52 protein-coding genes (1 of these 52 running past the window's edge) are annotated in these 57,671 nt (G+C 45.1%); 24 read left to right on the forward strand and 28 right to left on the reverse strand.

The window, feature by feature from the left end; translation table 11 throughout:
• The 6 genes from L2W36_RS23710 to L2W36_RS23735 all read right to left on the reverse strand — a co-directional run.
• On the reverse strand, window positions 1-1,608 hold a 1,608-nt coding region (locus tag L2W36_RS23710; protein ID WP_236111765.1), incomplete at its 3' end, for a VCBS domain-containing protein.
• 296 nt (window positions 1,609-1,904) lie between these two features.
• Window positions 1,905-2,396 carry an Lrp/AsnC family transcriptional regulator gene (locus L2W36_RS23715; RefSeq protein ID WP_006070243.1) on the reverse strand — a complete coding sequence of 164 codons (492 nt, stop codon included), beginning with the start codon at window positions 2,394-2,396 and terminating at the stop codon, window positions 1,905-1,907.
• A gap of 122 nt (window positions 2,397-2,518) precedes the next feature.
• The gene (locus L2W36_RS23720) at window positions 2,519-2,752 is read right to left on the reverse strand and encodes a hypothetical protein (protein WP_006070244.1); all 234 of its coding nucleotides are present in this window, start codon (window positions 2,750-2,752) and stop codon (window positions 2,519-2,521) included.
• A gap of 318 nt (window positions 2,753-3,070) precedes the next feature.
• A complete protein-coding gene (locus L2W36_RS23725; RefSeq protein WP_236111766.1) occupies window positions 3,071-6,127 on the reverse strand; it encodes an efflux RND transporter permease subunit in 3,057 nt (1,018 codons plus the stop codon).
• Between the two features lie 2 nt (window positions 6,128-6,129).
• On the reverse strand, window positions 6,130-7,185 hold the full coding sequence (locus L2W36_RS23730; RefSeq protein WP_236111767.1) for an efflux RND transporter periplasmic adaptor subunit: 1,056 nt from the start codon (window positions 7,183-7,185) through the stop codon (window positions 6,130-6,132).
• Window positions 7,185-8,258 carry an efflux RND transporter periplasmic adaptor subunit gene (locus L2W36_RS23735; RefSeq protein WP_088877754.1) on the reverse strand — a complete coding sequence of 358 codons (1,074 nt, stop codon included), beginning with the start codon at window positions 8,256-8,258 and terminating at the stop codon, window positions 7,185-7,187. Before L2W36_RS23735 ends, L2W36_RS23730 begins: the two co-directional genes overlap by 1 nt.
• 270 nt (window positions 8,259-8,528) lie before the next feature.
• Here L2W36_RS23735 and L2W36_RS23740 point away from each other — a divergent pair, with 270 nt between their 5' ends.
• Window positions 8,529-9,248 carry a TetR/AcrR family transcriptional regulator gene (locus tag L2W36_RS23740; RefSeq protein WP_236111768.1) on the forward strand — a complete coding sequence of 240 codons (720 nt, stop codon included), beginning with the start codon at window positions 8,529-8,531 and terminating at the stop codon, window positions 9,246-9,248.
• A 42-nt stretch (window positions 9,249-9,290) separates the two neighbouring features.
• On the opposite strand, the gene L2W36_RS23745 is transcribed toward L2W36_RS23740, so the two are convergent.
• Window positions 9,291-10,232: an AEC family transporter gene (locus L2W36_RS23745; protein WP_236111769.1), complete on the reverse strand. Its 942-nt coding sequence runs from the start codon at window positions 10,230-10,232 to the stop codon at window positions 9,291-9,293.
• A gap of 386 nt (window positions 10,233-10,618) precedes the next feature.
• Between L2W36_RS23745 and gatZ the strand changes: the two genes are divergently transcribed.
• On the forward strand, window positions 10,619-11,881 hold the full coding sequence (gene gatZ / locus L2W36_RS23750) for a tagatose-bisphosphate aldolase subunit GatZ (RefSeq protein ID WP_236111770.1): 1,263 nt from the start codon (window positions 10,619-10,621) through the stop codon (window positions 11,879-11,881).
• Between the two features lie 44 nt (window positions 11,882-11,925).
• Here the strand turns inward: gatZ and L2W36_RS23755 are convergent, their stop codons facing one another.
• From L2W36_RS23755 to L2W36_RS23775, 5 genes are all read right to left on the reverse strand, one after another.
• The gene (locus tag L2W36_RS23755; protein WP_171393954.1) at window positions 11,926-12,708 is read right to left on the reverse strand and encodes a DeoR/GlpR family DNA-binding transcription regulator; all 783 of its coding nucleotides are present in this window, start codon (window positions 12,706-12,708) and stop codon (window positions 11,926-11,928) included.
• Between the two features lie 104 nt (window positions 12,709-12,812).
• A complete protein-coding gene (locus L2W36_RS23760; RefSeq protein WP_006070252.1) occupies window positions 12,813-13,838 on the reverse strand; it encodes an aldo/keto reductase in 1,026 nt (341 codons plus the stop codon).
• A 99-nt stretch (window positions 13,839-13,937) separates the two neighbouring features.
• The gene (gene fucU / locus L2W36_RS23765) at window positions 13,938-14,360 is read right to left on the reverse strand and encodes an L-fucose mutarotase (RefSeq protein ID WP_006070253.1); all 423 of its coding nucleotides are present in this window, start codon (window positions 14,358-14,360) and stop codon (window positions 13,938-13,940) included.
• 16 nt (window positions 14,361-14,376) lie between these two features.
• Window positions 14,377-15,231 carry a tagatose-bisphosphate aldolase subunit GatY gene (gene gatY, locus L2W36_RS23770; RefSeq protein WP_236111771.1) on the reverse strand — a complete coding sequence of 285 codons (855 nt, stop codon included), beginning with the start codon at window positions 15,229-15,231 and terminating at the stop codon, window positions 14,377-14,379.
• Between the two features lie 4 nt (window positions 15,232-15,235).
• Window positions 15,236-16,276: an alcohol dehydrogenase catalytic domain-containing protein gene (locus L2W36_RS23775; protein ID WP_171389312.1), complete on the reverse strand. Its 1,041-nt coding sequence runs from the start codon at window positions 16,274-16,276 to the stop codon at window positions 15,236-15,238.
• Window positions 16,277-16,447: 171 nt separating this feature from the next.
• On the opposite strand from L2W36_RS23775, the gene xylB reads away from it, so the two are divergent.
• The 11 genes from xylB (at window position 16,448) to cydX (ending at window position 28,386) form a co-directional block, all read left to right on the forward strand.
• On the forward strand, window positions 16,448-17,926 hold the full coding sequence (gene xylB / locus L2W36_RS23780) for a xylulokinase (RefSeq protein ID WP_236111772.1): 1,479 nt from the start codon (window positions 16,448-16,450) through the stop codon (window positions 17,924-17,926).
• A 360-nt stretch (window positions 17,927-18,286) separates the two neighbouring features.
• On the forward strand, window positions 18,287-19,810 hold the full coding sequence (locus tag L2W36_RS23785; protein WP_171393327.1) for a sugar ABC transporter ATP-binding protein: 1,524 nt from the start codon (window positions 18,287-18,289) through the stop codon (window positions 19,808-19,810).
• Window positions 19,810-21,798 carry a substrate-binding domain-containing protein gene (locus L2W36_RS23790; protein WP_216610697.1) on the forward strand — a complete coding sequence of 663 codons (1,989 nt, stop codon included), beginning with the start codon at window positions 19,810-19,812 and terminating at the stop codon, window positions 21,796-21,798. The genes L2W36_RS23785 and L2W36_RS23790 overlap by 1 nt, the downstream gene beginning before the upstream one ends.
• 261 nt (window positions 21,799-22,059) lie before the next feature.
• Window positions 22,060-23,016, forward strand: coding sequence for an MBL fold metallo-hydrolase (locus L2W36_RS23795; RefSeq protein WP_236111773.1), 957 nt, complete (start codon window positions 22,060-22,062; stop codon window positions 23,014-23,016).
• A complete protein-coding gene (locus L2W36_RS23800; RefSeq protein ID WP_198559339.1) occupies window positions 23,006-23,320 on the forward strand; it encodes a hypothetical protein in 315 nt (104 codons plus the stop codon). Before L2W36_RS23795 ends, L2W36_RS23800 begins: the two co-directional genes overlap by 11 nt.
• On the forward strand, window positions 23,308-24,174 hold the full coding sequence (locus L2W36_RS23805) for a DUF692 domain-containing protein (RefSeq protein ID WP_124941631.1): 867 nt from the start codon (window positions 23,308-23,310) through the stop codon (window positions 24,172-24,174). Before L2W36_RS23800 ends, L2W36_RS23805 begins: the two co-directional genes overlap by 13 nt.
• Entirely contained in the window at window positions 24,167-24,874 is a 708-nt protein-coding gene (locus L2W36_RS23810; RefSeq protein WP_236111774.1) for an HvfC/BufC family peptide modification chaperone, read from the forward strand. The genes L2W36_RS23805 and L2W36_RS23810 overlap by 8 nt, the downstream gene beginning before the upstream one ends.
• A gap of 1 nt (window position 24,875) precedes the next feature.
• Complete coding sequence (locus tag L2W36_RS23815; protein ID WP_236111775.1) at window positions 24,876-25,475, forward strand: HvfX family Cu-binding RiPP maturation protein; 600 nt, start codon at window positions 24,876-24,878, stop codon at window positions 25,473-25,475.
• Window positions 25,476-25,541: 66 nt separating this feature from the next.
• Complete coding sequence (locus L2W36_RS23820) at window positions 25,542-27,122, forward strand: cytochrome ubiquinol oxidase subunit I (protein WP_038227661.1); 1,581 nt, start codon at window positions 25,542-25,544, stop codon at window positions 27,120-27,122.
• A gap of 9 nt (window positions 27,123-27,131) precedes the next feature.
• Window positions 27,132-28,268 (forward strand): cytochrome d ubiquinol oxidase subunit II, encoded by a 1,137-nt coding sequence (cydB, locus tag L2W36_RS23825; protein ID WP_236111776.1) that lies wholly within the window; start codon window positions 27,132-27,134, stop codon window positions 28,266-28,268.
• Between the two features lie 13 nt (window positions 28,269-28,281).
• Window positions 28,282-28,386 carry a cytochrome bd-I oxidase subunit CydX gene (cydX, locus tag L2W36_RS23830; RefSeq protein WP_006069674.1) on the forward strand — a complete coding sequence of 35 codons (105 nt, stop codon included), beginning with the start codon at window positions 28,282-28,284 and terminating at the stop codon, window positions 28,384-28,386.
• Between the two features lie 69 nt (window positions 28,387-28,455).
• Here the strand turns inward: cydX and L2W36_RS23835 are convergent, their stop codons facing one another.
• The 5 genes from L2W36_RS23835 to L2W36_RS23855 all read right to left on the reverse strand — a co-directional run bounded on the left by L2W36_RS23835 (window position 28,456) and on the right by L2W36_RS23855 (window position 37,839).
• Complete coding sequence (locus tag L2W36_RS23835; RefSeq protein WP_006069675.1) at window positions 28,456-30,465, reverse strand: alkyl/aryl-sulfatase; 2,010 nt, start codon at window positions 30,463-30,465, stop codon at window positions 28,456-28,458.
• A gap of 239 nt (window positions 30,466-30,704) precedes the next feature.
• Window positions 30,705-32,198 (reverse strand): sodium/proline symporter PutP, encoded by a 1,494-nt coding sequence (putP, locus tag L2W36_RS23840; protein WP_062462949.1) that lies wholly within the window; start codon window positions 32,196-32,198, stop codon window positions 30,705-30,707.
• Window positions 32,199-32,278: 80 nt separating this feature from the next.
• Complete coding sequence (locus L2W36_RS23845; protein WP_038227657.1) at window positions 32,279-32,968, reverse strand: 1-pyrroline-5-carboxylate dehydrogenase; 690 nt, start codon at window positions 32,966-32,968, stop codon at window positions 32,279-32,281.
• 11 nt (window positions 32,969-32,979) lie between these two features.
• Window positions 32,980-36,120 carry a bifunctional proline dehydrogenase/L-glutamate gamma-semialdehyde dehydrogenase PutA gene (putA, locus tag L2W36_RS23850; RefSeq protein ID WP_236111777.1) on the reverse strand — a complete coding sequence of 1,047 codons (3,141 nt, stop codon included), beginning with the start codon at window positions 36,118-36,120 and terminating at the stop codon, window positions 32,980-32,982.
• A gap of 294 nt (window positions 36,121-36,414) precedes the next feature.
• On the reverse strand, window positions 36,415-37,839 hold the full coding sequence (locus L2W36_RS23855; RefSeq protein WP_236111778.1) for a 6-phospho-beta-glucosidase: 1,425 nt from the start codon (window positions 37,837-37,839) through the stop codon (window positions 36,415-36,417).
• A gap of 247 nt (window positions 37,840-38,086) precedes the next feature.
• Between L2W36_RS23855 and L2W36_RS23860 the strand changes: the two genes are divergently transcribed.
• The gene (locus L2W36_RS23860) at window positions 38,087-38,599 is read left to right on the forward strand and encodes a gluconokinase (protein ID WP_096443762.1); all 513 of its coding nucleotides are present in this window, start codon (window positions 38,087-38,089) and stop codon (window positions 38,597-38,599) included.
• Window positions 38,596-40,410, forward strand: a complete 1,815-nt coding sequence (gene edd / locus L2W36_RS23865) for a phosphogluconate dehydratase (RefSeq protein ID WP_236111779.1) — start codon at window positions 38,596-38,598, stop codon at window positions 40,408-40,410. The genes L2W36_RS23860 and edd overlap by 4 nt, the downstream gene beginning before the upstream one ends.
• A 55-nt stretch (window positions 40,411-40,465) precedes the next feature.
• On the opposite strand, the gene L2W36_RS23870 is transcribed toward edd, so the two are convergent.
• The 3 genes from L2W36_RS23870 to L2W36_RS23880 all read right to left on the reverse strand — a co-directional run bounded on the left by L2W36_RS23870 (window position 40,466) and on the right by L2W36_RS23880 (window position 44,463).
• Window positions 40,466-41,473, reverse strand: coding sequence for a substrate-binding domain-containing protein (locus tag L2W36_RS23870; RefSeq protein WP_006069682.1), 1,008 nt, complete (start codon window positions 41,471-41,473; stop codon window positions 40,466-40,468).
• 203 nt (window positions 41,474-41,676) lie between these two features.
• Window positions 41,677-43,104: a glycoside hydrolase family 1 protein gene (locus tag L2W36_RS23875; RefSeq protein ID WP_236111780.1), complete on the reverse strand. Its 1,428-nt coding sequence runs from the start codon at window positions 43,102-43,104 to the stop codon at window positions 41,677-41,679.
• Between the two features lie 9 nt (window positions 43,105-43,113).
• The gene (locus tag L2W36_RS23880; protein ID WP_107306162.1) at window positions 43,114-44,463 is read right to left on the reverse strand and encodes a PTS sugar transporter subunit IIC; all 1,350 of its coding nucleotides are present in this window, start codon (window positions 44,461-44,463) and stop codon (window positions 43,114-43,116) included.
• Window positions 44,464-44,705: 242 nt separating this feature from the next.
• Here L2W36_RS23880 and L2W36_RS23885 point away from each other — a divergent pair, with 242 nt between their 5' ends.
• Both L2W36_RS23885 and L2W36_RS23890 read left to right on the forward strand, forming a co-directional pair.
• Window positions 44,706-45,017 carry a PTS sugar transporter subunit IIB gene (locus L2W36_RS23885; protein WP_038227649.1) on the forward strand — a complete coding sequence of 104 codons (312 nt, stop codon included), beginning with the start codon at window positions 44,706-44,708 and terminating at the stop codon, window positions 45,015-45,017.
• Between the two features lie 15 nt (window positions 45,018-45,032).
• The gene (locus L2W36_RS23890; RefSeq protein WP_236111781.1) at window positions 45,033-45,377 is read left to right on the forward strand and encodes a PTS lactose/cellobiose transporter subunit IIA; all 345 of its coding nucleotides are present in this window, start codon (window positions 45,033-45,035) and stop codon (window positions 45,375-45,377) included.
• Window positions 45,378-45,427: 50 nt separating this feature from the next.
• Here the strand turns inward: L2W36_RS23890 and L2W36_RS23895 are convergent, their stop codons facing one another.
• Complete coding sequence (locus L2W36_RS23895) at window positions 45,428-46,294, reverse strand: LysR family transcriptional regulator (protein WP_171389326.1); 867 nt, start codon at window positions 46,292-46,294, stop codon at window positions 45,428-45,430.
• A 100-nt stretch (window positions 46,295-46,394) separates the two neighbouring features.
• Between L2W36_RS23895 and L2W36_RS23900 the strand changes: the two genes are divergently transcribed.
• The 3 genes from L2W36_RS23900 to L2W36_RS23910 all read left to right on the forward strand — a co-directional run bounded on the left by L2W36_RS23900 (window position 46,395) and on the right by L2W36_RS23910 (window position 48,662).
• Window positions 46,395-47,384, forward strand: coding sequence for a haloalkane dehalogenase (locus L2W36_RS23900; RefSeq protein ID WP_236111782.1), 990 nt, complete (start codon window positions 46,395-46,397; stop codon window positions 47,382-47,384).
• A complete protein-coding gene (locus L2W36_RS23905; RefSeq protein WP_038227645.1) occupies window positions 47,381-47,983 on the forward strand; it encodes a short chain dehydrogenase in 603 nt (200 codons plus the stop codon). The genes L2W36_RS23900 and L2W36_RS23905 overlap by 4 nt, the downstream gene beginning before the upstream one ends.
• 229 nt (window positions 47,984-48,212) lie before the next feature.
• Window positions 48,213-48,662 (forward strand): hypothetical protein, encoded by a 450-nt coding sequence (locus L2W36_RS23910; protein ID WP_096443752.1) that lies wholly within the window; start codon window positions 48,213-48,215, stop codon window positions 48,660-48,662.
• Here the strand turns inward: L2W36_RS23910 and L2W36_RS23915 are convergent.
• Window positions 48,659-48,832, reverse strand: a complete 174-nt coding sequence (locus L2W36_RS23915) for a hypothetical protein (protein ID WP_161493968.1) — start codon at window positions 48,830-48,832, stop codon at window positions 48,659-48,661. The genes L2W36_RS23910 and L2W36_RS23915 overlap by 4 nt on opposite strands.
• On the opposite strand from L2W36_RS23915, the gene secD reads away from it, so the two are divergent.
• From secD to L2W36_RS23935, 4 genes are read left to right on the forward strand one after another with little or no spacing between them, the layout of a single operon-like run.
• Complete coding sequence (gene secD, locus L2W36_RS23920) at window positions 48,831-50,621, forward strand: protein translocase subunit SecD (RefSeq protein WP_236111786.1); 1,791 nt, start codon at window positions 48,831-48,833, stop codon at window positions 50,619-50,621. The two genes, L2W36_RS23915 and secD, sit on opposite strands and share 2 nt — an antisense overlap.
• A gap of 2 nt (window positions 50,622-50,623) precedes the next feature.
• Window positions 50,624-51,526, forward strand: a complete 903-nt coding sequence (gene secF / locus L2W36_RS23925; protein ID WP_107306157.1) for a protein translocase subunit SecF — start codon at window positions 50,624-50,626, stop codon at window positions 51,524-51,526.
• Window positions 51,523-52,614, forward strand: a complete 1,092-nt coding sequence (locus L2W36_RS23930; RefSeq protein WP_107306156.1) for a calcium:proton antiporter — start codon at window positions 51,523-51,525, stop codon at window positions 52,612-52,614. The genes secF and L2W36_RS23930 overlap by 4 nt, the downstream gene beginning before the upstream one ends.
• 31 nt (window positions 52,615-52,645) lie before the next feature.
• Window positions 52,646-53,299, forward strand: coding sequence for a DedA family protein (locus L2W36_RS23935; RefSeq protein WP_006069692.1), 654 nt, complete (start codon window positions 52,646-52,648; stop codon window positions 53,297-53,299).
• A 70-nt stretch (window positions 53,300-53,369) separates the two neighbouring features.
• On the opposite strand, the gene L2W36_RS23940 is transcribed toward L2W36_RS23935, so the two are convergent.
• The 6 genes in view from L2W36_RS23940 to L2W36_RS23965 are tightly spaced (at most 26 nt apart) and all read right to left on the reverse strand, a layout consistent with a single transcriptional unit that may run on beyond the window.
• Complete coding sequence (locus tag L2W36_RS23940; RefSeq protein WP_198559330.1) at window positions 53,370-54,032, reverse strand: HAD family hydrolase; 663 nt, start codon at window positions 54,030-54,032, stop codon at window positions 53,370-53,372.
• Complete coding sequence (locus L2W36_RS23945; RefSeq protein ID WP_236111783.1) at window positions 54,025-55,053, reverse strand: ABC transporter ATP-binding protein; 1,029 nt, start codon at window positions 55,051-55,053, stop codon at window positions 54,025-54,027. The genes L2W36_RS23940 and L2W36_RS23945 overlap by 8 nt, the downstream gene beginning before the upstream one ends.
• Window positions 55,050-55,856 (reverse strand): ABC transporter permease, encoded by an 807-nt coding sequence (locus tag L2W36_RS23950; protein WP_038227636.1) that lies wholly within the window; start codon window positions 55,854-55,856, stop codon window positions 55,050-55,052. The genes L2W36_RS23945 and L2W36_RS23950 overlap by 4 nt, the downstream gene beginning before the upstream one ends.
• The gene (locus L2W36_RS23955; protein WP_006069696.1) at window positions 55,843-56,736 is read right to left on the reverse strand and encodes an ABC transporter permease; all 894 of its coding nucleotides are present in this window, start codon (window positions 56,734-56,736) and stop codon (window positions 55,843-55,845) included. The genes L2W36_RS23950 and L2W36_RS23955 overlap by 14 nt, the downstream gene beginning before the upstream one ends.
• On the reverse strand, window positions 56,733-57,539 hold the full coding sequence (locus L2W36_RS23960; RefSeq protein WP_096443740.1) for an alkaline phosphatase family protein: 807 nt from the start codon (window positions 57,537-57,539) through the stop codon (window positions 56,733-56,735). Before L2W36_RS23960 ends, L2W36_RS23955 begins: the two co-directional genes overlap by 4 nt.
• A gap of 26 nt (window positions 57,540-57,565) precedes the next feature.
• On the reverse strand, window positions 57,566-57,671 hold the final stretch of the coding sequence (locus tag L2W36_RS23965; RefSeq protein ID WP_236111784.1) for an ABC transporter substrate-binding protein. 971 nt of this gene lie beyond the right edge of the window; 106 of the gene's 1,077 nt are visible here — the last part of the coding sequence; its start codon lies off the right edge, out of view; it ends in the stop codon at window positions 57,566-57,568.

The following is a 57,671-nucleotide window of genomic DNA, read 5'->3' on the forward strand; positions in this document are numbered from 1 at the left end:
CAAGGTACCGGTAGCCGTTGGTGTACCTGATATAACATTGCCATCGTCATCATGGCCCGCTTCAGTCACAGCACCAACAAGCTTACTGCTGGCATTAAACGTTGGCTGATCATTCGTACCCGTGATAGTAATTGTAACAACTTCCGAGGTCACAGCGCCTTTGTCGTCAGTAACACTGACGGTAAATTGAATTTCTTGTGTTTGACCTTCTTTAAGTGCCTGTGTTTGAGGGGAATTATTATCGAGATTAAAGACCCACAAACCACTAGGTTGCACTTGTAAGCTACCAAAGTCGCTACTTCCATCTTCCACAGCAAAAGTTAAACTTGAGCCTTGGTCCACATCACTCGCAACAAGCGTACCTGACACTATTGATTGACCAGCTACCTCTGTTCCATCGTCAAGGTTACCAGCCTCAACAACTTGCCCAGAGAAGTTACTTGAAGTCGAAAACTCTGGCTTATCATTTGTTCCAGTAATTGTAATTACAATCGTATCGGTTACCACCGCACCTTTGTCATCGGTAACCAAAACCGTGAATTCAGATGTAGCAGTTTGACCCTCTGCTAGAGCTTGTGTCGCGGTAGAACTGTTGTTTAAGGTGTAGGTCCATTCACCAGTCTTACTATCAATAGAGATAGAGCCGTATTGGTCAGATTGGTTAGCGACTGAATAAGCAAGAACCGAGTCGGTATCGTTATCTGTCGCAACAACTTGGCCAGTCGCAGTGTCATTTCCTGCGTCGATATCGCCGTTATCGAAGTGACCAGATTCGGTTACACTCCCTTCCCCTGGTTCGACTATCACAGGAATATCATTGATAGGATTGATGGTGATGGCTACACCACCCGACTGAACAGAGTTTATCTCTCCACGACCATCGTCAACTGTGTAGGTAAATTGGCCAGCATCTTCACCTGCGGTGTATTCCATTGGCGCATCAAATTGTAAACCTTCAAACTCAGCTTGTGTTAACTGCTGACCTAACGTAACCGGTGTGCCATCTGCGAGTGTTAGGGTACCCAATTTAGGGAGCTCTGTGACAGTGAGCGTCAGCACATCACCATTCGGGTCAATAGGAAAGTCGAGGTTTAACTGACCATCTTGCGATTCTTCATCGTAATTACGTAAATCAAAGACAGTAACAGGGGCGGCATTAGAGAAAATATCTAGGAGTGTATTAGTCTGGGTATCGTTAAGACTGCGAGGATCAAGTCCTGTTGTTTCGAAGAAAGTCGCAGCTTGAACTTGTGGGTTTATCGCTTCAACGGTTGCCGCATCGGATATACTGGAGCTTAGGCCATCACCGGCAGCCGTGGCTTGATCTTCATTTTGAGTCGGGTCTTCACCGGATTCAATTTGAGCAATGATGTCTAGTGCATCTTGATCACCTTGCAGCAGACTTGAGCCAAAATCATCACTTGGAACGTCGACTTGAGCGAGCTTAATGCCCTCTAATTCATCACTAGGCTGCTCGGCAACCTGTTCAAGCACTACGTCTCCAGGTCGGGGATCAACCCCTTCTGGTAATACGACCAATTTTCCTTGTGAATCAAGAACTAGGGTTCCTGTGACATTCACAAGCCCCATTAATGCAGCGATACTCATGGCGAGCTCCTTTAAAACCGACTTCACTCTGGTTAAAAGTTCAAAAAACTGTTACTTCGATACCCAAACACCATTTAGTTGATATGCACTCTCGCACATTCAAACATTATAGGTTTGTTCATCTTCATTTCTAATTTATATGCATAATGTAAATATCAGATATTTATCGTTATATAAATTGAAATTGGAATTAAATTAGGGGAAGTCTCAAAAACGAAATACCAAAAGGCATCTGTATAGAAAACAAGCAGTCATTTCGTTTAAAACAAGAGGATAAAGGTAATGATTTGTATGGTTTAGGTAGTGAGCGTGTCTAAAAGCTCAGGGTTAACGCCGAACCCAGTTTTATGCTCCTCAATGACCACTTCACTGCGAGTTTGAATCACCCCCGGCAAAGTACCCAACTTGGTGGACATAAATGCTTGATAGGACTTCATATCTTTGGTGCGAACTTTGATCATTGTGTCGAAGTCACCCGATAGAGAGTAACACTCTTCAATTTCAGGCATCAGTTCTACCGCTTTGGCAAACTTCTCGAAGATGGAAAAACTGGTTTGATCGAGTCGAATATGAATGAAAACTTGGACATCCAAATTCAGTTTCTCTGGATTGAGCTCCGCATGATACCCAAGAATGAAGCCTTCTTTTTCTAGTCGCTTAACCCGATCAGAGCAGGGAGACGTTGTTAGATTGACCTGTTTAGCCAACTCAACAATCGGCATGCGACCTTTAAGGCTGAGTATTCTTAGTATTTCTAAATCGATTTTATCTAATGCGAGCGAAGCCATTGATTTATCTCGAGCGAATGGACATTCTCTCGATTGTAAATCAATCGTTATGCATGTAAATAGACGTCAGATCACAAACTCACAACAAAACCAAAAGGTTAAACGTAGGGAGCCTGAAAAAATTACGCTAAGTTTGCTTGCTGACTCATGACTGGTTTTGCCGCTTCTTGGTTTTGCTTATTACAAACTCGGCAATACAGCTGACGCTCTAGTTTGTAATAACCACTACCTGTGACAAGTTGAGACATTAATTGCTGGAAGCTCTGGAGCATGGAAGTACTATCATTTGGACTGCGTCGCATCACGGCTTTGTGGGCTGTATCTTTCTTGCATGCTGCGCAGTAGTTAGTTGGCATTGTCATTGTCTCCAGCTGGTCTGATCATTTCGTGACCATATTGTGTAAAAGGTCGATAGAATTACAAAACGATCATTGCAAAAAATGTGGCAGCTATTCCAAATTCTTGGTCATTATTTTGCGAATTTTTGATCAAGATTTCGAAATTAACTTACAAACCCCTCCAAAAAACCGAAAGTGTAACAAGATGCAAGCAAATTATGTCATCTTGCTGCGAAAATCACGTATCACTACTAATAATCAACAAAGTGCGCATTTAACTGGTACAAAAAAGCCCACTCCTAAGAGTGGGCTCGACGCTTTAATTTCGTTAGATAGTTACTTAGCTGGTTTGATATTGAAGAAAATAGCAAACAGTACTGGCACCACGATCAAAGTCAGTACCGTCGCAAATCCAAGTCCAGCCATGATCGTCACCGCCATAGAGCCAAAGAACGCATCAAACACCAGCGGGATCATCCCCAAAATAGTTGTCAAGGCCGCCATACTCACTGGACGCACACGACTCACAGCACTATCAACAATCGCTAAATACGGATCCTTGCCACTTTCCAGCTCAAGATTGATCTGATCCATCAGAACAATACCGTTTTTCAGGATCATACCGCTCAGGCTTAACAATCCAAGTAACGCCGTAAAGCTGAATGGCATATTGGATAGTAAGAGACCAAATGCGACACCAATGATCGACAGTGGAACAGTAAGCCATATCACCAAAGGCTTTTTCAATGAGTTGAATAGCAACATGGTAATAATGAACATCAATAAATAACCCATAGGCAAGGATTTGAACATCGCTTCTTGCGCATCCTTCGATGATTCATATTCGCCACCCCATTCGATCGTGTAGCCATCAGGCAGAGGCAGTGATTCTACCTGTGGCTTAACACGAGCGAATAAACTTGCTGCGGTTTCATCTCCAAGCACATCGTGATCTGCCAGTACGGTTAATGTACGTTTTCTATCACGACGTTGAATAATAGGTTCTTGCCAATCCAAAGTAACATTGTCAATGACTTGCTCGACCGGAACATAGGTCTGAAGCATTGGACTCCATATGGAAATATTCTGCAAAGACGCATAGTCCACACGCTCATCTTCAATTAGGCGAGTCACGATAGGTAGCATCTGAGTGCCATCACGGAATATGCCAATGGTATTGCCACCGAATGCCAGCTGAAGTGTGTTAGATAAATCCTCTTTAGAGATACCCAAACGACGCGCTTTCGACTCGTTAAATTGAGGAACTAGCTCTTTGGTTCTTTCACGCCAATCATGTCGAATGTTTCGCGCCCCTGGATCAGCAATCAGTACATCTTCAACTTGTACCGCAATATCACGTAGTACTTGAGGATCTGGACCTATAATACGAGCCTCGATCTTTGAAGCAGGCGACGGACCGAACTCCATTAAACGTAGCTGGAACGTTGGTGCGGCGAATTCGCTCGCTAAGTTATCATCTAACTTATGTAGTAGCTCAAACATATTGTCGCGACTAGTTGCTCGTACTTGCAGCTGAGCATAGCCTTCGTAGCTCTTCTCTGGCTGATAAGTCAACATGAAGCGTTGTAGTCCTTGACCAACCGACGTAGAGACGAACTCAACGTTATCCTGCGCTTGAATGTATTGCTCCACTTTTTCTGTTTGCTTAAGTGTCTGACGAATATCCGTTCCTTCAGGCATCCACATATCGACAAAGAACATTGGCGTATTAGATGGTGGGAAAAATGACTGTTTCACCAAACCAAACGCCATCACCGCGGCAATGAGCATTGCTACCATGCCCGCGACGGTTAACCAACGCAGTTTTAGAGCAAGTTTTAATGACCAACGGAAGACCGTGAACAAAACACCTTTATATGGGTCAGAGTCATCTGCGCTCTCGTTTTTGTCTGATTCCTTCAGCAGTAAGTCAGCCAAGAACGGTGTCAACGTTAATGCGGTAATCCAACTTAGGAACAGTGAATAACACAGAACCCAAAATAGAGACCCCATGAATTCACCAGTTGCGTCCTGAGACAAACCAATAGGCGCAAATGCTGTAATCGCAATTATGGTTGCACCAAGCAGTGGCCATTGAGTTTGCTTAGCGATACCCATTGCAGCTTGCTTCTTGGTTTGGCCTTGTTTTAGCCCTACTAAAATGCCTTCTACAATCACAATGGCATTATCCACCAGCATACCCAGAGCAATAATCAACGCGCCCAGAGAAATACGATGTAGCTCGATATTATTGATACTCATCATAATGAAAGTACCAAACACCGTTAGCAGCAAAACCGCACCAATGATGATGCCGCTACGCATTCCCATGGTAAACAGCAGCACTAAAATGACGATTCCAACCGCTTGAGCAAGGCTGACTACAAAGTCTTGAACTGACTTATCTACTTCCGCCGATTGATTGTAGAAGTAGTCAAGATGAATGCCCGCAGGTTTGATGCTTTCTAATGATTTCAGCTGTACATCTAACGCCTTACCGACTTCCACTACGTTAACCCCAGACGAAAATGAAATCGCTAGGTTAATAGCAGGCTTACCGTTAAACGTAATCACATTCGACGGTTTCTCTTGAATACCTTTTGAAATATCCGCGACATCTTTAAGACGAATCAAGTTTCCGGTATCACGACCATGGATAATCAGATTTTCCAATGACTCAACGGAATCTAAGCTACCATTTGGACGAATCGCTAAGCTTTCGCCATTAATCATAATCTCGCCAGAGGAAAGCACGCTGTTTTGCTGATTAAGCAACCCCATCACCGCATTCATGTCCAGATTCAGTGCTGACAACCTTTCTAGAGATAGCTCAACAAACAGCATCTCTTGCTGATCGCCTGCAATGGCCACTTTGCCTACGCCATCGACTAACTCAAGCTCTCTGCTTAAATAATCCGCATAGCGCTTAAGCTCAACATAATCATAGCCATCACCCGTGAGCATGATCATTACGCCAAACACATCACCAAAATCGTCAATGATTTGTACCGAGCTCACACCATTTGGGAGCTGCGGTTGTAGATCATTGATTTTTCGGCGCATCTCATCCCAAATCTGTGGCAACTCATCAGGACCATAGTCCATTTTCATACTAACCATGATTTGAGAAAGACCCGAAGATGATGTCGATTTGATGTTATCGATATAAGGGAGTTTGCGGATTTCTTTCTCTAATGGATACGTCAGTTCTTCTTCGACTTCCGTGGATGTTGCCCCCGGATAGGTAGAAATAATCATTGCATCTTTAATGGTAAATGCAGGGTCTTCCAAACGACCTAGATCCATAAAAGATTGCACGCCACCGATAGCTAAAATGACTAGAAACAACCAGCTGATGACGCGGTTCTTAATTGAATATTCCGTTAAACTCATTGTTATTTATTCCCCTTGAGAGCCACTTCTTCACCATCTCTCAGTTTTCTCAAGTTAGAGCTCACCAACACGTCGCCTTGGGTAACACCAGTATCAACAATCACACCGAAACTGTTTATTTGATCCACGTGAACAGGCGTCTTAGTGACGACTCCTTCAGCATGTTTCCATACAAAGAACTCGCCTTGCTTAGTACCGGCCTCAAGCACGGTCATAGGCAACTGATAGCCTTGGATTGAACTTAGCCCTGCTGCCACCATGTCCACGTTCACGGCAACACTCGTACCAGGAAGGATTTTCTCAGTTGGTTGAGGCATCTGAAGCCACAATTCATAGGCACGGCTTTGTGAGTCAGGCTCGCTAGAGTGCTCCAAATACTTCATGCTGTAGCTTTGATCTACACCAGAAAAATAGGCTCTTGGCTGATAAGCATTTTTCTGAGCCTGTGGAGTAATCGATGCAAGAATGTAGTCCGACAAACTGATTTTCACGTACACCTTGTCGTCTTGATAGACAGACACCACGGTTTCACCAGGCCCAACATTCTCGAAACGCTCTTTATCAACACTCGCAACCACACCCGCAAAAGGTGCCTTCAAGCTGGTATATTGAATCTGATGTTGAATGTTCTGATACTGCGCTTTCGCAAGCTGCTTGTTGGACGTTAATTCATCCAGCTCAGAGCTAGAGATCATGTCTCTTGAATATAATTCCGCACCACGACGCAATTGCTTGGTCGCTAGTTCAAATTGTGCTTGTGCATCACGGTACTGTTGCTGAAGTTTTTGGTCATCAAGCTTTGCGACAACTTGACCTTTCTTCACCGATTGACCAGATTTCACGAGTAAGTGTGAGATTTCACCTTGAATACGGAACGCCAGATTAGTCTGCTCAGCTGTGACCACTTGGCCACGAAACTCGCGATATTGCTGTTCAACAGGTTTTTGAACTTCAATCGTCTCCACCTGCAACGGTGCTCGCTCACGCACAGTGATATCTGAATAACAGCCTTGCAACGTAAGGGCAGCTAAACCTAATGCTAATATTGACTTTTTCACTAGATACCACCCTCACGAGTCCATAATTTGACTTGCTGTCCTTCGGCTAAGTTTGCCGCGCCTGCTACTACAATTTGGTCGCCTTGTTGTAAACCAGCCGTCACGTCACCCTTTTCATCAAGTGAAAGCTTGATTTGATGAACTTGATGGGTCGCTGGGTCAAAGCGCCAAACCTTACCGCTGGTTTCGTTCTGGTTAATCCATGCGGCAACAGGCAAAGAAAACGCACGTTCTGTGGTTTCACTTTGGATATGTACTTGTCCGGACATGCCTGCGAGTACATTGATATTTTCTGGCTTAGTAATTTTTACTGACGCTGCGTAGCTATTGGTATCAAGATCAGGCTGCATCGCAATCTCTCTAAAGGACGCTTCAATACGCTGGTTACGATGGCTATCTAGCGTGACGAAAAAGTGCTGATGCTTAAGCTCATCCAGCGTCATGTTCTTCACTTCAGTGACCGGAATAGCGAACGTAACGTCTAAGTCTTGGCTACTAATGAGATTCAGAATGGGCTGCTTGGCACCGACCACTTCATATGGTTTTTGATGAGTAACTGACACCACACCATCAAACGGAGCGATAATTTGTGTGTAACCTAGATCCGCCTTAGCTTGCTCAAGCGAAGCCTGTGAGGCCTTAAACTGTGTTTCATTGCGATCAAAGGCATCGGCACTGATAAGCTTCTTAGCAAATAACTGCTCGGCACGTTTTAATTGGGACTGTGCGAGATCAAACTCAGCTTGACGAGCATCCAAGGCCACTTGATAGTCCGTTGGGTCAAGTGTCGCTAGAATTTCACCCGCTCTCACCGCTTCACCCATCTTCACATCTATCGAAGATATTTGTCCTGCTACCTGAAACGACAGCTGTGCTCGGTCTGTGGCATCCACTTGCGCCAAATAACTGCTCACTGGCGAGAAATTCAACTCAGGAACTTCGACCACTTTAACTGGCTTGATCACGGGTTCATTAATTTCCGATTGTGCTTGATTACAACCGGACAGGCCGACGGCTGCCAATAAAGGCAACACAATCAAACCACTAGTTTTGAATAGACGATGGGTTTTCATAATATTTATCCCAAATTATATTTTACACTTGTGCAGTTAATTACTTTACAAGTGTGCAGTATAAGTATAATTTGAAAGAGATCAATAAATATTGCACATGTGTGCAGTATAATTTTTACGACTAACTTTATCGCTTTTGGTTATATGAAGAAGTCGTGACATTAACTCAGTAAATTTACTGCTCTTGATGACAGGATTGATGCGAATCTTGTCGTCGAGCACATTATTGCAGTACCCTGTATAGGATTGATTGAATTTAGAAGGTATCGAGTGGAAAAGAAAAAAGGTCGTCGCAGCGCAACGGCAGCGGAAGAGACGAAAAACCTGATCATGACGGTCGCAGCAGAAATGTTTTGTGAGCTAGGCTATGAGCGTGTATCCATACGCAATATTAGTGAGCGCGCAGGCGTCTCTCATAGTTTGATTCGTCACCACTTCGGTAGCAAAGAACAAATTTGGTATGGCATCAGCGACCACCTTCACGCGTATATGCAAAAGTACATTCGTTATCTTCTCGATCAGCTTCCAGAAGACACCCCCGCGAATGTCAAAGTCTACCGTTTTGCTGTAGGTATGTTGGCGCACTGCATTGTCATTCCTCAACCGATCCAACTTATCGCAGACGCAATGCGTCAAGAAAATGAATTCTTCGACTACTTTATTGATAGCACCGGAGAAATTGAGAGCATCGTGTTCAAGTTGGTTGATGACTACAACGCAAATTCCCCACAAACGCCACTCATTATGCATGAGCTGAAGTGGAAACTGATGATGTTCGCCCACGGTTCTGCTTGTATGCTCCCCATGCTCAAAGAAACATGGTCACAGGAAACCACAGATCTGGATGAATGTTTGGTCAAACACTGGTCGCTGTTCGAAGCACAAGTTGCAAATGAGCTGTCTATAGGTGAACAAGACCGTTTGAAGCCGACAAAGGTCGATGAGCTTGTTTATCAAGTTGATTGTGATTGGGGTGAGTGTCCAAGATAATTGTGCATGTATGCTGTGGATTGAGGGTTAAACTACGATCTCTCATCCACTCCAGGAAACTAAGAAATAAAACGTGCCTACAACAAGTGACATAAAGTATGTCACGATCCAACATGTATTCGCCACCGCCGTGTTCAAACCATACAACCTAGCAGGTAATACCCCGATAAAGCCGCAAGGCATGCAGGCTAGAATGATACAAAGCGGCAGCAAGACTCCGCTAGCTGCACTCCAGAGATCCAAAGACCAAAAAGCAAATAAGACAAATAGAACACCAAACGCAATCCTTGTCATAGACGCAGTTATCGCAATTCTAGCCCACTTTCTCGAACCAGTAAGATGAAAAGTTAGTCCAGCGGCAAATACAAGTAACAAGCTACCAAGTGGTATAAGCCATTGACTAACATCTGACAAAATGGAAGGTCGACGTACATCGGTAACAGACAAGAGTAATCCCGTACACAAAGCACTGACAGAAACTACAAAAACAGGATTGCGCCAAAAATGATGAGCTTTGTCACCCATTGTTTTTCCCTGCGCGCGACAGTAAGGAAATATCAAGCCGAAATAGATCGCTTCTTCAAATAACTTGAATAGCGCAAGCAAGGCCACACCATCTTCACCAAAAAACACAAAGGCAAACAACGCACCTAAAGCACCAATATTGTAGAAACTGGTAGTGGGGAGTAAGGAGGCAAAATCAATCCGCGATAAAGAGAAAATTCGAGAAATGAAGATAGCTGTTACTGCACCAGAGCCAATAACTCCAACTCCCAGCAACGGCACAATCAGTAACTCAGTATCTACACCACTCAACTGCCACAAAGAGTTAATGACGGCAAAAGGAATAATGAGTAGTAGCGATGATTGACTCGCCAATGACCTTAAAGCCTCTGAGCGTGTCGGCGCATAGTGCTGAATAAGCATTCCCACAAAAAAACTGACACCTATAAGAACCAGCATAATTATTAGTTGCTGAACCACAAAATCTCCTCGACAAAATCCGTATCGCCTACAAACCCTTGAACTATGGCAACAACTCCAGTTAACAAGCAAAGGCTATATTATCACTCTGTAAACTCTGGAAGTGCGCAATATTGTTAGCTGATGTGCTCACCGCAAACTATTTTTCACTTCCCTTAATAATACAAAATCGAAACTAAAAGAAATATAACGGAATCAAAAAGACAGAGAAAAATGGTATCCAACCTAGTGAAAACCTTTTAAACACTACCAACATCACATAAACTTTCGAACTCGTAAATAATCGAAGACATTCGATTGATTTTAAATTATCATTACTAGAGATATCAATCAGCGATATAGCGTCGCTGAAAGACGGAATAGATAATTTTAACTGGAGATTAGCTGTGAAAGAACTCGTAAGATCACACAAGGAAGACAATCAGAAGTTGGGCATTTACTCCGTATGTTCAGCTCACCCATTAGTCATTGAAGCTGCACTAAAATACGAACTTACGTCAGGAAAACAAGTACTGATCGAAGCAACATCAAACCAGGTGAATCAATTTGGTGGCTATACAGGAATGCACCCGAAAGATTTCGTAAGCTACGTTCATGATATTGCAATTAAAGTCGGTTTCCCCATCGAGCGAATCATTCTCGGCGGTGACCACTTAGGTCCAAACTGCTGGCAGCAGGAAAGTGCAAGTTCTGCTATGGCAAAATCCCTTGAGCTAATCAAAGCTTATGTGGAAGCTGGATTTACAAAAATACACCTAGATGCCTCAATGTCTTGTGCTGACGATGATATCCCACTCGACCCTATGATTGTCGCAAAACGGTCGGCGGAAATGTGTAAAGTAGCAGAAACGCATATTGCTCCTGAGCTAAAATCAAAACTCACCTACGTCATTGGTACAGAGGTCCCTGTTCCTGGAGGAGAAGCTACTGAAATCGAAGCAGTACATGTAAGTAAGCTCACTGATATCCGAAATACCATTGACACTCATGTCACAGCTTTCGAAGCGCTGGGAATTAGCGAAGCATTGAGTAGAGTAATAGCGGTCGTAGTTCAGCCGGGGGTAGAATTTGACCACAGCAAAGTCATTCGATTTAAAAAAGACAAAGCTTCTGAGATTTCCCGCTTTATAGAAGACACTCCATGGCTTTATGAAGCACATTCTACCGACTATCAAACCCAAGAACACCTTAGTGATTTAGTAGAAAACCATTTCGCTATCCTAAAAGTAGGACCAGCTCTTACGTTTGCTTTACGTGAAGCACTATTTGCTCTAGCCGAAATGGAAACAGAAATAGTCTCAATAGAACAGAGTAGTCGCTTCAAAAAAGTGGTTGATGATGTTCTCCTAGATGAACCTAAATACTGGAAGTCATACTATGGTGATAAGCACTCGACAATCATTAATAACCTCCACTACAGCTTCTCAGATCGTATTCGCTACTACTGGTCTGAGCCACGGATTCAAAACGCATTTAACCTGTTAATTAGCAACCTAAGAGCAAACCCAATTCCGTTGTCTATGCTCAGTCAATATATGCCGAAACAGTATCAAAAAGTTAGCGAAGGAATCATTGACCTAGAACCAACAACGTTGGTGATCGACAAAATTCAAGAAGTAGTAGAGATGTACTCCAAAGCGTGTGAGTAAAACTAAAAAGGCCAGCAATGCTGGCCTTTTTAAGAACATAAGCATTAATCAACAACGATTACTTCCAACCCAATATTTTCAAACTTTCTTTTAGTATCAGCTGGAATACCGCTATCAGTCACTAAGGTGTCTATCTGAGAAGCATCTAGGACCTTGTTGAAACCAATACGCCCTAATTTAGCAGAATCAACGACAGCAACGACCTTTTGAACACAAGATGCCATTACACCAGTAATAGCGTATCCCTCATTAAAAGTCGTGATACCCTTCTCGGGGTCAATACCATCAGCTCCCACAAAAAGTACATCTGCCTGAACACCATTTAAGCACTGTTCCGCTTGGTATCCATGAAGGGATTTCGTTTTACTGCGATACGTTCCGCCAACAATAACTAGAGTCGTATCTGGTGCTTCCAATAATTCTGATGAAGCCGCCAGATTATTCGTGATAATAGTATACCCACCTTCCTTAGCGAGGTATTTGGCAACAAGATGCGTGGTACTGCCACTATCAATGATAATGGAGTCACCTTTTCTAACGAGACCAGCGGCCACACAAGCAATTCTTTCTTTGGAGTCTGAATTTAATTGATATCGATTGTCGATTTGTACTTCATCTTCATACTCTTGTTGAGTGAGAGGGAGGGATTCAATCGACTGTGCTCCGCCAAAGAAACGTTTTAATTTGCCCTGATTTTCCAAAAACTTCAGATCTGAGCGAAGTGTAACTTCAGAAGTATCAAATAATACTGATAACTCTTTAACAGCAACCTGGCCATCTTTTTTAAGGAGCTCGAGTATCTTTTCTCTACGGTTTAACGGGTTCATGCGTTCCTCACTCTACAACTTCGAAACAACGTGGCGGCTCACATTGCGAAAAACATCAATGGTATTTGAAAGATTCCGCAATGTAAATGATATATAAATACAAACTATGCGGAAATATTACCATCTAAATCCCACAATTGTTCCCAGCTATCAGCGCCTTCCCATAAAAAAACTTGGCCTTTAATCAAACGGTTATTAGCATCAATTCTTGATATTGCTTCCAATTCTTCCGCCGTTAATGGATTTTCAGTTACACATTTCAGGTTTGAGACATACTGATCTTCGGCAACAGAGAAAGGTATTGGTACATGACCTCGCTGCACTGCCCATTTGATACAGACAATTGCAGGATGAACCCCCAAGCGCTCAGCTGCAGCAACAATAACTGGATTCTCTATATCCACGAGGTCTTCCGCCGTTTTATCACGCTCAGGTCTTGTTGGAGATCCAATCGGACAAAATCCCACAGGCACTACATCGTTATTAATCATATAGTTATATAACTCTTCTTGCTGAAATAATGGGTGACATTCCATCTCATTAACTGCAGGTTTTATTCTTGCATCCCTGATTAACAACGCCATTTTTGCTATGGTCATATTCGACGTACCAATCGCCTTAACCAGTCCCATTTCAACAAGTTGCTCCATTTGACGCCATGTTTTCATAAAGTCTTCATGGATATATGGCTTAGCATCTGGACTACGAGAGTCTCCGTCACAACCAATAGGGTGGAAATTTGGAAACGGCCAATGAACCATATAAAGATCGAGATAATCTACTTGAAGGTCTTTCAAAGTCTTCTTACATGCATTTATGACATCATCATGTTGGTCATTCCAAACTTTCGAGTTTATGAAAAATTCCTCTCGCTCAATACCGAAGTCATTCATTGCGCGTTTAAGAACATCACCAATCTGATCCTCATTCCCATAGATAGAGGCACAATCCAAGAATCGATACCCTGCCTTTATGGCACCATAAACTGCCTGCGATACTTCTTCAGGCCCAAAACGATCTGAACCAAAAGTTCCGAGTCCAACCGCCGGCATTTTTTGACCCGTATACAGTGTTTTAGTTGGTACTTTATCTATATCAACTGTCGGCTGGTATGAATATGCTACTGTCATTGCTATGTCCTCCATGCTCAATCTGAGCTCAATATCAATTTTGTAAAGGCATTGCCGATTGGTCTTTGTTGACTGTCGACCTGCGATTAAGGTTTGCGTCTAAAGAATAGGGGTTACACCTTTCTTCAATATAATATTGCCGTACTTTCGAGTGGTTCCGGTTACTACAATACACTTTGCGGACTTCGCTCTCTCATAGAAAGCAAATCTATCAATAAATGAGATCTCGGTATTATTCGGAAGCTTCGAAGTATATTCTTCAATTAACCCAGGTGGGTGAACATCATCTCCAACTGTCGCCATCATTACGACTTTGTCCGGTACATATTGGTCGAGCTCAATCAAAGGGATAACCGCCTCAACAAGGTCTGACACTTCACACCCTCTAGCCTGCAATACATAGTCTCCACATGAATAGGCTGGAAAATGAATGTCTGAGAAAACAATTTCGTCACCATGTCCCATTTTAGCGAGAATAAAAAGTAGCTCTGGTTCAACGATAGGATTGATATTTTTCAACATTTTTGACTCCTTATCTTTAGATTCGACCTGCACTTCCACAAATATCAATTTTCTGGCGAATAACTCGTGCCATCGCCTTTTTCGCTTCAATGTTATATACCCTAGAGTCATTAACAGTAGGATCGTCCTCAAAAACAGCTTTTAAAGTATCGGCATAGGCAATTTTAAGTTCCGTTGCTACGTTGACTTTACATATCCCCATAGACACGCAACGCGAAACATCATCTGAAGGCACTCCTGATGCTCCATGCAGCACTAAAGGAATGGAAACTCGGCTGGCTATATCTCTGAGTCGTTCAAAATCTAGCTTCGGTGTTTCCTTATAAAGGCCATGTGCAGTACCAATAGCAATAGCTAAAGAATCAATGCCAGTGCGATTTGCAAAATCAAATGCTTGTACGGGGTCAGTGTAGGGTTCATCCACGGAGTCAATGATAAGGTCATCCTCTTGTCCCACTAATTGACCAAGTTCAGCCTCCACAGATGCTCCATAGCGATGACAAAGAGCGACAACTTTTCGAGTAATTTCGATGTTTTCTTCGAATGGAGCATGGGAGCCATCTACCATCGCCGAACGTATGCCGGCTTTTACCTTGTATTCGATATCTTCAAAAGAAGTATGGTGGTCTAGGTGCAAAGCTACTTGCATACCTCGGTCTTTTGCTGCAGCTTCTACCAAAGCCACTAATTCAGGTGTACCCGCGTACTGATACGTAGATGGCGTTCCAGCAAGAATAACCGGAGAGTCCATCTCTTTAGCAGTGTCTAAAACGCAATGAACAGACTCTAAGTTATGTATATTAAAAGCTGGGATTGCATAGCCTGATTTTTGAGCTTGCTCAAGCAAGTATTTGGTATGAATTAGAGTCATTGTCTTAGCTCCACTTTAAAAGTATTTTGCCATCTGGGCTTTTGCCGTTCAGCGCTTCGACGCGTTTAACGAACTCTGAAGGTTCATACACGCCATCTAATAGTGATTGGGTATCAATAAGATTTTTAGAGAAAAGCTCACGAGCCACTTCCCACTCTTTTCCAGGATAGGGAGCGGAATAATTCATCCAACTTCCAAAAAGTGTCAGTTCTTTTCTGAGAATTTGTCCAAACTGCTGGTGAGTAAGAGTTAAGTCCTGATGGAGAGTGCCAATTAAAGCAACAGTCGCTCTCGGGCTCGCGATGCTTAAACACTGTTTGACAGAAGCTGGACTACCTGCAGTTTCCAAAATCAGTTGATGCTCTCCAGCAAAAGGAAGCGATTGCATTTGTTCGCGAATATCTTTGTCCAGTGAATTGAAACAATAATCCGCACCCAGTGATTTAGCTTTTGAAAGTTTCTCATCTGCTATATCGATCGCCGTAACAGTGGCAGCTCCCATTGCTTTTACGGCCTGCACCGCCAGTAAACCAATAGTACCAACACCTACCACCACCACATCTTTACCCTCAACGCCACCAGCCATCAGGATAGGGTGAAGGCTAACTGTTAATGGTTCGAAGAAAGCACCTTGAATTGATGACACAGACTCATCGAGCAAGAAACAACATTGCTCGGGAACCTCTACAAACTCGGCGTTTCCGCCTTGTGCACGCGATCCTATAAAGCTGTAATCACTACACAAGCTATATCGGCCATTCATACACTGAGGGCAACTGCCACATGGGACTAAAGGAGCACATGAAATTCTATCTCCGTTTTTTAGTTGACTGACCTCTTCTCCAACTTCTACGACTTCCCCAGAAAATTCGTGTCCCAGTACAATCGGATAGAAATGGGCCCCGTCATCGAAAATTCTTGGCAAATCAGAACCACACAACCCAGAGACGTGCACCTTCACAAGAACCGAACTTTTTTTCAAAGTAGGTTTTGAAATTTGGGCTATCTCAAGTTTATTGTTCGATTTAACAGCAATACTAAGCATCTCAATACCTTTTCATTAAATCAGTTTCAGAATCTTACATGTATCTTTCGAATGCTTATGATTTTATGTATTATGTGTTACGGATTTCAATTGAAAGTTTCGATTTTCGTCTACTTTACATGTATTGTTTGTGTTAGATCACAAATCGAATAAATTAGAAAGGATTAGAAAATGTTTATTGGTATCGATTGTGGCACTCAAGGAACGAAGGCGATCATTTGGCAAGATGGTGGCATTTTGGGACAGGGCTACACTCCACATTCAACAATAATGGAACAATTGGGACAAAGAGAGCAAAGACCGGAAGAATGGTTTGATGCCCTCATAGCTTCTATCGACAAAGCATTTAAAGGGATCGAGCAACATAAAAAAGCGATAAAGGGAATTGGGATTTCAGGTCAACAACATGGTTTGGTGTTATTAGACCAAAACGATCAAGTGATTAGAGACGCTTTGCTCTGGTGTGATACAAGACCCCAAGCTGCTCTCAGCGCATTTACACAAACCCATGATCTTAACTTAGTAGAGAAATTAGGCATTCAAGTTCCAGTGGCATTTTCGTTAGGTAAGCTATTGTGGGTAAAGGAGAATGACCCAATTAGCTTTCGCAGGATCCACAAAATGATGCTACCGCATGACTACCTTAATTGGTGTCTAACTGGTCGTTTTACTGTAGAGCCGGGCGATGCCTCTGGAACAGGCTGGTTTGATACAGTTTCGAAGTCAATGAGTGAAGATCTACTTACCCTTATCAAGTTCAATAATGAATTAGCGCAACCTGACATCTTGCAATCCCAAGAAATAGTAGGAACACTGCACCCTTCTATAGCTGAGAGACTTGGGCTAAATACCAATGTCATCGTTTCCTCAGGAGGAGGAGACAATATGATGGCAGCAATAGGGACGGGGAATGTTGGAAGTGGGCAGCTAACTATTAGTTTAGGCACATCTGGTACCCTTTTTTCACACAGTTTCGAGCAAGTAGATAGTAGTGAACACAAAGATTTAAACGCATTTTGCTCTTCGACAAATGGTTATTTACCGCTCGCTAGCACCATGAACGTCACCACTGCAAACAACCAGATCCTCAACCTTGTTAACGGTGATATCAGTGAGTTCGATACCCTACTCGAATCAAGTCCTATTGGCGCTGACGGCCTTACCTGTTTGCCGTTTTTTAACGGAGCTCGCCTACCAAATGTACCTAATGCAAGTGGCGCTCTTCTTGGAATCACCGCTACTAACCTCACACCAGGAAACCTGCTCAGAGCGAATGTCGAGGCTGTTACTTTTAACCTCGGACTAGGAGCTAATGTGCTAGAAAGTGCGGGCGTGAAATTTGATAAGACCTGTGTGATAGGTGGAGGGGCAAAGAGTAAAATGTGGCGGCAACTGATATCGGACGTAACCAACTTACCACTTTGGTGTCCAGTTTCGACCGAAGCAGCAGCTGTAGGTGCTGCAATTCAAGCATGTTGGGCTCACGAAAACCTTTATCAACCCACTCAGATAACGGACATATGTTCGAATACGCTTAAGGTAGATGAGGAAAAGTCTGTCACACCAATTGCGAAAAACGTTCAAACCTACCGGACAATAGCAGAATCATACCAATACCACCTGAACCGTCATATGGCTCAATTTGTCTAATTCCTTATGTCACGTTACGGGTGGCACTCGCCACTCGTAATTATTTGAAAGAAAAAAAGCCAAACTCACTTTCATATCTCTCTTAGTCCTAAAAAAATACCTACTATCTAGTCATTGCTAATAATAAATAATTTATATTATAAATCATAAACTTAAATTAAAACTTTACATCCAAAAAACTAGTGGTATCCCAGTTTACTTTGTTGAGACAGTCATCAATTATGTGATCGACCCCTTATAATCGTAAGACTTCGTTACCATTCGAAATATTTCGAGTATATTATTTGTTCATAAGGAAATCGTCAGCAGAGAAGGTACACCTGCTGAGAAGAATAACTTTCCAATTTGCAAGGAACCAATATGAGCAGTCCATTACTCACGATGAGTGGCATATCGAAAGCTTTCACCGGCGTTCAAGCTCTGCAAAACGTGAACATTCAATTGCGGGCAGGCGAAGTGCACGCCCTAATGGGTGAAAACGGAGCAGGGAAGTCAACATTAATGAAAGTGTTGATAGGCGTACATAAAGCTGACGAAGGGTATATTCAGTATAAAGGGCAAACGATCGCATTTGATTCTGTTCTGGAAGCCCAAAAAGCCGGCATATCCATGATTTTCCAAGAGCTGAACCTTATTCCTCATCTGTCCGTGGCAGAGAACATTTTCTTCGCTCGAGAACCACTTAAGAACGGCTTAATTGACTATAAAACCATGAGGTCAGAAGCCAAGAAGCTACTTGAGATGTTCGATATAGACGTAGAGCCGACGGACATTGTAAATACTTTGTCTGTAGCAAAACAACAAATGGTCGAGATTGCTAAATCTCTTAGCTTTGATGTTGAAATTCTCATTATGGATGAACCGACTTCAGCTCTAACGGATAAAGAAATCGATGCGCTTTTTGAGTTGGTCGATAAGCTTAAAGCCAAAGGTGTCGCCATCGTCTACATTTCACATCGAATGAATGAACTACGTCGGATATGTGACCATATAACTATCTTCCGAGATGGTCAGTATGTGTCAAACCATCGTTTTTGTGAAATTTCGATGGATGAGATCATTGCCAAAATGGTTGGCAGAACTCTGGATAATCACTTCCCACCAAAGCAAGCCGTTATTCAAGACGACCTCATTTTCTCCGTAATGAATGTAGCTCGGGAAGGGGTCTTCCAACCATTGAACTTCGACCTTCGTAAAGGCGAGATCTTAGCAATTACAGGCTTAGTCGGTGCGAAACGTACAGAGCTTGCTAGAGCGCTGTTTGGTGCCGATAAACTCACTGACGGCGAACTTTTCGTCCACGGACAAAAGAAGGTCATTCGTACTCCTTCTGACGCAATCAAGGCCGGCGTCGCCTACCTCTCCGAAGACCGAAAACTAAACGGCATTGCCGTCAAAATGTCCATAAGAGAGAACACAACTATGGCCTCAATGGACAAAGTGAGTTCGAATCTCGGAATAATATCCAATCAAGCTGAGGTAGACGCAGCGAATCAATACATCGACAAGATGCAAATAAAGACCCCAACCGTCGAACAGTTGGTTGGAAACCTCTCTGGTGGTAACCAGCAAAAAGTAGTGATTGGTAAGTGGTTGTTTAGAGATGCGAAAGTCATGATTTTCGATGAGCCTACTCGAGGTATCGATGTTGGTGCCAAATACGCCATCTACGAACTTTTAGATGAGCTAGCAACACATGGGATTGGAGTCATCATGATTTCATCTGAGTTGCCGGAAGTATTAGGTATGTCTGATCGAGTCATTGTCATGAAAGAGGGAGTGATGACCGCAATGCTTGAAACCGCAGCCACGACTCAAGAAGAAATTATGCAATACGCAACAGGAGTTAAAAACATGTTCCCACTATATGAGGAGGCAGTGTGATGAACGAAAAACACAAGGATATGCTACAGAAGTTAGCATCGCTAGGCGGATTATTCGCACTAATTATTGCTTTCTCCATCACTAGTCCACACTTTTTTAGTATGGACAATGCCATGACCGTAGGCCTTCAAACATCAACGATCACTATTATAGGTATCGGTGTAATGTTGACGATACTAACAGGTGGCATTGACTTATCCATAGGCTCAGTTATGGCGCTCTCAGGGGTTACCGCGGCCATGGCAGTAAATGCTGGAATGCCAGTTCCCGTGGGTATGGCTGTAGGAGTGTTGACAGGGGCCTTCTGTGGTCTTATTAGCGGACTATGTGTATCTAAACTGCGCCTCCCACCATTTATCGCAACACTAGGTATGATGATGATGGCTCGTGGTGTAGCACTCTACATCACTAATGCAGCCCCAGTTTCAGGGATGCCTGAGTCCTTCTCTTACTTAGGTAATGGCGCACTATTCCGCATGGTTGAGATTGGTGAGAATGGTTTCCCAATCATTAAATTTGCAGGCATACCTTATCCCGTGCTCGTCATGTTGCTGGTAGTTGCAGCATTCTCTTTCCTATTAACGAAAATGCGCCTTGGCCGCTACCTATACGCAATAGGATCAAACGAAGAAGCCGCTCGTCTTTCCGGTATCGATACTCAAAAAGTCAAAACCGCTGCCTATGTCGCCTCTGGTTTCTTAGCAGGACTTGCTGGCGTCATTATTGCGAGTCGACTTGTTACTGCACAGCCAAATGGGTCGGTCATGGCAGAGCTTGATGCCATTGCTTCTGCCGTGGTCGGTGGAACCTCTTTGATGGGTGGAGTGGGAACTGTATTTGGTGCGGTTGTCGGGTCATTTATTATCGGTGTCCTGCGAAACGGCCTAAATATGAATGGCGTTAGCTTCTTCGTTCAACAAATCGTAATTGGTGGCGTCATCATCGCTACCGTGGCGTACGACCAATACCGTATGCAACAAACCACAAAAGTGAAAAACCCTACTACAAAATCCAAAAAGGATGTTAAAGATATGAAAGTTAATAAGATTGCTACTGTCGCTGCGATGGGACTCGCATTTGCCTTTGCTGGCCACTCCACTGATGCTACTGCTGCTCAGAAAGAGATTGCGGTTGTTGTCAAAACGGAAAACTCCAACTTTTGGCAAAATGTTAAAGGCGGTGCAGTTGATGCCTCTAAAGAGCTTCCTGCATACAACATCACTTTCCAAGGACCAGCAGCAGAAACTGCGGTTGATGAGCAGGTCAACATGATACAAAACGCACTAAACCGCGGAGTATCTGGGCTTGTAGTTGCACCTACTGACCCTAATGCATTAGTACCTGCACTTAAGGCAGCATGGGAGAAAGGAATTCCTGTTGCTCTTATCGACTCAGGCCTTAATGACGACGGTAAGTATCACCAAGCTTTCCTATCTACTGATAACCGTGCAGCAGGGAAACTTGCCGCAGAAAAAATGATCAAGTCACTCAATGGCAAGAAAGGCAAAGTGGCAATGATGAGCTTTACTGCTGGATCTGGCTCTGCTATGGAGCGTGACGGTGGCTTTAAAGAAACCATTGAAGCGGCAGGTTACGAAGTTATCGGTCCTTACTACTCCAATGCGGATATGGTTACCGCTCTAAACCAAACTATTGACGTCTTAGCTTCGAATAATGACTTAGTAGGCATTTTCGGTTCTAACGAACCAACAGCGGTAGGTATGGCACGTGCTATTCAACAACGCGGCTACACTGGAAAAATTGTTGCGGTCGCCTTTGATGGTAACTCAGATATCCAACAATTTATTCGTGATGGTGTGTTAGACGGTGCCGTTGTCCAGTCTTCTTACGGCATGGGTAACATGGGTGTAGAAACGGTTTCTCAAATCCTGAGCGGAAAGAAAGTCGCATCTTATATTGATACTGGTGTTGTTTATGTAACCAAAGACAATATTGACTCAGACAAAGCGAAAGCCGTTCTCTACTAAAATTGTTGAAAAACAATTGAATTTGACTCAACAAAACAACCTCTAAGCACAACGGACCTTACAGGATAACTGGAGGTCCGTTGCTATTTTTTGTTCATATTAACTAAACGTAACATTAAATATATTCATACATACTTAACCCTGATTTTTCCTTATCGTATCGGCGTGCTTTGACAGAGATCAACAAACTTAATGATTACCTGTCTGCACTTTCACACTTTGACCAAAAGTAGTCGATGACAAAAACGATAGGAAATGGTTATGAAATGGCCGATAAAAGCGCTGGCAGTCGCGCTAAGTTGCTCACTTGGGGCGACACAATCTTTTGCAATCAATCTCGAACCCCTAGATAAAGACTTTACCCTACAAATCCTTGGTTCTGGAGGTCCCATCTCTGATGATATGCGCGCCTCTTCGGGAGAATTGATTTGGTGGAAAGGCAAATCAAGAATCATGATTGACGCGGGTGGTGGTAACTACCTACGATTTGGCCAAGCAGGAGGCAAACTCGAAGACCTCGATCTTTTAGCCATCACTCACTTCCACACCGATCACGTTGCCGATCTTCCTGCCCTGCTTAAAGGCGCTTACTTTTTCGAACGTGAGGACGCACTAGATATCACCGGTCCAAAAGCTGGTTCTGCATTCCCGAGTTTAACAGGCTATATGGATGCGATGTTCAATCAGGAACACGGAGCTTACGCTTACCTTAATGGACTTTATGATGGCTCAGATGGCCTGTTCCCAATCACCCTCACCGATGTTTCTTATCAAGAAACCACACCACAAAAAATCTACGAATTAGATGGGCTTACTGTTTATGCACTCGGCATCCCTCATGGAGATGTACCTACTTTGGCCTACCGAATTGAAAGTGAGGACGGCGTCATTGTTATTTCTGCAGACCAAAATGGCAGTAATCCCGCCTTCATTCCTTTTGCCAAAGGCGCTGACATTCTAGTAATGCCTATGGCCATTCACGAAGAAGCCGATGCTATCTCATCGTTTATGCATGCGAAACCTTCGACCGTGGGGGAAATTGCCGCTGAAATTAATCCTAAGCTACTGATTTTAAATCACTGGATGGGGCTAGGCCTCAAGCGTAAAGCACAGTCAGTGGAGATCGTGAAAAAGTACTACAAAGGAAAAATATTCTCTGCTCGTGATCTGTCGAGCTTCCCAATGGCGTCTTTCAAGGAGACTTCAAATGAACAATAAAATGGCTATATCAATCGCACTCAGCTCACTGGTATCAATGAACTCGGCACTCGCTGCCATCAGTGAATCTGCTGAAGCTCCTGTTACCGCTCAGCCAACAGAACAGCATGGCGGTAAATGTGCCGCAGGTAAATGTGGAACCGAAAAACGCTTTGAAAAACAAGAGCTCGATAGCGATCCACAAGATAAGTTAGTGCGCGCGCGTGACGGGAAGTGCGGCCTCTCTGGTCAAGGTATCAATGCGCCTGCGGACGCAGTGACATCAGCAAACAGTAAGGTGACAGGTGGAGTATGCGGACAATAACCAACACCAGCAAGGGATTGGGTCTGCGTATGGAGCATGTGGATATGCTGAGTGACATGCCTAAGCATCCCGATATCGACTTTCTCGAGCTCGCACCTGAAAACTGGATGAATCTTGGTGGCGAAAAACGGGAGCGTTTGGAGCAAATCGCTGACAAATACCCCTTGGTTGCTCACGGTCTCAGTCTATCCATTGGTGATTGCGTGCCGTTAAACGAAAGCTACCTGAAAGATGTCGCCCGTTTTCTTAATGAGTTTGATATCGAGATTTACAGCGACCATTTGAGTTTTTCTCGGGACAGTCAGGGCTATCTTTATGACCTACTACCGATCCCAAGAAGCAGAGAGAATATCGACTATCTAGCCTCTCGAATCCAACGCGTGCAAGACGTGGTCGCTAGGCCTTTGGTGCTCGAAAACATCTCGTTTTATCACAATTATGACAACGACATTCCTGAAGGCGAGTTCTTTGCAGAGCTTATCGAGAAATCTGGCTGTCAGATGCTGCTGGATATCAATAATGTCTACGTCAACAGCATCAACCACGGTTTTGATGCTTATGAGATGCTGCAAAGCTTGCCGAGCGACGCGATTCGCTATTACCACATTGCAGGACATCTGCAGCAGAGCGATCAGTCATTACTCGATACTCATGGCAAACCCGTCCCTGACTCAGTAATTGAATTGGCTCATTATGTGTTTAACCTCCACGGCAACAAACCACTGCTGTTAGAGAGAGACCACAACGTGCCGCCGCTTGTAGTCCTTACCGAAGAGCTGCGAGACATCCATGCAGTTGTCAAAGCTGCTGAACGACAAGTCCAGCTGTCTGAAAGTGGGGTCCTCTATGCTTAGCCCTCCAGGACTGATGCTTCAGCAAACTGAAGCACTTGCGCAGAAGATACGATTAGGTCGCACTGAGGGATGCCAATACGGTGAGTTTATTCGCGACAACGTTTTTGGTGTCGTAAACAATACCTTTCCTTTTTTCGTTGAGCGAGTCGGTCATCAAGCTTTGGTTCAGTTAGTGGAAGACTTTCTGTTGCAGCATTGTGCAATGGAACCTGAGTTTCATCACATCGCGACAGAGTTCGTGCAGTTCATTCAGCATGGTACTTGGGTCAACCAACTTGACCTTATGGTACTTGAGTACGAGTGGATCGCCTTCGGCGCAGAAATTAACCAAGCTCGAATCAATATCGAGTCTTGCAGTGACATTGTGTATCAGAACCCTGAGCAATACACCTTGAGCTGCAATCCCACTCTGCACTTAGTGGAGTTGCCTTTTGAGGTGTCTAGTCACTCGATACAAATAACCGATAGCACTCCATCAAACTACTACGCGGTATTTCGAAACGCTCAACACCATGTTGTCTCACAAAAACTTCGGCCCATCGATGTGGCGCTGATTCAGATCCTTCAGCCCTCATATTGTTCGAGCTTACAGACATTCCAACAACAAACTGAAGCTCAACTCGCCGATTTCGATATACGTCTTTGGATACAACATTTCACCCATCTCGGGCTGTTAAACATCAACACCCTAGGAGAATAAAATGATTAAGTCAGTCTTAACTTGGTATGACAACCTTATCGACAAGTGCCGAAAAATCGACTTTTTGGTTCTACTGTCTATTCGTCTTTTCTTGGTTCCGGTTATCTATGTCGGAGCGCGCTCTAAAGTACTGGGATTCGCAGGCACGGTTGCCTGGTTTGGCGCCCCCGTAGCAGACGGTGGACTTAACCTCCCATTTCCAGAACTTCTTGCGTTCCTCGCTGCTGCAACTGAAGTCGTCGGGTGTATCTGTATAGCCCTAGGCTTGTTTACTCGCATTATCGCGATTCCTATGATTTTTATGATGAGTGTGGCCAGTGCCATGGTGCATTGGAAACATGGCTGGGATGCGATTGCGACAGAGAGTATGGAATCAACCATTCGTCTAAACGGCTTTATCACTTGGTTAGCGGAAAACTTTCCGGGCCGCTACAACTACATCACCGAACTTGGTGACCCTGTTATGCTCAACAACGGTATGGAATTCGCTGCCACCTACTTCGTGATGTTAATGGTGCTTTTTGTCTACGGCGGTGGTCGTTATCTAAGCCTCGATTACTGGCTAAAAAAGCCCTTTCTAAACAAGCCTGCAAACGCTTAATCACCAAATAAAAACCAATCTTTCTACTATTTCTACCCGCTACGCTCGTAGCGGGAAGGGGATGCTATGTTAACAGATGTCGTTGATCTGTCGCGTCTGCAATTTGCTAGTACCGCGCTGTATCATTTTATATTCGTGCCTCTCACCATAGGGCTATCATTCTTGCTGGCCATCATGGAATCGGTCTATGTGATGACGGGCAAAACCATTTACAAGGATATGACCAAGTTCTGGGGCAAGCTCTTTGGAATCAACTTTGCCGTCGGGGTTGCAACCGGCTTAACCATGGAATTTCAATTTGGTACTAACTGGTCCTATTACTCTCACTACGTTGGTGACATCTTTGGGGCCCCGCTTGCGATTGAAGCACTAGTCGCCTTTTTTCTTGAATCGACATTGGTAGGGATGTTCTTCTTTGGTTGGGATCGGTTAAGTAAGCGTCAACACCTCACTGTTACTTGGCTTACTGCACTGGGTTCAAATTTCTCTGGTCTTTGGATTTTGATGGCTAATGGCTGGATGCAAAACCCTGTCGGTGCTGAGTTCAATTTTGAAACAATGCGTATGGAAATGACCAGTTTCACCGACGTGATTTTCAACCCAGTGACACAAGTGAAATTCGTTCATACCGTCGCCGCAGGTTACACCACTGGTGCACTATTTATCATGGGTATCAGCGCTTACTACTTGCTGAAAAATCGGGACGTAGCATTTGCAAAACGTTCATTTGCTATCGCTTGTTCGTTTGGCATGGCTGCCATCTTTTCCACACTTCTGCTGGGCGATGAATCTGGTTATGAACTTGGCGATGTTCAAAAGGTTAAGCTCGCAGCGATTGAAGCGGAATGGCACACCGAAGAAGCACCAGCTTCATTTACCGTCTTCGGACTTCCCAATCAAGAAACCATGGAAACCGATTATGCGCTTAAGATCCCCTATCTCATGGGCATTATCGCAACACGCTCTTTGGATAAACCTGTGTTGGGTATCAGTGATCTCATGGCAATCAACGAACAACGAATACGCAACGGAATGATCGCTTATGGTTTACTCCAGCGTTTAAGAAATGGTGATAAAACCGCCGAGAACATCGCTCAGTTCAATGACGTTAAGTCTGACCTTGGCTACGGCCTTCTGCTGAAGAAATACGCACCCAATGTCTCTGATGCCAGCGAACAACAAATAAAAATGGCTACACAAGACACCATTCCGCAAGTCGCACCACTGTTCTGGAGCTTCAGAATTATGGTGGTGTGTGGCGTCTTGATGTTCGCGCTGATTGGCTTTTCGTTTATTCAAGTTTGCCGTCAGAAAATCGGCAGCCAACGATGGCTACTTAAATCAGTACTTTGGGCGATTCCATTGCCATGGATAGCTTGTGAAGCTGGATGGTTTGTCGCTGAGTATGGCCGACAACCGTGGGCCATTGGTGAAGTTCTGCCTGTCAGTATGGCCACTTCAGACTTGGCTGCCAGTGATATTTGGATTTCGCTAGGAGCCGTTTACGTGCTCTATACCCTGTTCCTTATCGCTGAGATGTATTTGATGGTGAAATTCTCCCGCCGCGGGCCAAGTGTACTGAAAACCGGGCGTTACTATCACGAACAAAACCGTTCACTCGACAATGTTATAGACAACTACAAATAAGGAGATCATATGTTTGACTATGAAACACTCCGCCTCTTCACATGGGCGATCGTCGGCATACTGATCATCGGCTTTGCTATCGCGGACGGCTTCGATATGGGCGTCGCCGCGCTACTGCCTATTGCCGGAAGAAGTAATGTTGAACGTAGGATTATGATCAATAGCATCGCGCCACATTGGGACGGTAACCAAGTTTGGCTGATCACTGCGGGGGGAGCGATTTTCGCCATCTGGCCTGCCGTCTATGCTACGGCTTTCTCTGGTTTTTACTTGGCGCTGGTTCTGGTTCTTGCCGCGCTATGGTTACGCCCTATTGGCATGGATTATCGAAACAAAATTGACGACCCTAGATGGCGACGCGCTTGTGATATTGCTTTAACGGTCAGTGGTCTCGTACCACCTTTAGTATTTGGTATTGGCTTTGGTAATTTATTTGTAGGTCTGCCATTCGAGCTCAATGAATTGCTGATGATCAGTTATAAGGGCGGATTTTGGAGCTTGTTTACTCCACTCCCCATAGTGTGCGGTGTCGTCGCGATGGCCATGACTCTGCTTCAAGGAGCTACCTTCCTGCAACTAAAAACGGTGGGAGAGCTTAATGAAAGAGCTCGATCCATCGCAGTGTGGACCGCGTGTACCGCGCTGATTATGTTCGTTGTCGGTGGCGTCATCGCCAATGGCCAAGATGGCTATATCATCCAAAGCCTTATCGATACCAATGGCGTTTCAAACCCAGTAAGCAAAGAGGTCTCGGTTGTCAGCCATAATATGCTGCATAACTTTGTTCGATATCCTACGTTATTTATCGTACCCCTTGGGGCATGCGCTTTGCTACTTTTCTCGGCGCTGCTGTCCATGGCGAAGCGCGGTGGCTGGGCATTTTTGTGCTCGAGTCTGGCAATTCTAACCATCATATTGACCGCAGGCATTGCGCTGTTTCCAATGATTATTCCATCAAGTTTAGAACCTTCTCACAGCTTGACGTTGTGGGATGCCACATCAAGCTACAAAACGCTCAGCATCATCTCAGTGGTCGCCGTTGTGGTTGTCCCTGTAATCCTTGGATACACGACTTGGTGTTATTACAAGATGTTCGGCCGAATCGACAAGCAATTCATTGAAGACAACAGCACATCGCTGTACTAGGGAGATAAAACGTATGTGGTATATCTGTTGGGTTCTAGGTGTGTTGCTCGCATGCTCCTTCGGGGTCATCAATGCGATGTGGTTAGAGCAACGCAATAAAGAAGATATGGATGGTTAATCCATTGTCTGAAAAGACAAAAGCCCACGACAACGTGGGCTTTCTCGTTTGTCTACTTATTTTGTACGATTAGTTCATACGCGGTTGAATCAAGTTGAAGTTTGCTGGGATATTGCTATCTAGAACGCCCATAAACTTGTTCAGTACCGATTGGTCTCCGGTTACTTTTAACGCACCAGTAGCAAGGGCATCTTTTACTGTCAGTTTGTGGCTGATGATACCAAACAGCGTCATGTTATCGGCTTTGATCGTACCCATTGAATCTTGAGGGTGATAATCCAGCGCTGAGTTCATTACACCATTCTCGACTTCTACACCAAATGATTCTCCGTTTAATTCAAAATCAAAGGCAATTCGGCCTGCGTCTAATGACTTCTGAGGAACGATACGTGTTGCGAACACATCCATCATCAAATCAGAAGGAATGGCTTTAATCACATCTGGACCTGCTGAGTTCACAACTTGTGGCAACAAGTTATCGTTACGAAGCTCTTTTGCAGCCGTCAAATACCAGTTGCGATTAAGCGCGGTTTCCTCTTGGAAGCCTAGTTGTTCAAACGCATCAGCCATCAAGTAATTGGCTTTCTTGTTGTCTTTGTTATACGACTCAATGTTGTTTAGCAGCTGAACAGTAAATGCATAATCACCTTGTTGGTAGTAATCCAGCGCTTTCTCAATCACGACATCCTCGCCACCAAAGCTCTCAACATAACGCTTACCGGTATCTGCATCAGTGTGACGAGCTATTTCCACTGGGTTACCGTCGAACCAACCTAGGTTGTTAACGTAGGTAGCAATGACATTGTTTTCGAAGTTGCCGTAGTAATCTCGGTTGTTCCACTGTTTCATGATCGGGTCAGCGATTTCGATCTTCTTAGCAATATCTCTTGGACGATAACCGTAGTTAGCTAATCGAGTGGTTTGGTCGTTAATCGCTTTGTACAAATCACGCTGACCTTTCATGTAGTTAATGACTTCTTCGTTACCCCAAGTTGGCCATGTATGAGGGCCAAATAGCACTTTCGCACTGTCGTGCCATTCAACAATCGCATTATTGATGTATTTCGCCCATTTACCAGCGTCACGCGTTTTAGCGCCGCGCATCGTGTAAATGTTGTGTTGAAGGTGATTAACGTCTTCAGCCATAGAAACCGCACCCCAAGCTGGGATTTCGAAGACCATTTCCGATGGCGCTTCTGATTCAGGAACCAAACGGAAGTCGAATTGCAAACCATCAATGGTAACCGATTCTTTTTGCTTAGTGATTTCGTGAACCGTAGTTGGCAAGCCATTAGCACCCGCAGCCACCAGCGGACCTAGCGCTGCTGTGGTAATACCTTTTTCATTTTTCGGTAGCAGGAAGCCATATTGGTACACAGCACGACGACTCATAATGTTACCAAACAGCACGTTTTCACCTACGGCATGCTCAACAAAACCTTGTGGTACATATACTGGAATCTTGCCACTCGCAATATCTTCCTCAGATGCAAGACCTGACTTAATAACACCTTCAATGCCACCATAATGGTCGGTGTGAGAGTGTGAAATGATGATAGCTTTTAACGGACGGTTGCCTCGATGCTTCGCGTAAAGCTCATAAGCCGCTTTCATGGTTTCTGGTGAATATTCGATATCGTAAAGAATGATGCCGTTGTCCGTTTCGATGATGGTTAAGTTAGACACATCATTACCGCGTACCTGATAGATTTTGTTTGGTAGCACTTCGTACAAACCACCACGGTTTACCAACTGAGAGTGACGCCATAAGCTCGGGTTCACCGTATCTGGCGCTTGTTTACCTTGCACAAATTGCATTGCTGGCACATCAGCAATACCTTTGATGAATCCACCATTATCTAGGGGAGCAATAAAGCCGCGATCTACTTCTTCAAACGCTTTTTTATTGTTGAAGTCTAACTGCTTGTAAACCTCTTGGTTGGCCTTTGCCGTGTATGACGTTGCACCCTTTGAGTTAGCAGTGAAGTCATAACTATCTAATGGCGCGGCATTGAGTGCCTGGGCCATAACCATAGTAAGCGGAAGGAGTGTGAAGAGCGTTTTAGTTGACTGTTTCATGGATACCTCGTTCAAAATTATTTTGCTTTGTTAAGCTGACGAGGTGCATGTTAATCAAACCGATTCGCTTGAACGATAGTGCAGAATTTAGAAGTCGATTAAATATGATTCAGTTATTGAGATTTATCTTCAATTGTCTGAGTGGCATACACTTTTCTGTATTAATAGAACTAAAAAATGGCCCTCAGTAACTGAGGGCCATTTGATGTATTAACTATGCTAAATCACAAAGATGGTGATTAGTCTAACTCGACTAGGTTCTTCTCAAATGCTTCATGCTGAGCTTGAACCGCTTTGTCTGGGCCACCAGTCATTGAGCTAACTACCATAATCGCAATCCAAGATAGGATAAACCCAGGAACGATTTCGTAGATATCGAAGATGCCGCCAGTTAGCTGCTTCCAAACTACGATAGTCACACCACCAACTAAAATACCCGCGATAGCGCCATTACGGTTCATACCAGACCAGTATAGGCTTAGTAGGATTGCAGGACCAAAGGCAGCACCGAACCCAGCCCACGCATAAGACACTAGTCCAAGTACCGAGCTGTCTGGAGTCATCGCAAGAACCAGTGCGATAATTGACAATAAGATAACACCGACACGACCTACCATCACTACTTGCTCAGATGTCGCATCTTTGTTGATGATTTGCTTGTAGAAATCTTCTGCCAACGCCGACGAAGACACCAATAGCTGAGAATCCGCTGTACTCATAATAGCCGCGAGAATTGCAGCCAAAAGGATACCAGCGACTACTGGGTGGAATAGCGCATTAACTAGTAACATGAAGATTTTCTCACCATCTGCCAGTACATCGCCACCAGTGCCTGTAGTGTAAACCAGACCTACAACACCCACTAGCATTGCACCAAGCATAGACAACGCAGACCAAACGACAGCAATACGACGAGCAGTCGTTAAGTCTTTGTTTGAACGAGATGCTTTAAAACGCGCGAGGATGTGTGGCTGACCAAAGTAACCTAGACCCCATGCCACTAGAGAGATGATAGCGATTGCAGATAGCGGCTGGCCTTTCGTGTCATTCCATAGAGTAAGAAGCTCTGGGTTAATGGCTTCAAGATCAGACGTTAGCTGACCGAACCCACCTTGCATACCAATCACAGGAACAATCATCAGTGCCGCTGCCATCAACAGGCCCTGAACTAAGTCAGTCCAAGATACTGCTAGGAAGCCACCGAATAACGTGTACGAGACAACACATACCGTACCGATGATGACGGCAATGGTGTAATCCAAGCCAAATACTGTTTCAAACAGTTTACCACCTGCCACTAGACCAGAACTGGTATAGAAAAGGAAGAAAAGCAAAATGAAGAACGCAGATACAACCTGAATCACTTTTGAATTGTCGTTAAAACGACGAGACAAATATTCAGGCAGGGTCAGTGCGTCAGTAGTAATACTGTAAGTACGTAGTCGTTTTGCACAGATTAGCCAGTTTAGCCATGTACCTACCAGCAAGCCGCCAGCAAGCCAGAAAGCTTCAATACCTGCTGCATACGCATAGCCAGGAAGACCTAGCAGTAACCAGCCACTCATATCCGATGCACCTGCAGACAAAGCCGCTGGCCATGGTCCTAATGAACGACCACCTAGAAAGTAGTCGCTAGAATTGGCCGTGCGCTTGTAAGCAATCACACCGATAGCGAGCATCAACGCCAAATAAGCGATGAAAGTAGTTGTAATAGCGAAGCTATTTTGAATCATTATTATTTCCTCATCCTAGAATACAGCCTCCAACATAACGGTGATATTGGAGGCTGGTAGGGGTCCGTAACCTTATGTCACTAGCTACCAAGCTCAAGCAAAGTAGCGTTGCCCCCCACTGCTGTAATATTGATGGTTCTTGTTCTTTCTGTTATGAACCTCAACACGAGATTCGGATCGTGCGCCACAGGCAGCAGCGCCAAATCCGTCTCAGACACCAAAAGACCTATCGCTCCATCGCGATTAGCCAGTTGATGGTTAACCTGCCATTCAGTGTCTTTAGAGCCAACAAGACCAACCACTCGTACATCGAACTCGATAAAGGTGGAAGCTTCTTCTAAAGCCACAAATTGAACTAGGTTAGTAGGCAGTTGAGAACGCTCGACTGCCGATTTTAAAATTTGATTAAACTTGTCGTTACCAGAACAAACAATGACACCATTACCAGCGATAAGTGCTGCGGTAATTTGCGCCATTGCCGCGATCTTAGCTTGTGCTTCTTCGCTCTCTAGAACCACTAAAACCACACCACGCCCCGCCGCATAAAGCTCATTGGTTTCACCCGTTGGCCCTGGCATCACATGCGGGTTAGCTAATAACACGTTAGCTTGTTGAATATGGAATGCCATCACGCTAGCGAGCGTAGCGTTCAGTTCATTCATATTACGCTGAGCAGAAAGTAAGCACTCACGTTGCTCAGCAAAATCACTAAGATTCCAACCTTCCCATGCTGTCAAAACATCGGAGAAAATAGTTGCGTTATTGACCATGATTTTTCTCCTTATTTCGCCGCTTGATTAGCGTTGGCGTTAATGACATCAGTAAAGCGATATAGGTAGTGTGGGCCACCTGCTTTTGGTCCAGTTCCGGAGAGACCCTGTCCTCCAAATGGTTGAACCCCTACCACCGCACCGACTTGATCACGGTTGATGTAGCAGTTCCCCACTCGAGCGTGTTTTTCCACCCACTCGTACGTCGATTCATTACGGCTGTGGACACCTAGCGTCAAGCCAAAACCTGTGGCGTTGATGCTATCAACCACTTTTGGTAGTTCAGATGCTTTGAAGCGGACGATATGGAGAATAGGACCGAAATGTTCTTCCGTTAGCACAGAGATATCAGAAATTTCAAACGCACAAGGCGGTACAAAATCCCCTTCTTGGCACTCAGCATCAAGCGACAGTTGCGCCACTTTGTTGCCTTGTTTTGCCATCGCATCAATATGTGCCAGTAGTTTTTGCTTCGCATTGGCATCAATTACTGGGCCCACATCGGTAGCATGCAGATATGGCAAGCCCACTTTAAGCTCATCCATTGCGCCTTGAATCAGGTTAATAACACGCTCCGCAATGTCCTCTTGAATAAACAGAACACGCAATGCAGAACAGCGCTGTCCGGCAGAAGCGAAGGCAGAGCGAACAACATCGCGAACGACTTGCTCAGGCAGTGCGGTCGAGTCAACAATCATCGCATTTTGACCGCCGGTCTCTGCAATAAATGGTACTGGCGCAACTTGACGTGCTGCAAGCGTGCTATTGATGCGCTGGGCCGTTGGCGTAGAGCCAGTAAAGGCAACACCAGCAATCGCTGGGTGCGAGGTTAACGCCTGACCTACATCAGCACCGCGTCCTGTAATCAGTTGAATCGCATCAGCAGGGAAGCCTGCTTCAAGCATTAACTCAACAGCACGTACAGCGATAAGAGAAGTTTGCTCCGCAGGTTTAGCCACAACGGTATTACCCGCAACCAATGCTGCCGTGACCTGACCTAGGAAAATCGCCAGTGGGAAGTTCCACGGACTAATACAAACAAACACACCTCGTCCGCCGCGTGTCAATGTTTTTGACTGACCGTCAAAGCCAAGTACCGATTGCGTTTCAAAAATATGTGGTTGTTTCGCATAGTAACGACAGAAATCGACCGCTTCGCGCACTTCATCAATACTGTCGTGAATGGTCTTACCCGCTTCCTGATGGCAAATCGCCACCAACTCATGAAGATTTTCTTCTAGCTTGTCTGCCAGTGTTAGTAAGCACTGACCACGCTCAACATATGGCGTCTGCGACCAACTATTGAAACCTTGCTCTGCTACTCGGATAGCTTCGGAAACATGATCAAGGTTAGCCATAGCCACTTGCCCCACGACAAGACGGCGATCATAAGGCGCAGTGATCGTATCAACGTTAGCACCTTCCTTGATCATGCTTTCGTATTGCGATTGACCATTAATGATCGGAGCACCTTGCCACTGCTTAGCTCGGAACACTTCAACTTTGTGCTCGTAGTCTTTCACTTCGCTCTCAATATCAACGTTCACACCCACGGAGTTTTTACGATCGGCAAAAATAGCGGGAGGTAGGTCAATATTAGCGTTGTGTAGGGTGTCATTGGCAAGCAATGCGTCTACCGGATGAACAGTTAAGCTGTCAACAGGACAACGCGCATCAACAAGGCGGTGGACGAAGCTGCTGTTTGCACCGTTTTCCAACAGACGACGCACTAGGTATGGCAGCAAGTCTTTGTGACTACCCACTGGTGCGTAGATTCGTACTGGCTGTTTATGCGTATCCATCACATGGTCATAAAGTGAATCACCCATACCATGTAAACGCTGGAATTCGTAATCGGTGTGCTGAGCCATTGTCGCAATGGCCGTCACTGTGTGTGCATTGTGACTCGCAAACTGCGGGAAAATATTGCCACGCACGTTTTCACTCAATAGGAATCGAGCACACGCTAGGTATGCAACATCGGTCGCTTCTTTACGGGTATAGACAGGGTACGCATCATAGCCCGCTTGCTGAGACCATTTGATTTCGCTGTCCCAATACGCACCTTTCACTAAGCGGAGTGGAATCAGGTCGCCTTGCTGCTTCGCTAAAGCGTTAACCCAAACCAAAACAGGAAGTGCACGCTTAGAATAAGCCTGGATCACCAGACCAAACTTGCCCCACCCTTTAGCCACGTCGCTACGATACACTTTCTCAAATAATTTAAGTGATAGCTCAAGACGGTCAGCTTCTTCCGCATCAATCGTAATCGCCACATCCAGCTCTCGCGCTCGAGTGAGAAGCTGAGTTAACGTATCGCAAAGCTCAGTCAGCACACGCTCTTCGTTAGCGACTTCGTAACGAGGGTGAAGTGCCGACAGCTTGATTGAAACTGATGGTGCTGGACTAGTATCTAAGCCGTATTTATCACTGCCTACTGCTTCGATCGCCATCAGGTAGTCTTTGAAATACTTGTCAGCATCAGATTTAGTGAGCGCCGCTTCACCTAGCATGTCATAAGAGTAGGTAAAACCGCGATCACGCATCTTTTTGCCATTCTTCTGAGCTTCACCAATGCTGCGGCCCAAAACAAACTGATGCCCCATGATCTTCATGGCCTGATACATGGCTTTACGAATCACAGGCTCTGAGAACTTGTTGACTAAACGGTTCACTGCTTTTGCTGGGCTTTGTGATTCAGACTCAGCAAGCCCGACAACTTTGCCCGTCAGCATAAGACCCCATGTTGACGCATTGACAAACACAGAGTCAGAATTTTTCAGGTGAGATTTCCAATCAGCGACACTCAGTTTGTCGCGAATAAGCGCATCAGCTGTTGCAGAATCAGGAATGCGCATTAACGCTTCTGCTAAGCACATCAGCAAAATGCCTTCTTGAGTATCTAAACTGTACTCAAGCAGCAAAGCATCAATCATTTGAATGGCATTTTTATCGGCACGGATGGCTTCGATAAGCTCGGTGGTTTTCTGTGGGATTTGCTGGGCTTCATCGCCTTGCGGCGTCGCCAGAGGTAAAAGCTGTTTCAACCATTGAGACTCATCCACCATGTAAAGTGGAGAGATCAGTGACCAGAGCTGTTCAAGCGGCTGCTCAACAAACTCCGTTTTTAGCACATCTGTTGCTGTAAACATGTGTGTTCCTCAATCTCTACTCAGCCGCAAAAGACGACTGGACTACTACAATGGCAGGCAGTGTATTTTGAGTGTTAAGGAATTACTTGTCAAAAACTCCGAGCTTTTTGCTGTTTTCTACGCTTATTAACAAAATTAATACAAGGTCACATCGAGTTAGACAAAATGAGCCGTTACAATCTGCAACCAAATTAACATATTGTTTCGTTCTCGCTAAACATTCCCCTCAGTTTTAAAACACAAAAAAGGGATGCACATAGGCACCCCTTCATAATCACCAATGAGAAACGGAGGTTATGACAAATCTCCACCGTTGGATTCAATCACTTTTTTGTACCAGAAGAACGACTTCTTACGAGAACGCTTCAACGTACCATTACCTTTGTTGTCACGGTCAACGTAGATAAAACCATAGCGTTTACTCATTTCTCCAGTGGATGCGGCGACCAAATCAATGCACCCCCAAGGCGTATACCCCATCAAAGGCACACCATCTTCAATGGCCTCTCCCATCGCTTTGATATGAGCGCGCAGATAGTCGATGCGATAGTCATCGTTAATCTCGCCATTCGCTTCCACCACATCTTTGGCTCCAAGGCCATTTTCTACTAAAAACAACGGCTTCTGGTAACGATCATAAAGGGTATTCATGGCGATACGCAAACCGAGAGGGTCAATAACCCAGCCCCAATCGCTGGCTTCAAGGTGTGGATTGCGAACCGACTTCACGACATTGGCTTCACTGGTGTTGCCTTTATTCATATCAGCGGAAGCGCAACGAGAGGCGTAGTAACTAAAAGAAATAAAGTCCACAGTGTGCTTTAGAATCTCCAAGTCGCCGTCATGAATCTCAAGTTCTACACCTTTATCGCGGAACGTTCTTTGAGCATAAGATGGGTAATAGCCTCTGGCTTGGACATCAATAAAGAATAGATTCTCTCGATCTTTATCAAGCGCCATTTTGACATCTTCAGGTTTGCAGGAGTACGGATAGAAGTTGCCACCCGCTAACATGCAACCCACTTGGTTATCAGGGTTAATCTCATGGGCGATTTTGGTCACTAGAGCACTTGCCACAAGCTCATGGTGCGCCGCTTGATATTTCACCTGCTCTTTATTCTCACCTTCTTTAAATAGCAGGCCAGCACCAGAGAATGGACTTGCTAGCAAGATGTTGATTTCATTAAATGTGAGCCAATACTTAACCAAACCATCAAATACTTCAAAACAAGTGCGAGCATAACGCTCAAAAAAACCAATCATTTCACGACTGCGCCATGAACCATATGTGTTCACCAAGTGCATTGGCACGTCGAAATGGCATAAGGTAACAAGAGGTTCAATACCATGCTTCTGACATTCACGGAACAGATCTTGGTAGTAAGCAATCCCTTCTTGATTAGGTTCTAGCTCATCGCCTTTAGGGAAAATTCTTGCCCAAGCAATAGAAGTCCGGAACACTTTGAAGCCCATTTCCGCTAATAGCGCGACGTCTTCTTTATAGCGATGATAGAAATCGATAGCTCCATGACTTGGATAAAACTCCGATTCATCGAGCGCTACTTGCTCACGTAGACCCAGCTTAATTGGCATACGATTGTCACCGTACGGAATCATATCGACCGTAGTTAGGCCTTTACCGCCCTCTAGGTGCCCACCCTCAGCTTGGTTAGCAGCGATAGCTCCGCCCCATAAAAAGTTCTCTGGAAATACCGACATTGTTACCCCTCAAATAGTACATCGTGAACCGATGAGCTAGCATTTTATCAACACTATGCCAGCCTCATTTCGGCTGTAATTAAGTTTTTTAACTGGATGTGCTCTTGTTCACAACATTAAAAGTTACCGGTATCATGTTACCAGTAACATCGATAATATGAAGTCCAGTTTGTGAATTAATTGAATTGTGCGGATTGGATCAAATTTTGATTCGTGAGGAGGGAACTTGGGGAAGTGCATTATTGTGATGGGAGTTTCTGGCTCAGGTAAGAGCACAGTAGGCAAAGGGATTGCCGATGTATTAGGCGCAAAGTTTATCGATGGCGATGATCTTCACCCGAGAAGCAATATCGACAAAATGGCCTCAGGCATGCCGCTGACTGATGATGACAGAGCGCCATGGTTGACGCGTATTAACGATGCCGCGTACAGCCTAGGATGCAAGAATGAGCATGGTGTTATTGTTTGCTCTGCACTTAAAAAAGGGTACCGCGACACATTAAGACTTGGCAACAATAACCTTATCTTTGTGTTCCTAGATGGAGAGTTTGAACTCATTCGACAACGTGTCGAACAACGAGGAGGGCATTTTATGAAAGGCTCCCTCCTGCGAAGTCAGTTTGAAGCTCTAGAACGCCCTGATTGTGAACTGGATGTCTTGACTGTACCTATCGACATGCCACTAGAACGTGTGATTCAGACCGCCGTTCGTGATATCCGCAGCCAATTATCTAATGCCACGCTTGAGGTTGTATCATGACTCATACAACCTTACTGGCCGTTACGCAGCGTATCGAGCAGCGCAGTGAAAAATTAATACAACAATATTTAGCGAATATTGCGAAGCAAAAACTAGCAGGCAAAGGGCGCTCGCAACTATCGTGCGGCAACCTTGCACACGCCGTGGCTGCAGCGTGCGATGCGGACAAACAGTCCTTACTCAACAACACCAGCGCCAACTTGGCTATCATCTCGTCATACAACGACATGTTGAGCGCTCATAAGCCCTATGAGGGTTATCCGGAACTCATCCAACAGGCGTTAAGTCCGTTAGGCCATACCTCGCAAGTCGCGGGCTGTGTTCCCGCAATGTGCGACGGAGTCACACAAGGACAGCCGGGTATGGATATGTCGCTGTTTTCACGCGATCTTATCGCCCAAAGCACCGCCTTCTCACTCAGCCACAATATGTTTGATGGTAACTTACTGCTTGGTATTTGCGACAAGATAGCGCCCGGTCAATTAATGGGCGCGCTGGCGTATGGCCATCTTCCCACTGCGTTTATTCCCGCAGGTCCAATGGCAACGGGAATCTCTAATGAAGAGAAGGTCACGATTCGCCAACAGCACGCCGCTGGAGAGCTTGGTAAAGATTCGCTGCTAGAAATGGAATGTCGTGCTTACCACAGCAGTGGTACCTGTACCTTCTTTGGCACCGCCAATACCAATCAATTAGTGTTTGAGGCCATGGGGTTAATGCTACCCGGTAGCGCGTTTGTACCACCAGATTCCCCGCTGCGAACAGCATTAACACAAGATGCCGCAAAGCGAATCGCCAGTAGCATTGCAGGCTCAGCAAACTATCGCCCATTGTGTGACGTAGTCTCAGCAAAAAACTTGATTAACGGTGTGGTAGCCCTACTCGCTTCTGGTGGTAGCACGAATCACAGCATTCATATGATTGCCGTCGCCCGAGCTGCAGGCTTGCTACTAACTTGGCAAGACATCAACGATCTTTCCAACATCGTACCTCTGGTCGTCAATATTTACCCGAATGGCACCAGTGATATCAATGCATTTCATGCAGCGGGCGGTGTCCCTGCTCTATTAACCAGACTCAACCAGCAAGGGTTACTGCATCGCGATACCGTGACGGCATTTGGCCGTTTTGAAGATCAACTTTGCTACCCAGAATTAGACACTCAATCTGATGATCAGGTCCTAACTTGGTTACGCTCTAATGGGACGAAAAACCCTGAGGTCATCGCTAATGACAGGCAGTATTACCAAAAAACGGGCGGGTTAAAGCAAGTATCAGGTAACTTAGGGCAAGCTATCGTTAAAGTGTCGGCGGTAAAACCAGAACACCAGATTATCGAAGCACCAGCCAAAGTATTTAACGATCAGAGTCAAGTGGAAGCAGCCTATCAGCGAGGCGAACTCGAGTGCGACTGCGTGGTCGTCGTGCGTTTTAATGGCCCAGCAGCTAACGGCATGCCTGAGCTGCATAAATTGATGCCATTGCTTGGCAATATCCAAAATAAAGGTTTTAACGTCGCCTTGGTGACCGATGGTCGGCTGTCTGGCGCGTCAGGGAAAATCCCCGCAGCGATTCATGTATCGCCAGAAGCCCTGCGAGGTGGAAACATTGCACGTATACAAGATGGCGATAGGGTTCGATTAGATTGCCACCGTGGAGAACTCAAAGTATTCGAAGGTATCGAGAGTCGCCCTCTAGAGGCTCATGATGCCGAAATCCATCAACAGACTTGGGGCAGAGATCTGTTTGCAACTTGTCGCCAGAACGTCTCAGCAGCAGACCGAGGAGCGAGTTTCCTCTTTGCCGACTAAACCATGTTGACCCCGCGAGCCTACCCCCGAGTTTTCATTAAGGCGAGATTCTGAGTTAGAGACTCTCTCCCTCAGTAATCGTAAAGCCCATATCAAAAACTTTTTGCTCGCTTGGGGCTCCTGATAGCGCCGATAGTAATAACTCGGCGCTCTTTTTTCCAATCTCAAATCGTGGTGTATCAATACTTGCCAAGGTTGGGCTAATCACTTTACCCATATCCAGAGCGTTAAAACCAACGACGCTAATATCCTCAGGAACTCGTTGTTGCTTAGCACGACACGCCATAATAGTACCAATCGCAATATCATCGTTGGTGCAGAATACGCCATCAAGCTCTGGTTGAATTAGCAGAGCTTTGTCGAGCAAAGTACTACCCAAAGCAAAACTAGAGTGCTCTTTGGTTAATACGTGTAGAGGTTCCAGCCCTGCCTCAGTGACCGCTTTATCATAGCCGTGCATACGTAGCTGAGTTCGGGTATCTAGGCGAGCACCAAAATAAGCGATATTGCGCTTACCTTTGGCTATCATTTGCGTCACCACTTCATAAGCCGCCTGCATATGGTCCAAACCGACCGCCATATCAATAGGATTAACCGGTAAATCCATGGCTTCTACCACAGGAATACCTGCGGTTTTTATCATTTGCAGCGTGCGCTCGGTATGATTGGTGTCCGTCAAAATTAGGCCATCTACTTGATAAGAAAGAAAAGATTCGATTTTCTTTTCTTCCACATCACGATCGTAGCTGTAGTGAGCGATCAAGGTATCGTAACCATTGAGGTTAGTCACATGCTCAACACCTTGCGCGAAGCTAGAAAATACTTGGTTAGACAATGAAGGCAACAGTATACCAATCGCTTTACTCGACGATTTCGACAGCATCGCAGGCGTTCTATTATGGATATATCCAAGCTCTTCAACCACTTGAGCGATTTTATCGCGAGTCGCTTGGGCGACCGAATCTGGATTGCGCATGTAGCGACTTACCGTCATTTTAGTGATACCCACTCTATCAGCAATATCTTGCAAAGTTGGGCGTGAACGTTTTGCTTCCATAGTCATTCAACGAATTCTCAAGTAGTAGTGAATGTTACTGTAACATTTTTGCTGTTAATGAACTAACGGTTATCCAAATCTCTAGGTAGGGACGGTTGAAGAATAACGATTTTTATATCAGATTCAAATAGATAGCTAGTAATATTAGGCAGGGCAAACAAAATTGGGAGAAAAGAACGGCGAGTATGTAAACTCGCCGATATTAGGGTTTAGCGGTACTCATCATCCAGATCGATATCTAGACATCGAGTCTCAGACAAGGTTTTATACCATTGGCCGGATTTTTTCACCCGACGGTTGCGATTGTCTTCCAGATCAATCTCTACCAAGCCATAGCGGTTCTTGAAAGCATTCATAGGTGAGACATTGTCCGTGAACGCCCAAAGCATGTAGCCTTTACAGTTTGCGCCGTCTTCGATCGCTCTTAGCAAATGGAACAAGTGCCTTGAGATAAAATCAATACGGTAGTCATCTTGAATCTGGCCTTGTTCATCTTTGAACTGAGCTTCATTTTCAATGCCCATACCGTTTTCACTCAAGATCCACTCGATATTACCGTACTCATTTTTAATGCGCATCGCCATATCATAAACAATAGCCGGATCGATCTCCCAACCTCGTGAGAAGTTCATTTCTCTACCCGGTAAGTCAAAGCCGCTAAAGTACTTTTTCGGATGAAACGGCACGTGCTTTGGCCATTCCGCTTCCGGCGCTTTCACTCTGTGTGGGTAATAGAGGTTGGCTCCAATAAAGTCCACAGTATTATGTTTGATGATCGCAAGGTCTTCTTCCGTTGGTGCGAAATCAATGCCATTGCCTCTCAATAACGTCAACAACTCCGCCGGATATTCTCCTTTGATAGCCGGGTCCAAAAACACACGATTGTAGAACAAATCGTAGATTTCAGCCGCTCGCTTGTCATGCACCGCACTAGAACGTGGATAGGTCACTTCAGGGTTTAGCACCACGCCGATTTTTCCGTCGTAGCCTTGGTCACGATAAGCTTTAACGATTTTTGCCGTCGCTAAGTTTTTGGCATGATTCCACACCATCCACTTATTGGTATCTTGCTCGTACGGGTAACGAATCGCATCAAGATACACTCGGGTTTGCACCACGATAGGTTCATTGAAACTAAACCAATACTTCACCTTATGAGCGTAACGCTTGAACACTTCCTCCGCGTAGTGAACAAACATATCAACCACTTTAGGCGAGCTCCAGCCACCGTAATGTTCGAGCAAATAAGCGGGCAGCTCATAATGCTCCAAACAGAACATCGGCTCGATACCCTTGGCAAGCATGGTATCAATGACCTTATCAACGTAGCCTGCATACTCTTCATCTACAATCCCTTGCTCATAATCAAGCATAAAACGAGACCAGTTGATGGAGCTGCGGTAGTGGGTTAACCCCACCATCTGCATTAGGTCAATATCTTCAACATAACGGTTGTAGAAATCAGTCGCGACAGCTGGCCCATAGCCGTTATGCCAGACTTTTCGGTCATTCTTGTACCAAGCATCAATATAAGAATCTTGGCTATCTTTCTTACCACTCCAACCTTCGGTTTGCCATGCAGACGCTGCTGCACCAAGAATAAAACCTTCAGGAAACTTCATAGAGTATTGAGTCATTATGCGTCCTTAAGCTACCGCTTCTTTCGCTTCCGTTTTTTGCTCGCTTTCTAGATTATCGAGCTGCTCTTTGAACTGGTTCTCACACACTTTCACAAATGGTAGGTAGATGAGAATCGAGGTAACAATACAAGCGATCTGAGTCACCACTGCACCAAGTGAACCACCCGTCGCCAGCCATGAGCTCAGAATCGGTGGACAGGTCCAAGGAATCATCACCACAGCCTTACCTGCAAAACCAATCGCTGTTGCGTAGTAACCAATCATACCGGTAATTAGTGGTGTAATAATGAATGGAATCGCTAGAATCGGGTTTAGCATGATAGGCATACCAAACACCACTGGCTCGTTGATGTTGAATGCACCTGGACCGACAGAAAGCTTGGCAATCTCGCGCATATCTTTACGTTTCTTACATACTAAGAAGACTGCGACAAGTAGGCCAATCGTGACACCTGAACCACCGATACTCATGTAGATGTCCCAGAAAGGCATCGTAATGATGTTCGGAATTTCTTCACCGTTTTCATAAGCTGTCATATTTGCGGCAATCGCACCAAGCAGCAGCGGCTCACGTAGTGGCTTGATCATTTGGTTACCGTGAATACCCACTACCCAGAAAACCTGAGCTAGGAACATCAGTAGAAGCACACCAGGTAGACTTTGGATAGCACCTTCAAGCGGACGTTGAATCGCTGCATACGTTGCATCATAAAGCGTCATTCCCGAAATCTCGTAGAACGCAAAGCCAAATGTAGCAATCGCAGTAACTGTGATGATAGACGGCAGCAATGCAGAGAACGAGTTCGCCACATTTGGTGGCACAGAATCAGGCATCTTGATTTGTAAAGCGCTAACTTTCAGAAGCTTGCTGTATACCTCAACCGATAGGATTGCGATAAACATACCCAAGAATAAGCCTTTAGTGTCAGTATATTGGCGAGCAATAACGTTGCTCACTTCAAACGCTTCACCCGCTACAACCACTTCATAGGTAGTCGGAATGACCGCCACGAAACAGATAACAGCAAGCAAACCTGAGTAAGCGTTAACTTGACCATTAAGCTTGCCAAGCTCAAGACCAATCATAAAGATGGCCCCGATGGTCAAGAAGTTCAGTGTTGCATAGTTTATTTGTCCCATGATTGGACGGTATTCAGCCAAAAAGGCAAATGTTTCAAAGGCAGCAAGACCTGACTGAGTACCCATAACCATGTTAGAAATCAGTACGCCAAACGCACCAACGATAATGACTGGCATCAGCATGACAAATGCCTGCTTGATAGCCATCACGTATTTCAAGCTGGTAAACCAGCCCGCCCAGTAATTGAGCTTTTCTGTAAACGCATTATTAAGCACGAGGTATCCCCTTCCATTCGTGTCGTTCATATTTGTTACGGGTAACATTACGGGTAACAAAACTAGAAAACAAAGAAAAATCCGGATAATTGTTAGCTTGAGCACGAAAAAAAGCCTAATTACTCATCAAATTTGAGCTAGATAACACTTTTGATAGATCACGTATTGCCGAATCAATAGTTACCCGTAACACTATAGGCAACAAAAAGCACAAATAAGTGTCAATAACAGGAGAAACAACGATGAAAATTCTATTGCTATGTTCAGCGGGTATGTCGACCTCTATCCTAGTAAAAAAAATGGAAGAAGCTGCTAAAAATCAATCTATTGACGCTGAAATATTGGCTGTGCCAATTGCTGAATTCGAAACAAAGCTAGCCGACTGGGATGTGTTCTTACTCGGTCCACAAGTGAAATTCCGCCAACAAGAATTTGCAGCCTTGGCGGCAGAGCAAGGCAAGAAAGTCCTAGCGATCAATCCTATGGATTACGGTGCAATGCGCGGTGAGAAAGTTCTGGCAACAGCCATTGAAGCTCTCAGTGAAACAGCTTAAATAGGGGTATCAAATATGGATCTTGAGATCACCATCATGGGCTTAATCTGCAATGCAGGAGAAGCGAGAAGTCTATCCATGGAATCTACTAAAAGTGCCCGTAACGGACAGTTTGAACAAGCACAAAGCTACCTAGATCAAGCAGATGAAGCAATTCGTCAAGCTCATGTAGTTCAAACGGAATTAATAGGCGCCGATGAAGGTGAAGGTAAAATCCCGGTCACACTAGTGATGGTTCATGCTCAAGACCATTTGATGACCACCATACAAGCAATAGAAAGTGCTCGCGAAACAGTGCATCTGTACCAACGTCTCAACAAACTCGAACAGAGCGTTTTTAACAACGTCAGTATGGCTTAAAATAAGAAAAACGATGCAAATCCGTCAGGTTTGCATCGTTTCATCGCACATTATGTCTTCGATATTTCATCAAAGTAGTGCCAAATCATCTTAGCCACAGGCCCCAACGCTTTATTTTTAGCACACGCCATATAAATCGGCACTTCAAGCTTATCAATGCAGTTGAGTTCTATTAAATTATCGAGCCCTTCAGCTTGCACTTCATCACTTGATAATCGTCCCCAGCCAAGTCCGCTTCGAATAATAGATTTTTTAGTCTGGTGATCAGAGACGTACCAGTGAACAGCATCCGCTAAAATGCCTGAATCAGGGCTAGTCTTATACGACGACTTAACTACAACTTGAGGTATGCCCAGCAAGTCTTGGACGGTCATATCAGCCTGAAGAGTGAGTGAAGATTGATTGGAAATATAAGCGGGCAAACGGATCTGATCGATATGTCGATACCTAACTCGTTGAGTGTCTTGTGTGAGACCCGCATAAATACCAATGTCCACTAACCCATCCAGTAACATACGTTCACCAGATGCCGTTTCGATATTAAGGTGCAATATTGTCTCTGGAAAATGCAGCTTAAGCTGCGTCAAGAGTCCCGTCACCTTTTCAATTGGGAAAATCGCGCCGACGCTAAGTCGTAATTCTGGCTCAATTTCCCCCGTCATTTGCTTGGCAAACACATCGAACTCGTCCGCTGCATTCAATAACTGTTGAATTTTTGGCATGAGCAGTTGCCCATCACGAGTCAGTTCTGGTCTATAGGTATCGCGGTTAAAAATGGAGACTTGATAATACTCTTCCACTTGTTTCACCGAATAGGAAACCGCAGAACGAGCTTTAAAGAGTTTCTCACTTGCTTTGCGAAAACTCCCTTCTTGATGAATAACGTAGATAACGTGTAAATGTTCGAGGGCAATCATGGTCTAATTTTATGACCAAGTTGATAAAAAAGCTATGCTTTTTTAGTCCATAAAACTCCTCTAAAGTCTGTATATCGAACAGGGACACAGGAGATTCATCATGCCATCAACATTTCTAAGAACACCAGATTCAGCGTTCGACAACCTAGCAGACTATCCATTCTCGGCTAATTACATAGAGATAGATGGTTATCGCATGCATTACGTTGATGAAGGGACACAGAACTCAAACACTGTTTTCCTTCTTCATGGACAACCTTCGTGGAGCTACCTATATCGTCATATGATTCCGATTTTGGTCGATGCGGGCTACCGAGTAATAGCACCCGACCTTATCGGGTTTGGGAAATCGGATAAACCCGTCAGTACCGATACTCATACCTATGCCAACCATGTCAAATGGATGACGATGTTCGTTAATAAACTCAACCTCCACCACTCAGCCGCATTTATGCGGGATTGGGGAGGTATGATTGGGCTTAGAGCTTTGGCAAATCAACCCAAATGGTTAGATCGCTTAATTGTTTCTAACACCGCACTCGCCGAGATGAAAGGTTTAGAGAAGTTGCTGGTTCCTAGTGTACTAAAGCTAATGGCTGCCTCAGCTGGTCAAACCGACTTGAGCCAACTCACAAACAAAATCAACTACGGAAATTGGGCCGGCTACTTTCGAACCGCTAGTCATTTGGATATAGGAGAAGTCATCCAGGCGCTAACCACAAAACCATTAACTAAGAGCGAAATTCACGCCTATAACGCGCCATTTCCCGACGAGCGATACTACGCTGGCCCTAGAAAAATGCCGGAAATCGTGGCTTCAGACCTCAATCAAGTCAATGAAGACTGGCAGAAGCTCAAACAGTGGCAAAAGCCTGTTTTGACTCTATTTAGCGACAAAGACCCTTTCTTGGCAGGACGCGGCTACGACAAAAAGTTCCAAGCAAATTTTGCAGGTGCCGCACATCAGCCTCACCGCACAATTACTGATGCTTCGCACTTTCTCCAAGAAGACCAACATCTTGAAATTACGAGCCAAGTTATTGATTGGCTTGACCACACTCATTTCAATCTAGCAGGACAATCAGCATGAAAAAAATACTCGCCATAGGGGCAAATGGGATCATAGGACAAGCAGTAATAGAACTTTTAGACGATACGTATACCGTCATCCCTGTAGGGTACTCGAAAGGTGAACGTCGAGTAGACATTGAAGATAACGACTCCATCAAAGCCATGTACGAAAGCGTCGGTGCTGTTGACGCCATCATCAGCATGGCTGGAAATGGAATGATGGCTAACTTCGATGACGCATCTGACCAAGCGTATCAGGTAGCGCTCAATAATAAAGTGATGGGACAAGTGAACGTCGCGCGACTAGGAATAAACTACCTAACTCCGGGAGGCTCGATAACGCTAACCTCTGGGCAGGCAAGCAACGCTCCAACCCAAAGAACAGCAGCCATTGCGATGGGTGTGGCCGCCATTAATGCGTTTGTCACAACCGCATCTCTTGAGCTCAAAAGCAATCACCGCATCAATGCGGTAAGCCCTTCATTCGTCAAAGAAACGATGGAACGAATGGGAATGGACAGTACTAATGGAATTTCAGCAGCGGATGTTGCTTTGTGCTATCAAAGCGCTTTAGAGGGAGTCGCAAACGGAAAGATCTTTGATGCCGTTACTACTTAATTAACCTGTTGTATATTTGGGTTACCAATCAGCTGATGTGCTTATGAGTATTGCTGGTATGTCAATTCCCCTTCTCTAATATCTGCTCACTGTTATTCATTATGGTGAGCAGGCCTATGCAGACACAAATACTAACACTTATCTCGCTAACCTTTGCCCATTTTGTGACCAGCATCCGGTATACTGCCCGCGAACCAGAAAGTCATCGCTTACACGTAAAGGTTATTCATTGGTTAAACGTTGGTATCGTCTATTTCTAGCGCTTATGATTGCAGTTTGCACACATACTGTAAGCGCAGACGAGTATCTCACGCCCAATACTTCCAATCTCGCTAATACTTTTATCACCGTCGATCTTTCAACGACGCCATCTGATGATTTTAATGCCCCAACAGATGATAGTGGGTCGATTCTTAATGATTACATGGGTCCACTGTTTCTTTCTTCATCCAGACGTGTCATCAGTGATAGTTGGGATGCCGACCAAAAAGCAGCGCCTGATTACCACCTATTAATTGCCTTCTTAGCACCTCCATTGCTGGCGCTCGCCACAAGAAGCACCTCACTTATTCCACCGCAACGTCATTGGACGAGTCGCACACAAAGCGCTCCCTCAAGAGTGGCAGGCTGGAAAGAAGCCAACACTTTGTACGCCCACAGACAGCCTCACTCAAACTAACTCTCAAGATCAAGTTCAGGACTGCCTGAACGCTTCAACACGCGCAGCACATTAAGAGTAGCGACTTGCTGATGACTGAAATAAATGTCTTCACAGACTGATTTGGTTACGGCTTTCGTCTCTTTCATGATGACCATGCGCTCATTTTGATCCGTTTTAGAGAGTTTCATTGTGAAAAAACCATCACGTCAACCAATCAACCGCTACGCCAAGTGGAAGTACGTGGTACTTATATTCAGCTTGCTCGTCATGCTGTTAAGTGCTCTACCTTCTTTGTATGGTGAAAATGCCGCCCTTAATATCAACCATCGAGGGCAAATTTCTGATGCGAGTCAAATCGCTCAATACCTTGAACATGCCAACATCACCCCCACTAGCATTGAACAAGATGGTGATAAAACCATCGTGATTCTAAAAAGCCCCAAACAACAAGCTGCAGCGCAAACACTGCTAAAACAGCACTTAGATGAATCCACAACCGTCGCACTAGCGATGGAGCCAGCAGCGCCTCAATGGTTACTAAAATCAGGTTTTTCGCCTATCGCTCTGGGCCTTGATTTGAGAGGCGGCGTCCAATTTTTATTGGAAGTCGATATGGAGCCCGTCTATCAAGCACACCGACAAATGGTTATCGATGAGTTCTCTTCGGAGTTTCGAACTAGCCGAGGTCGAATCACGGGCGATAGCGTTCAGCTCAATTTGTTTGGTGGAACTTCTACCGCAGAAGCACGAGCCTTTTTACGTCAGCAGTTTCCTAACTGGCACACGTCAATCCAAGACAACACGATTCGCCTCTCATTGACAGATGAAGAGAAAAGCACTCTGCGCAACCTGACGGTTCAGCAAAACTTGCAGATCATGCGAGAGCGTATTGCCGAGCTTGGCATTACCGAAGCCTCGGTACAACGACAAGGTGAGAATCGCATTCGCATAGAATTACCCGGAGTTCAGGATCCTGCAGCGGCTAAAGACGTTATCGGTGCAACAGCTTCGTTAGCCTTTCATGCCGTCACAGATGGTCGAGGAAACCGCACCCAAGTTCTACCAGACAATGACGGAATCCCAGTTAATTTGGAGCGCCGCGCCATTCTTGGCGGAGAGCATATTATCGATGCGCGCGCGGGTGTCGGTGATATGGGAACCGCTGAAGTTAACATTTCGCTCGATACATCGGGTGGCCGAAAAATGTCTCAGTTTACCCGAAGCAATATTGGTAACCCGATGGCGACGGTCTACAGCGAGTACAGCCGCAATGCTGCGGGCGATAGCGAACAGCTCAGTAAGGTGATCAGTGTTGCCACCATTCAGTCACAGTTGGGTAGCCGTTTTCGTATTACCGGTGTTGGCAGCATGCAAGACGCACAAGAGCTAGCACTTTTACTAAGGGCTGGTTCACTCACAGCCCCAGTTACCATTATTGAGGAACGAACCATCGGTCCTTCACTGGGTGCTGAAAACGTCAAAAATGGCTTTGCTGCATTAGCGCTAGGATTAGGCCTAACACTAACTTTCATTGCACTTTGGTATCGACGTTTAGGCTGGGTCGCAAATGTTGCCTTGCTCGCCAACATGATGAGCTTATTTGGGTTAATTGCGCTGCTTCCCGGAGCTGTACTTACCTTACCTGGTATTGCAGGCATGGTGCTGACCGTCGGTATGGCAGTGGATGCTAATGTACTCATTTTTGAACGCATCAAAGATAAAATGCGCGAAGGGCGAACGCTAGCTCAGAGCATTGAAAAAGGGTTTAGCAGTGCCTTTCGTTCTATTTTCGACGCCAACCTCACCACCATGATTGTCGCCATTGCACTGTATGCCATTGGTAATGGTCCCGTTCAGGGCTTTGCCATCACACTAGGGCTTGGTCTATTAACCAGTATGTTTACCGGCGTGTTCTTATCGCGCGCCATCATCAATCTTGTTTGGGGGCGTGATCAGCGCCGAGAAGTGAGGATTTAGATATGACTCTTTCACAACATTCTCTTAGCCGAGTTCGCTTTAGCATGTCGGCAATTTCTGCGCTGCTTTTTGCTTTAGCCGTCGCTTTTATCAGTTTTAAAGGTTTTAACTGGGGGTTGGATTTTACTGGCGGTCTCGTGGCTGAAGTACGCTTAGACGCATCCATTGTCGCAACCGAGCTCAAAGCGTCACTTGATAACGCCTTGATGCAAGATGTCCAAGTGGTGAGCTCGACAGAGCCCGGCCGTTGGATCTTACGCTATAACCAACTCGATGATGTGGTGTTGTCCTTAACTCCAGCATTAGAGTCCATCAGCACATCCGTAGAGATCCTAAATAGCAGCATGGTAGGCCCTCAAGTCGGCCAAGATATGGTTGAGCAAGGTGGCGTGGCAATACTAGCTTGTTTTGTGTTGACCATGCTTTATCTAAGCTACCGCTTTGAATGGCGACTCGCTCTAGGCGCATTAGTGGCGCTGGTTCACGACATTGTTATTGTGCTCGGTCTGTTTGCCGTCACCCAGATGGAGTTCAATCTCACCATACTCGCCGCTGTACTTGCAGTGCTTGGTTACTCTTTGAATGACTCCATTATTATCGCTGATAGAGCCCGCGAGCTATTCAAAGCAAAGCCAAACGAGTTAGCGGATACACTCATCAATAACTCGGTACGTGCCACTTTCTCGAGAACTCTTATTACCTCAGGCACCACATTGGTAACCGTTTCTAGTTTGTGGTTGCTAGGAGGACCTGCGTTAGAAGGCTTCGCGATTGCATTGTGTGTGGGTATTGCCTGTGGTACATGGTCGTCAATTTCACTTGGTGTCACCTTACCTCAAATGATGGGTGTCCGACCTGAACACTACAGAGTGGCAACACCGAAGCCAGAGGAGGCAATGCCATGACGCAGTTCTTGAAGCAGGAATTCGTACTGCTACTTGGCATCATTACCGTTGTATTGTTTAAATTTGCTGGTGACACTATCTTGCAGGCTCAAATGAGCTCAACTATCGGTATGGTACTTACCACGGCTCTGTTCGCAGTGGTCATGGCTTCAATATTTGCCGTGGTTCGCCATTCTGATGCTTTAGCCATCAAGTTAGGTGACCCTTATGGAACATTAATTCTGACCCTCTCAGTCATCCTCTTGGAAGTAGTGATGATTTCTTCTGTCATGTTGACGGGAGAAGCCAACTCCGTTTTGGCAAGAGATACTATGTTTGCAGTTGTGATGGCAGTCCTCAATGGTTTAGTCGGTATCACATTACTCATCGGCGGGCTGAAATACCACACACAGAAGTACAACCTTGATGGTCTGAAATCTTATCTCGTCGCCATCATTCCTTTATCGTTGCTGTGTTTGGTGTTACCTAATTTCACCAGCGTCACGGAATCAGGAGCAATGTCTAAGGCGCTCACCATCACGCTAGTCTTGGCTTCAGTGGTGTTATACAGCGTATTTCTGTTTATTCAGACTCGCAGCCACACCCATTTTTTCATGGATGAGGACCACCAGGATAACCACGATTTTCATGGCCCTCTAGAGAGTAACTTTTACCACTCTCTGTTACTTGTAGGTTACTTAATCGTGGTGATTCTGCTAGCTAAAAGTCTGGCTATCCCTATCGAAGGTACCGTCAGCTTACTTGGTGCGCCACCAGCACTGGGAGGTCTGATCGTCGCTATCTTGATTCTTGCGCCTGAAGCAGTCGGGGCTGTTAAAGCCGCTTTAAACAATCAACTGCAGCGCGCGATGAACTTGTTCTTTGGCTCCGTACTGGCAACTATCGCACTCACCGTACCGGCTGTCCTTCTAATATCTGAAGTCATACAGCAACCAATTCAACTGGGCTTGGCACCCGCTGAAATGGTCTTGCTCGCGACCACACTTATGATGACCGCCGTCAGCTTTAGTAGTGGCAGAACCAACTCCTTAAACGGCATGGCCCACCTCATTTTGTTCTTTGCTTACATCATCTTGATGTTTGAGTGATGTACTTAACTGACCATTAAGGATTTTTATCATGCAAGAAATATTCGTTGCTATTTGGCACCATGATTTCGACACTCTGGCTCAAGTAAGCTCACTCAATAGCTTTCTCTTGTTGCTTGCGTTTATTTTATTACTCGAATCCAGCTTCGTTTTCTTACCACTGCCGGGAGACAGTCTAGTACTGTTTGTCGGCGGATTAGTTGGAGTAGGAATTTTGGAGTTTTATCCCGCAGCTGGAGCACTCTGTTTAGCCGCGTCATTGGGAAGCATTAATGCCTATATTCAAGGACGAGTTTTAAACCAAACTCGGCTTGTGCCTTTTTTGCACCGCGTGTTACCGAATGATTCACTCCCTAAGGCCAAACACTTACTGAGTCGCTATGGATTCTTATCTTTATTCATCTCCAGATTTGTCCCATTTGTGAGAGTCTTGACACCGATGCTTATGGGATTATCGAAGCTGAATTTCATGCGAACTCTATTTATCAGCATGAGCAGTTCTGTTATTTGGTGCTTGATCCTTATGCTCTCTGGTAAATGGTTGATGATTCATCCAAGACTTAATGACTACCAAGAGCTACTTTCTAAGTCATTGGTGATAGTCAGTTTATGCCTAATGGCGGGAGCGATTGTTGGTTTGCTGTACCGCTACTTACGCTCGAGCAAAAACAATATCGCTACTTAAGAATACGCCATGATGCCGCCGCTATTGGCTTAGATAGCAGCGGCGGATTTCTAGTATCAAGGCAGGGACACTATAGTGACCACTTGAGTTGCTTCCATCCTTGCTTTTCACCTAATGCTTTTAGTGCTGGACATGGATTGACCAAATAAGCGTAATCAGCAAACTCGCACAAAGGTCGATCGTTAATGGAGTCGGTATAAAAATGAATCTCGGTATAGCTGTTATCTTGCGCAGATAACCATTGCGCGAGTTTTGCCACTTTGCCCTCTCGATAGGTCGCAATGCCTTTTATCTTGGAGGTGAAACTGTTCTGTTTGAGTTCTAAATCAATACCCATCGCTACATCAATCCCAAGACGCTTAGCTATCGCTTCAACTAAAAAGCTAACGGAGGCCGAAATAATAATAGTTTGGATATCGTCACGCTTTAGATCTGCAAGCAAAGTCTGCGCTTGTGGAAAGAGGCGGGACAGGATTTTTTCATCGATGCACTGTTCTACCCATTGCTGTACTCTCTCAGTAGGAACGTGGGTCAACGGTGCAATAGAAAACTCGAGGTAATCTTCCATATCCATCTTCCCTTCCGCATACAACGCCATTAGCCGTTTATCTTGGTCAAGGAAATCAGGTTGCATGGCAATGCCTTTCTCTACCAAAAACTCATTCCACAGCACGGCGCAGTCAGCATCAAACAAGGTTTCATCCATGTCGAATACATATAGAGGTTTAGACATTTTCGGCTCTCACAGGTTGAATTTCGTTAAGGTTAAATAGCAGTTCTAATTGGCTGCCTGTTGCGAGTAATCGCTCCGAAGAACGGTTAAGGAGATCCACCGTCAACTCACAGTCATCAATGTCGACTTGATAGCGAATAACATTACCGAGCAACTGATGGTTTTTAATCACGCCTGTTCGCGGCGCAGAGATATGGTTAGCGTACTCGCGCCCTTGTTCTTTGACATAAATCGACTCCGGACGAATCGCGACTTTCGAGTTCACATCCATATCAAATAACGATTTTGCTTTATCCGCTGCCACCAAATTGTAGTGACCCATAAAGCCTGCTACAAACTCATTTGCTGGATGGGTATAGATGGCTTCGGGTGCACCTTGCTGAACAATCTCGCCCTTATTCATCAAGAAAATTCGATCTGACATAATCATCGCTTCCTCTTGATCATGAGTGACAAAGATAGTGGTTAGATTAAGCTCTTTCTGAATAGAGCGGATTTGTTGCCTGAGGTTCTTACGAATTTTAGCATCCAGCGCAGACAGAGGTTCATCCAACAAGAGAATTCTTGGTTTGACGACCAGAGCACGAGCCAACGCCACGCGCTGTCTTTGACCGCCTGAAAGCTGATGTGGATAGTGGTTTTCTTTACCCTGCAGTTCCACCAGCTCGACGACTTTTGCAACTTCACGCTGTATTTCGGCTTTACCCAAACTTTGCATCTTAAGTCCAAAAGCGATATTGCCCGCCACCGTCATATTCGGAAACAGGGCATAGGACTGAAACACCATGCCGATACCACGTTGCTGAGGCGCGGCATGGGTAATATCTACTCCATCTACAATGATCTGCCCACCTTCGACTGGATTCAAACCTGCGAGACTGCGTAGCAATGTCGACTTACCACAACCGCTGGGGCCAAGTAAGGTAATGAACTCACCTTTCTGGATGGTAAATTCGATGTCTTCAAACACCGTGTTGCTGCCAAATCGTTTGGTAAGATGATTGACGGATACGTAACTCATGATTTGCCCTTCTGTTGATTACTGCTAAAACGGCTGGCAAGCCATGTCAGTAGGAAGATAAAGAAAAAGTAAGTCATCACTAACGCCGAGGTGAAGTGACCACTGGTTTGACGCATGTTGTAAAGATAGATTTGTAGTGTTTCGTAGCGAGTTCCCACCAAAATATTGGCGAACACAAACTCACCGAGTAAAAACGAGAACGATAGAAATAACGACGCCAGCAATCCTTTCTTTAAATTCGGAACGATGATCAAGAGAAATGCTTTTGTGGTGCTCGCTCCTAGCAGGTGCGCCGCGTCCATCAAATCGTTGAGGTTAATGGCCTCAAAGCTGTTCGAGATTGCTCGATACATAAAAGGCAGCGCGATGGTGAAATAGGTTCCGATAAGGATCCATGGAGTCCCAACCAAAGGAATAGCGCTATCGGCGTAGATTTGAAGCAAACCTACCGATGACACCACAGGAGGTACCGCAAATGGCAGCAAAATCAGTACATTCATTAGCTTGTCGAGCTTTGGAAAGTAGTAAAACACCACAAAGATCGCTGGAAGGATTAATACCACGCTAAGTGCAAGTGCCGCAAAGCACACCAGTAATGAACGCCCAAAGGCGGCGAGAAAGCGAGAATCCGTCAGTAGTTGAACATACCAATTTAAGGTAAATCCATCTGGTAATATGGTCGCCCCCCAACTTGATGACAACGAGTAAACCAAAGTAGCGACGATTGGAATCAGCATAATACCAACAATCCCGTAGACAACGGTTTTGTGATAGTAAACGCTCACATTGCTATTTCGATGCATGATAACTCCTCGACAATAGCCACTGATTGATGATGGTGATAAAGGCTAGAATGGCCATGAGAATCACCGAGATTGCTGCAGCAAGGTTCGGTTCTAAGAACAAGTCTCCAGACACCAAACTCGCAATTCGTACCGTAATTACGTTGTAGTTACCGGTTGTTAGTGCATAGACGCTCGCATACGCGCCCATGGCATTGGCGATCAGAATAATGAAGGTGCCAAGTAGAGCTGGTGATAACACCGGAAGGGCTATTTGAGTCCAATATTGATGCGTTTTGGCACCGAGCAACGCAGATGCCGACTGCCAATCATCTTGCAGCGCATCAAAAGCAGGATAGAGCAACAACACGCCAAGCGGGATCTGGAAATAGATATAAATAACCAGTAATCCCCACTTGCCATACAAGTTGAAACCTTCAATCAACCCATACTGCTTCAGCAGTAGCGTGACTGCACCGTTAACCCCTAAAATAATAATGAACGCAAATGCCAACGGCACACCGGCGAAGTTGCTGCTCATATTGGTAAAAGCAATCACACCATCACGAAGCTTGCTGTCCACTCGGCGCAGTGATGACACCAACAATGCTGCGATAGCCAACCCAATGACACTCGACCAAATCGATAGCCAAATACTGTTGCTAAAGGCCTGCATCATAAAACTCGAATCGAAGACCTCTGAATAGTTCTCAAACGAAAACACGCCATCATATTGAAAACTATTGAAGAAGACCCAAACCATAGGAGCAAGCTGAAACAGGTAGAAAAACAGCACAAATGGCGCAAGCCAAAGTACAGGCTTGAACTTGTTCCACAGTGATTGTTTTCTGCTTATTCGCTGCTCATCTGGACAAGCAGGTGTTAATGCTGCGCCACTCATAATGCAATCAATTCCGGTGAGTAAGGCTTGCGATGTTCCAGCCCAAGCAACTGACAACAGACGCCACAAAGCTCCGTTTGCTTCACATCTGTTGCGGCATGGGTAAACTGCTCACCAATAACAAACAACGGCACTTCGCGCTCTTCAGGCAAAATACCACCATGCGACAAGTCATTATTCATACCGTGGTCACTGGTGATCATCACTTGATAGCCCGCTTCCACCCACGTCGTAAGGTAGTTAGATAGGAAAATATCGGCAGCTCTCGCACTGTTTCGATACTGCCTAGAGTCGAGACCATGCTTATGCCCAGTATTGTCGATATTCATAGGATGTATCAGCAAAAAGTCGGGGTGATATTTCTGCCTCAAGGATTCGGCATCAAGGAACAGGGCTTCATCAGGATAATGATCCCAATGATAGAAACGACCATATTGAATGTTCAACGATTCATCGTCAGTGAATCTATCGCGCACTGCATCATAAGGCGCACGGTTGTATAGTTCACTAACCCAATGATAAGCCGCGGCCGCGGTCACTTTACCCTGAGATTTCGCCAAGCTGAATACCGATTCTTGATTCGACAAGCGAACGATTTCATTGTTTACGATGCCACTTATGACAGGAGGAACTCCGGTCAAAATGCACTCATAAAGTGGTCTGGACATAGAAGGGAGTTCGCATTGAATGGGATACAACGTCGCTTTTTGTTGCTCGATTAAGCCATTCAAGTAGCCCATGCAATCACGGGCTACTTGATAATTGAGACCATCGAGGACAACAAGGATAACCTTATTGCTCATACTTACCTCTGTATAAAAGTCTCAAATTACTGTTGGTGAATCAGTACGTTTTCTTGCCACTGGCGAGGCAGGCGACGCGCTGACTTTTCCCAAGCTTTAAAGTCTGTGACAGGATGAACGTTACCGTATTGG

Origin of the sequence: Vibrio sp. McD22-P3 (assembly GCF_021568915.1) — a bacterium.
GTDB lineage: Bacteria > Pseudomonadota > Gammaproteobacteria > Enterobacterales > Vibrionaceae > Vibrio > Vibrio mediterranei.

What these genes read in the sequence shown, in the direction of transcription:
- L2W36_RS23715 (WP_006070243.1), bottom strand. Translation starts at nt 2,396, where the DNA reads ATGGCTTCGCTCGCATTAGATAAAATCGATTTAGAAATACTAAGAATA.
- L2W36_RS23720 (WP_006070244.1), bottom strand. Translation starts at nt 2,752, where the DNA reads ATGCCAACTAACTACTGCGCAGCATGCAAGAAAGATACAGCCCACAAA.
- L2W36_RS23725 (WP_236111766.1), bottom strand. Translation starts at nt 6,127, where the DNA reads ATGAGTTTAACGGAATATTCAATTAAGAACCGCGTCATCAGCTGGTTG.
- L2W36_RS23735 (WP_088877754.1), bottom strand. Translation starts at nt 8,258, where the DNA reads ATGAAAACCCATCGTCTATTCAAAACTAGTGGTTTGATTGTGTTGCCT.
- L2W36_RS23755 (WP_171393954.1), bottom strand. Translation starts at nt 12,708, where the DNA reads ATGAACCCGTTAAACCGTAGAGAAAAGATACTCGAGCTCCTTAAAAAA.
- L2W36_RS23760 (WP_006070252.1), bottom strand. Translation starts at nt 13,838, where the DNA reads ATGACAGTAGCATATTCATACCAGCCGACAGTTGATATAGATAAAGTA.
- fucU (WP_006070253.1), bottom strand. Translation starts at nt 14,360, where the DNA reads ATGTTGAAAAATATCAATCCTATCGTTGAACCAGAGCTACTTTTTATT.
- gatY (WP_236111771.1), bottom strand. Translation starts at nt 15,231, where the DNA reads ATGACTCTAATTCATACCAAATACTTGCTTGAGCAAGCTCAAAAATCA.
- L2W36_RS23775 (WP_171389312.1), bottom strand. Translation starts at nt 16,276, where the DNA reads ATGCTTAGTATTGCTGTTAAATCGAACAATAAACTTGAGATAGCCCAA.
- xylB (WP_236111772.1), top strand. Translation starts at nt 16,448, where the DNA reads ATGTTTATTGGTATCGATTGTGGCACTCAAGGAACGAAGGCGATCATT.
- L2W36_RS23785 (WP_171393327.1), top strand. Translation starts at nt 18,287, where the DNA reads ATGAGCAGTCCATTACTCACGATGAGTGGCATATCGAAAGCTTTCACC.
- L2W36_RS23790 (WP_216610697.1), top strand. Translation starts at nt 19,810, where the DNA reads ATGAACGAAAAACACAAGGATATGCTACAGAAGTTAGCATCGCTAGGC.
- L2W36_RS23795 (WP_236111773.1), top strand. Translation starts at nt 22,060, where the DNA reads ATGAAATGGCCGATAAAAGCGCTGGCAGTCGCGCTAAGTTGCTCACTT.
- L2W36_RS23800 (WP_198559339.1), top strand. Translation starts at nt 23,006, where the DNA reads ATGAACAATAAAATGGCTATATCAATCGCACTCAGCTCACTGGTATCA.
- L2W36_RS23805 (WP_124941631.1), top strand. Translation starts at nt 23,308, where the DNA reads ATGCGGACAATAACCAACACCAGCAAGGGATTGGGTCTGCGTATGGAG.
- L2W36_RS23810 (WP_236111774.1), top strand. Translation starts at nt 24,167, where the DNA reads ATGCTTAGCCCTCCAGGACTGATGCTTCAGCAAACTGAAGCACTTGCG.
- L2W36_RS23815 (WP_236111775.1), top strand. Translation starts at nt 24,876, where the DNA reads ATGATTAAGTCAGTCTTAACTTGGTATGACAACCTTATCGACAAGTGC.
- L2W36_RS23820 (WP_038227661.1), top strand. Translation starts at nt 25,542, where the DNA reads ATGTTAACAGATGTCGTTGATCTGTCGCGTCTGCAATTTGCTAGTACC.
- cydB (WP_236111776.1), top strand. Translation starts at nt 27,132, where the DNA reads ATGTTTGACTATGAAACACTCCGCCTCTTCACATGGGCGATCGTCGGC.
- cydX (WP_006069674.1), top strand. Translation starts at nt 28,282, where the DNA reads ATGTGGTATATCTGTTGGGTTCTAGGTGTGTTGCTCGCATGCTCCTTC.
- L2W36_RS23835 (WP_006069675.1), bottom strand. Translation starts at nt 30,465, where the DNA reads ATGAAACAGTCAACTAAAACGCTCTTCACACTCCTTCCGCTTACTATG.
- putP (WP_062462949.1), bottom strand. Translation starts at nt 32,198, where the DNA reads ATGATTCAAAATAGCTTCGCTATTACAACTACTTTCATCGCTTATTTG.
- L2W36_RS23845 (WP_038227657.1), bottom strand. Translation starts at nt 32,968, where the DNA reads ATGGTCAATAACGCAACTATTTTCTCCGATGTTTTGACAGCATGGGAA.
- putA (WP_236111777.1), bottom strand. Translation starts at nt 36,120, where the DNA reads ATGTTTACAGCAACAGATGTGCTAAAAACGGAGTTTGTTGAGCAGCCG.
- L2W36_RS23855 (WP_236111778.1), bottom strand. Translation starts at nt 37,839, where the DNA reads ATGTCGGTATTTCCAGAGAACTTTTTATGGGGCGGAGCTATCGCTGCT.
- L2W36_RS23860 (WP_096443762.1), top strand. Translation starts at nt 38,087, where the DNA reads ATGGGAGTTTCTGGCTCAGGTAAGAGCACAGTAGGCAAAGGGATTGCC.
- edd (WP_236111779.1), top strand. Translation starts at nt 38,596, where the DNA reads ATGACTCATACAACCTTACTGGCCGTTACGCAGCGTATCGAGCAGCGC.
- L2W36_RS23870 (WP_006069682.1), bottom strand. Translation starts at nt 41,473, where the DNA reads ATGACTATGGAAGCAAAACGTTCACGCCCAACTTTGCAAGATATTGCT.
- L2W36_RS23875 (WP_236111780.1), bottom strand. Translation starts at nt 43,104, where the DNA reads ATGACTCAATACTCTATGAAGTTTCCTGAAGGTTTTATTCTTGGTGCA.
- L2W36_RS23885 (WP_038227649.1), top strand. Translation starts at nt 44,706, where the DNA reads ATGAAAATTCTATTGCTATGTTCAGCGGGTATGTCGACCTCTATCCTA.
- L2W36_RS23890 (WP_236111781.1), top strand. Translation starts at nt 45,033, where the DNA reads ATGGATCTTGAGATCACCATCATGGGCTTAATCTGCAATGCAGGAGAA.
- L2W36_RS23895 (WP_171389326.1), bottom strand. Translation starts at nt 46,294, where the DNA reads ATGATTGCCCTCGAACATTTACACGTTATCTACGTTATTCATCAAGAA.
- L2W36_RS23900 (WP_236111782.1), top strand. Translation starts at nt 46,395, where the DNA reads ATGCCATCAACATTTCTAAGAACACCAGATTCAGCGTTCGACAACCTA.
- L2W36_RS23905 (WP_038227645.1), top strand. Translation starts at nt 47,381, where the DNA reads ATGAAAAAAATACTCGCCATAGGGGCAAATGGGATCATAGGACAAGCA.
- L2W36_RS23915 (WP_161493968.1), bottom strand. Translation starts at nt 48,832, where the DNA reads ATGAAACTCTCTAAAACGGATCAAAATGAGCGCATGGTCATCATGAAA.
- secF (WP_107306157.1), top strand. Translation starts at nt 50,624, where the DNA reads ATGACTCTTTCACAACATTCTCTTAGCCGAGTTCGCTTTAGCATGTCG.
- L2W36_RS23930 (WP_107306156.1), top strand. Translation starts at nt 51,523, where the DNA reads ATGACGCAGTTCTTGAAGCAGGAATTCGTACTGCTACTTGGCATCATT.
- L2W36_RS23935 (WP_006069692.1), top strand. Translation starts at nt 52,646, where the DNA reads ATGCAAGAAATATTCGTTGCTATTTGGCACCATGATTTCGACACTCTG.
- L2W36_RS23940 (WP_198559330.1), bottom strand. Translation starts at nt 54,032, where the DNA reads ATGTCTAAACCTCTATATGTATTCGACATGGATGAAACCTTGTTTGAT.
- L2W36_RS23945 (WP_236111783.1), bottom strand. Translation starts at nt 55,053, where the DNA reads ATGAGTTACGTATCCGTCAATCATCTTACCAAACGATTTGGCAGCAAC.
- L2W36_RS23950 (WP_038227636.1), bottom strand. Translation starts at nt 55,856, where the DNA reads ATGCATCGAAATAGCAATGTGAGCGTTTACTATCACAAAACCGTTGTC.
- L2W36_RS23955 (WP_006069696.1), bottom strand. Translation starts at nt 56,736, where the DNA reads ATGAGTGGCGCAGCATTAACACCTGCTTGTCCAGATGAGCAGCGAATA.
- L2W36_RS23960 (WP_096443740.1), bottom strand. Translation starts at nt 57,539, where the DNA reads ATGAGCAATAAGGTTATCCTTGTTGTCCTCGATGGTCTCAATTATCAA.